This is a genomic window from Extensimonas perlucida (genome assembly GCF_007655255.1).
GTDB classification, from domain to species: domain Bacteria; phylum Pseudomonadota; class Gammaproteobacteria; order Burkholderiales; family Burkholderiaceae_C; genus Extensimonas; species Extensimonas perlucida.
In genome coordinates this window covers 56,427-103,812 of sequence record NZ_VMYE01000011.1, presented here as the reverse complement: position 1 = coordinate 103,812, position 47,386 = coordinate 56,427, and the positions used below count along the sequence as shown (strand labels likewise).

Here is a 47,386-nt window from a genome sequence, read left to right as displayed (position 1 = left end):
TCTACAACCACCACTTGCCCCAATCAGCCCTGCAGAGCAAGACGCCTATGCAGGCTATGAGTGGGTGGTACGATTCATACCCTCATTTGTTCCATCGGCGGCCTTATGATCGTCCGGGACTGGACAGTTTGCCAACACCTTTTTGGTGGACAACGGCGACACGCTGCAGGGCACCGCGCTCGCCGACTACGAGGCGCTGGTCAAGCCCCTTGCCTGTAACCAGCAGTCGTCCATGTTCAAGGCCATGGGCGCCTTGGGCTACGACGCGGGCACGGTGGGCAACCACGAATTCAATTACGGCCTGCCCTACCTGAACCAGGTGCTGGGCGGCGGGCTCGACGTCGCAGGCGTCGATGCCAGCCTGAAGTGCGCCGGGCCGGGCTATCCGGTGGTGCTGGCCAACGTGCTCAGCAGCAAGACGCAAAGGCCCTTGTTGCAGCCCTACACCATCATCGAACGCACGCTGGTGGCCACCGGCGCTGACGGCAAAGAGCAGAAGCTGCCCATCAAGATCGGCGTGATCGGCTTTACCACGCCCGGCATCATGAATTGGGACAAGCGCTACCTTGAGGGCAAGCTGTCCACCACCGGCGCGGTCGAGGCAGCCACGCAGTACGTGCCCGAGATGCGCGCCAAGGGGGCCGACGTGGTGCTGGCGCTGCTGCACGGCGGTCTCGACGGCGCAGCCTATTCGCCCACCATGGAAAACCCGGGCCTGTACGTGTCCAAGGTGGCGGGCATAGACGCGATGGTGATGGGGCACCAGCATGGCGTGTTTCCCGACACGGCGGCCACGCCCATGTACGCCCAGCCGGGCGTGGACAACAAGGCCGGCACCGTCAACGGCGTGCCTGCAGTCATGGCCAGCTCCTGGGGCAAGGCGCTGGGCGTGATCGAGCTCGCGCTGCAGTGGGACGGCAGCAAGTGGAGCGTGAACAAGTCGGCCAGCAAGGCGCAGTTGCGCACCATCCTGACGGGCAAGGACGCGGCGGGCAAAAACCTGTATGTGGACCCGGACCCCAGCGTGGCGCCCCTGATCGAGGCGCAGCACCAGGCGACCATCACCTACGTGAAGACGCCCATAGGCAACACCGACTTCCGCATGAGCACCTTGTTTGCCGACGTGGGCGATCCGGGTGCGATCCAGATCGTGAACCAGGCGCAGCAGGACTACGTGGCCAGCTACATCCAGGCCAACCTGCCGCAGTACGCCGGCCTGCCCGTGCTCTCGGTGAGCGCGCCGTTCAAGTCGGGCTTTCAGGGCGCGACCGACTACACCGACGTGGCCGCAGGGCCGCTGGCCATCTTCAACGCCGCCGACCTGTACCTGTACCCGAACACGGTCTATGCCGTGAAGGTCAACGGCGCCGACATCAAGGACTGGCTCGAGGCCGCGGCCAAGCGCTTCAACCAGATCGATCCGGCCAAGACCACGGAGCAGCAGCTCATCAGCAGCTTCCCCGGCTACAACTTCGACATGTTCACGAGCGCCGATGTGCAGTACGAGATCGACGTCACCCAGCCCGTGGGCAGCCGCATCAAAAACCTGCGCTATCTCGGTCAGCCGATAGACCCTGCCAAGGAGTTCGTGATCGCCACCAACAACTACCGCGCGACCAGCGGCAAGAGCTTCATCCCCAAGCTCGACGGCTCGGCCACGATCTGGGCCTCGCCCGATGCGAACCGCGATGTGGTGGTCAACTACATCCGCAAGAACGTGAACATCACGCGCGCGGCGAATGGCTCGGCCAGGAGCTGGCGCTTCACCACGGTCACGACGGCCGGGCCGGTGGTGTTCAGCTCGGGCCCCAGCGCCCTGTCGGTGGCGCAGGCGGCGGGGCTTGCCAACGTGTCCCTGCTTGCGGCCGACGATGGTTCGGGCAAGGGCACGTCCAAGTACGCTATAGATCTGTCGAGGTGAGGCGGTAGCTGCCAGGGGCTTTTGCAGGACTTGCGCAAACAGGCAGGCGCGGCGTCTTGCAGAGGCCCCTGGCGTGGCTTGCCGACGTGCCGGCTGGCCTGACCCCAATTCCACCAGACCCCAATTTCTCCCTACAGGGCCCACACCCGCGGCGCGGTCGCCGGCAGTTGCCAGAAATGCGCCCGCCAGGCGGCGCGCAGCGCGCGGGCGAGCGCCATTGCGGGTTCGACCTGCGGCGCGAGCATGCGCGCGAGCAACAGTTGCGGGTGCGGGCTGGTGGCGCCGGCAGTGGGGGCGAGCGGGTGCGGCGCGATCACGGCACGCGCGGCGTCGAGCGCGGCTTCGCGCTGCGCGTGGGTCAGGGGCGTGCCGCTGGCAAAAAACACGCTCGCCAGGCAGCCGTACCCAGCCAGGCCCAGCGGGCTGTGCAGCAGGCGTTGGTCGGCCGCGGCGATGGTGCCGCGTTCCAGCCAGACGCCGGGTATTTCGAGGTGCTGCAGCAGGCGCCCCGATGCAGCAGGCGGCGTGGCGCCGACGGGGTCGGCTGCGCGGGTGACATTCGCGGACGGTGCGTCGTGGGTGGCGTGGGTGGGCTCGGGCATCCAGCCCAGCGCCGTCACGTCCCAGCTCAGGCATTGGGCGCCGGGTGCCAGGGTGAGGCTGAGGTGGTTTTCCGCCATGCAGTCGCGGTAGCACAAGGTCTCGAGCGGCAGCCATTCGAGGCGCGCGCCGGCTTGCAGCTGCAGTTGCGTGATTTGACGGGCCGGCGCGCCTGCGCTGCGGTAAAAGCGCGTGGCGCCGGGCGTGGTGAGCAGGGCGTGGGTGCCACTGCCCGCATTGACAGCGACCTGCAGTGTGTCGCCGCCCACGAGCCCGCCCGGCGGGTGCACGAGCACGTTGTGGCAAATACCCGTGCCTTCGGGGTACAGGCTTTGCAGGATGCGCAGCGGGCCCTGGTGGGTGTAGCGCGCCACGGTGCGCTGCTCTTGCAGGGTGTAGTCCAGGTGTAGCTGGGCGTGCCAGGTCATGCGCGGTTTACTATGGAAGTCAGAGCTATGAGCGCATGATATCGGGGCGCAGGCAGCATTTTGGGGCTGAGGCTGCAGGGGGCGGCGCAGCAGCGGAGTGCGGCGTAGGCAGGCAGTTCAGGCGCCCGCGCGCTTGCGCAGCCAGCGCACGCCGGGGCCGATGAGCGGGAATTTTTCAAAAAGCTCCTCGGCGCTGTCCCAGTAGTCGCGGTGCAAGGTGATGCGGCCTTGCGCATCGAAGCGCAAATGGGTGGCGCCATAGATGTGCTCGGGCTGGTGCGTGCGCCAGCGCCGGAAGCGAAATTGCATGTCCCAGGTCAAAAAGGCTTGCTGCGCACCAACGATGTGGTCGATAAAGACGAAGCGCGGCTCGTGCAGCGCCTCGAACATGTGCGTAAAGATGGCAGTGATGGCGGGCACGCCCTGTACGTCGTGGAATGGGTCTTTGAAGCGCGCGTCTCGGGCGTAGTACTGACCCAGCAGGGGCAGATGCGCCGGGGCAAAATTTGCAAACAAAGCCATCACCCGCGCCGTGGCTTCGCGGGTGTCGACGGCGGATTCGCTGGCGTTTGTGGGCGGCGCGGTAGAGGTCATAAATAGCGTGTGCGAGGTGCGTGTGTGAGGTGCGTGTGCGAGATCAAAGCCCGGTGAAGCGGTGCACCAAGGGAAAGTACCAGCGGTAGGGCAGCACGCGCAGGAGCTTGAGCACGCAGGTAAAGCGTCGCGGAAAGTGGATTTCAAAGGCGCCGCGCTGCCAACCGCGCACGATGGCCGTGGCCGCTTGCTCCGGGGTGCGCAGCGCGGGCATGGGGAAGTCGTTGCCCTGGGTCATGGGGGTGGCGACGAAGCCGGGATTGATGATGCTCACCCCCACGCCTTGCGGCCGCAGGTCCAGAAACAGCGCTTCGGCGAGGTGGATCAGCGCGGCTTTGCTCGGGCCGTAGCCCAGGGCGCGGGGCAGGCCGCGCCAGCCGGCCACGCTGGCCACGAAGCTCAGGTGCGGCGCGCGCCCGGTGTGCGCAGCCTGCAACAGGGCCGGCGTCACGGCGTGCAGCACGTGCAGCGCGCCGAGGTAGTTGACCTGCAGGTGGCGCTGCAGCTCGGCCAGCTCGAGGTGGCTCGCGCGCTGGGCGCGGTAGTAGCCCGCGCAGTAGCAGACCAGGTCGAGCGGGCCCGTGGCGAGCAGCGCTTGCGCGGCGGCGCTCACGGCATCGGCGTCGGTCGCGTCGAGCGCGAACGCAAGGCTGCCGGGGTGGGCGCGCACGAAGTCGTCGAGGGCGGCTTGCTGCCGCGCGGAGACGATGACCTGCGCGCCGCGCGCGTGCAACAGCTCGGCGGTGGCCCGGCCGATGCCGCTCGAGGCGCCGACCAGCCACACGCGTTTGCCACGCCAGTCGGTGATGGGCGGGTTGAGTGCCATGCTCACTCCTTGCGAAAAGACAGCAGCACCTCGCCCAGCCGAATGCCGAACTTGCGCATGGTGGCGCGGTTGAGCAACACCTTGTCGTCCACCAGAAACATCCAGTCGTCGAACTGCACTTCGTATTCCTTGCCGTCCACGGGCAGGCGCAGCGTGTAATTCCAGCGCAAGGCGTTGCCAGCGGCTTCGCCCTGCGCTTCGCCCACGACGTCGTCGGCGCGGCCGCTGTAACGCCCCGGGCCGAGCTTGGTGATGTGCCACACGCGCCGCTGGGTGCTGCCGTCGGAATACGTGAAGGCCTCGTCGAGCACGCCTTCGTCGCCTTCCCAGCGGCAGTCCATCAGGACGGTAAAGCGCCGCGCCACTTCGCCGCCGCGCTTTTGGAAGATGCCGTGCGCGACGACGCGGCCGCTGAAGTAGTCCTCAAGCGCGAGCACGGGGCGCTCCTGGGCGTAGTCCTTGGGCTGCGGGCTGGCGCAGCCCTGCAGCAGCGCGGCGCCCAGGCCGGCGAGCAGCACGGTGCGGCGTAGGTTCCATGGCAGAGCTCCTTTCGTGGCGTGGTGGAGGGGGTCAGGTGCAGGGCGTATGCACAACAGGTACAGCAGCGCAGCAGCCAGCAGCTTGAGTCCGCAAGGCAGCAGTGCGTACGTCCAGCGCAGCGGCTGCAGCGCCAGCGCCTCGGTGCTGCCCGGTGTGTAGCCCCACCATTGCAGCAGCGGCAGCGCGCCGCCTGCGGCGAGGGCGAGGTTGAACTTGGTGGTGAGATTCCACCAGCCCAGGTAAGCGCCCTCGGTGCGGCCCACGGCGCCCGCGCGCGCCACCAAGCCGGCCAGCATCGCACCGGGCAGCGTCAGATCGGCGCCAAAAGCCACGCCCGTGAGGGCACAAATGACGGCGAAAGCATGCGTTTGCCCCGCGCCCAGGGCGGCCGTCCAGGCAAAGCAGGCCACGGCCAGCAGCATGGCCGCGAGCCAGCTGCGCGCCAGCCCCGCGCGACCGACCAGACGCAACCACAGCGGCAAGCCCAGCGCAGCGCTCACGAAATACAGCGCCAGGAACAGCGCCACCTCGCCCTCCCGCGCACGTAGCACGTCCTGGGCAAAAAACAGCATCAGCGTCGCGGGAATGGCGCTGGCCGTGCCGTTGCACAGGAAAACCAGCAGCAAACGCCGCATGCGCGCATCGTGCAGCGGCTGCCACAGACGGGCACCGCGCGCTGCCTCGGGCGTCGGCGCCGCGCCTAGGAGCCTGTCGGACTTTGGAATCGTCGGCTGCGAATGCGCCGCAGCGGCCCATTTTTTACCGTCTTCTTGCCCCATAGTCCCGCTATGGGGCGGCGAATCCGGCAAAAACTGGTCTCGCCGGGGCGCATTCTCGCTTTCGACGCCCAAAGTCCGACAGCCTCCTAGCGGCGCTCCTAGCGGCGCGGGGCGCGGCGCCTGCCACCACAGCAGGTAGCCGCAGGCCAGTGCCACGCCGAACACTGCGAGCATTCCCGCGGCCCCCCAGGTCAGAGCCAGCGCCGATGCCGCCACCACGCCCACCAGGGCGTGGCCTTCGCGCCAGGCGACGATGCGGCTGCGCTGCACAGCATCGCCCCCGAGCCGCACGCCCCAGGCCTGGTGCGCGAGCATGAGCTGGCTGTGCGCCACGCTGGTGAGCACCAACCCCACGAGCATCCAGACCCACAGCCCCGTGCGGTCGGTCGGCGGCGGAAAGTACAGCCCCGTCAAACCCAGCGCCAGCAGCGCTGCGGCGGCGCCCGCGACCCACAGCACCGTGCGCAGACTGCGCGCGTAGAGCGCGTCGCACCAGCGGCCCAGGAGCGGCTCCAGGAACGCATCGCACAGGCGCACCAGCATGAGCAACACGCCGATGCTCGCCAGCGCCAGGCCGTGGTGCTGCGCGTAGTGGTGCGGCAGCACCACGTACATGGGCAATGCGGCAAACGCGAGCGGCAGGCCCAGCAGCCCGTAGCGCAGCCCGGCGCGCCAATGCGCCGCAGCGCCGGCTGCAAAAGGGTGGACGGGCGGCGCTGCGTTCATGGCGCCACGCGCGCGAGCAAGGCCGCGCGCAAGGAGGGCTCGGACGTCTGGGGCGAAAGCCAGATGCCGAAGAACAAATGCGCGAGTTCAGGCTCGCGCAAGGTACCGAGCAGCTGCGCGCCGCGCCACAGTTGCATGCCCTCGCCGGGCAGATAGACGCCCAGGAGCCGGTCGCCGGGCTGCACGTCGGGCAGCAACTGCGCGAGCATGCGCTCCCAGCGCTGCGCAAGCTCCGGGGCCAGCTTGCGCTGGCGCTGCATTTCCGTGAGCGAGCGCCGCGCAATGGCGGCCGCACTGAAGGCCCGGTGATAGCGCAGTTCGAGCGCGAGAGGGTGGGCATCGAAACGCGCGGGGGCGAAGCGCGCATCGACCCACAAGCGCGCATCGTAAATGGCCACCCCAAAAAAGCGCATTTGCCCTTCTCCAGCAAGCGTGAGGCGCTCCTGTATTGGCAGCGCCTGCAAAGCCGGCGGCGGCGCCACATCGGCGCTCGCCTGGCTCGCCAGCGGGGCGCATCCCATGACACAGACCACCAGGAATTTGGATAAAAAGTGGCTTTTGCGCATATCAGGCAAGCGCTAGCAGCTATCGAATAGTTAGCATCTCGATCACGAATCCTGGACTTACGCAAACAAGGATGCAGCGAGGTGTTTTGCCATGGGGCGAACGCCTGGCCTAACCCCGATTTGCGTAAGTCGTGGAATCGTCACGCACCAAAGTGAACTGCACCACGTCAATGGTGTGCAGGTCGAAACCGGCTTCGCAATACGCGAGGTAAAACTCCCAGGTGCGCACGAAGCGTGTGTCGAACCCCTGTGCGAGCACCTGGGCGCGCGCCTGCGTGAAGCGCTGGTGCCAGCGGCGCAAGGTCTCGGCGTAGTCGGGCCCGAAGGAAAACGCTTCTTGCACGTGCAGCCCGGCCTGCGCTGCGCAGGCCACGAGGCGCTCCTTGCTGGGCAGGCAGCCGCCAGGGAAGATGTATTGCTGGATGAAGTCCGTGCCGCGGATGTAGCGCTCGAACAGCGCCTCGTCGATCACGATGCTCTGGATGCAGGCCCTCCCCCCCGGGCGCAGCAGCCGCCGCAGCGCGGCGAAATACTCGGGCCAGTAGGCGCGGCCCACGGCTTCGAGCATTTCGATCGAGCAGATCGCGTCATAAGGCCCGTCGGCAATGTCGCGGTAGTCCTGCAGGCGCAACTGCACGCGCTGCGCCAGATCGGCCGCCTGCATACGTGCTTGGGCAAAGTGCAGTTGCTCTTGCGACAAGGTCACGCCGGTGACCTGGGCCTGGAACTCCTGCGCCGCAAGCTCGGCCAGCGCGCCCCAGCCGCAGCCGATTTCGAGCAAGGTGCCCCCCTGCCGCACGCCCGCGCTTTGCAGGGCGCGGCGCATTTTGGCGCGCTGCGCGAGGGTCAGGTCGCCTTGCAAGTCGCCCTCGAACCAGGCGGCGGAGTAGTTCATGCTCGGGTCGAGCCACAGCGCGTAAAAGGCGTTGCCCAGGTCGTAGTGCGCATGGATGTTGCGACGGCTGCCGGCCTTGCTGTTGCGGTGCAGCGCATGGCGCAGCCGGTACGCGAGCTGTCCCCACCAGGAGCCATACACCAGCGCTTCGAGCGCGGCGCGGTTGGCCAGCAGCAGCTTGAGCAGCTCGGCCAGGTGCGGGGTGCTCCAGTCCCCGTCGATGTAGCTTTCGGCCAAGCCGATGTCGCCAGCGCGCAGCACGGCGGGGAACACGCGCCAATTGGCGAGCTGCATGCGCGCCACCGTGCTGCCGCCCGGACCGAAGGACAGCGTGCGGCCGTTGGGCAGCTCCAGGTGCAGGCAACCGTGCTGCATACGCTCCAAAAAGCGCAGCGCCTTGCGCGCAAAGAATGGGGCTTGGGTAGCGATTTCTCTGCTTTTTGCTGGGCTGGCGATGGTGCTGGGCATGGCAAGCGACCTCAAACTGGGGTGGAGCGGGACACCGTTTGCACGGGCGGCGGTGGTTTGCGAAAGAAAGGCACGCGCTTGGCGAGCAGCCGCAGCGCATGCCAGTGGATACGCGCGATCACGGCCAGCGTCATGAGCGGATGGCGCCACAGAGCGCGACGGCGCAGCGCAGCGTTCAGCGGTGCGAGCCGGCCCACGAGCCCCGTGCGCAGCAGCGCACCCTGGGCGTCGTGGTAGTCGATGCGCACCTGCAGCGCGTCGCCTTGGCAAGCGAAGTCGAAGTGGTATTCCCCGTCCACGGGGCAAAACGGCGAGACGTGGAACACCTTGCTCGCCACCAGGGGCTGACCGGGCCGGGGCGCGTCGAGCAAATAGGCGTGGCGTTCGCCAAAGGTGTTGTTGACCTCGGCGACGATGGCGCGCAGGCTGCCGTCCGCACCGTGGCAGTACCAAAAACTCACGGGCTTGAAGGCGTAGCCCAAGACGCGCGCAAAGCACTGCAGCCAGACCTCGCCGCCGGCGTCGTGGATGCCCGCAGCAGCCAGCAGCGCATCGAGCCAGGCGAGCGCCCCGCCCGCGGCGGGGCTACGCCCGTCGCCATGGTCAGCGTCGTGAAAAGACAGCGCCCCGCACCGGTTGTACGCGAGCACGCCCCCCGCCTGCGGCTGGGCCTGCAAGGTGCGCATGGGCAGCAGCAGAAAGAACACCCGGTACGCAAAGCGGTGGCGCCGCGGACGCAGCCGCGTGTGCCACACCTGCCCGAAGCCGATGTGCGGCACGGGTGTGGTGGGCAGGGCCATGGTGGGCCGGGCCGGGGTGCTCATGCGGCCTCCTTGCGCTGCCAACGGGCCAGCAAAGCGTGCGCCGCGCGGTAGCCCGACTGCAGGCCATCCTCGTGAAAACCGTAGCCCGCCCAGGCACCGCAGTACCAGATGTGTTGCACGCCCTGCAACTGCGGCACGCGGGCCTGCGCCTCGATCGCGGCGAGGTCGAACACCGGGTGTTCGTAGTCGTACGCGCCGAGCACTGTGCGTGGATCGGGCGCACGCACGGGATTCAGCGAGACCAGCACCGGCTGCGCGAAAGGCAGCGGCTGCAGGCGGTTGATCCAGTAGTGCAGGCAGACCCGGGCCGACTCTTTTCCGGCGTCGGCAGCACGCTCGTAATTCCACGCGGCCCAGGCAGCGCGCCGCTGGGGCAGCAAACGCGCGTCAGTGTGCAGGATGGCGCGGTTGCTCTGGTAGCGGATGGCGCCGAGCACGGCCTGCTCCTGCGCCGTGGGCTGGGCCAGCAGGCGCAGTGCCTGGTCGCTGTGCACGGCCAGCACCACGGCGTCAAAGCGCGCACTGCCGTCATCGCATTGCAGCTGCACGCCCGCGGCGTCGCGCACGATGCGGCGCACGGGGCTGGACAGGCGCGCGTCCAGGCCCGCCACCATTTTTTGCACGTACTGCCGTGCGCCGCCCGCGACCGTCCACCACGCAGGACGGCCCTGGACCTGGATCAGACCGTGGTTGTGGCAAAAGCGGATCATCGTCGCCACGGGAAAGCGCAGCATCTGCTCGGTCGGGCAGCTCCAGATGCAACCCAGCATGGGCAGCAGATACCACTGCTGGAATGCAGCGCCGAAGCCATGCGCGCGCAAAAAGTCCGCGAGCGGCTGGCGCAGCGTGGCCTCGTGCTTTGCCGTGGCCACCTCGGTACACAAGCGGTTGAAGCGCAGCACTTCGCCCAGCATGGCCCAAAAACGCGGGCGCAGCAGGTTGGCGCGCTGCGCAAAAATGGTCTGCAGGTTGGCGCCGCTCCATTCGAGTGGACTGCGCCCGCCGGGGCCGGCGCCCGGCACCTGCACCGAAAACGACATGTCCGTGCGCGCAACGGGCACGTCCAGGGCGCGCAACAAGGCGATCAGCCCCGGGTAGGTGCGTTCGTTGAACACCAAAAATCCCGTGTCCACCCCGTGCTCCACCGGCTCGCCGCGGGCATTGGGTAGACACACGTCCACGGTGTGCGTGTGGCCGCCAAAGTAATCCGCCGCCTCGAACAGCGTCACGCGGGCGTGCTGCCGCAGCACGTGGGCCGCGGCCAAGCCAGAAATGCCGGAACCGATGATGGCGATGCGCATGTTGTGTCCTTGGGGCAAAAACCGAACGTCCAGGAAGTCGATCGTCGACGTCTGGCGCGAATTGTATTAGACAAAAATTTATTTGTCATGGACAATAAAGGCAAATGTGATTTTTGTCCATGGTAATTTTGAGCGTGCTTGTGCCAAACCCGCAGCTACCGTCTGCGACCCTTTCATCGAATCGAGGAATTTTTCGTGCGTGATCTCCTGACTGCCGCCACTGCGGCCGCATTGCCGATAGCCGCCGTGGAGCGCGAGACGGGGCTGGCGAAAGACACCTTGCGTGTCTGGGAGCGACGCTACGGCTTTCCGCAGCCCCTGCGCGATGCCGCCGGCGACCGGCGCTACCCGCCCGAGCAGGTGCAGCGCCTCAAGCTCATCGCGCGCTTGCTCGATGCGGGTCAGCGGCCGGGCAAAGTCGTCGGGCTGGACGCGGCAGCTCTGCACGCTTTGCTCGGGCGCCTCGACGGCGCGCAGGGCCAAGCCAGCAAGACCGCCGCACAACCCGTCGCACAACCCGTCGCACAACCCGCCGCGCCCGAGCCCCAGAGCCAAGGCGTGGCACTGGAGCCGTTCATGAACGCCGTGGCCGCGCACGACCCGCAGGCCTTGCGCGGCTTGCTCGGCCACGCGCTCTCACGCTGGGGCCTGGCCGTGTTCGTGCGTGCGGTCGTGGCGCCCTTGAACGCCGCCGTGGGCGACGCCTGGGCGCAGGGGCGTTTTGAAATTTTCGAAGAACACCTCTACACCGAGGTCGTCACCACGGTGCTGCGGCACGCTTTGGCAGCGCTGCCGCCACCGCCCGCGCCCGGCAGGCCCAGGGTGCTTTTGACGACCTTGCCGGGGCAGCTGCATGGCCTGGGGCTGCTGATGGTCGAAGCCTTGTTGGCCCTCGAAGGCTGTAGCTGCATTTCTTTGGGCACCCAAACCCCGCTGACCGATCTGGTGCAGGCCGCACACGCGCACCGCGCGGACGTCGTCGCCTTGAGCTTTGCCGACGTCCAACCCGCCGCTTTGGTGCGCGCCAGCGTGCAGGCCCTGCGCGCGCAACTGCCCGCCACGGTGGCCTTGTGGATAGGGGGCAATTGCGATGCGCTGTACGCAAGCGTGCAAACCGGCGTGCACGCCGCGCGCGACCTCGCAAGCCTGCCCGCACTCGTGCAAAGCTGGCGTGCCAGCGCATCCCAGGCTGCGGCGTCGCCGGCCCCGCACCCCACCGCGCCTGCCATGACAAAGGAGTGAACCATGCGCATCCTGCTCACCGGTGGCACAGGACTGATCGGCCGCGCGTTGTGCCGCTTTTGGCGCGCACGCGGCGACGAGGTGCTCGTGTGGAGCCGCCAAAGCGCGCGGGTAGCGGCGCTGTGCAGCGGCGCGCAGGGCATTGCCGACCTGGCAGCGCTTGGCAAGGCGGAACATTTCGACGCCGTGGTGAACCTGGCCGGCGCCCCCATTGCCGACGCCCGCTGGACGGCGGCGCGGCGCGAAACCTTGTGGAACAGCCGGGTGCTGCTCACGCGGCGCCTGGTGGACTGGATGCTGCAGCTGCAGCGCCCGCCGGCGGTGCTGCTCTCGGCTTCGGCAGTGGGTTGGTGGGGCGATGCGGGCGAGCGCGTGCTCGACGAGTCCAGCCCCGCGGGCGTGCCCGACTTCGGCAGCACCTTGTGCGCCGCTTGGGAAGCCGAGGCCCTGCGGGCGCGTGAGGCCGGGGTGCGCGTGCTGCTGCTACGCATAGCGGCTGTGCTGGCGGCCGAAGGGGGCATGCTGCAGCGCCTGCTGCCACCGTTTCGCCTGGGGCTGGGTGCGCGCCTGGGCAGTGGGCAGCAGTGGATGCCGTGGATCCACATCGACGACGTGGTGGCTTGCGCCGATTTTTTGCTGCAGCACGCCGATTGCGCGGGCGTGTTTGCGGCGTGCGCACCGCATCCGGTGCGCAACGCCGAATTCACGCAGGCGCTGGCGCGCGCCGTGCGTCGCCCTGCGCTGCTGGCCGTGCCCGCCTGGGCGCTGCGCCTGGCACTCGGGGAGATGGCCGTTTTGCTGCTGGGCAGCCAGCGGGTGCAACCCGTGCGCACCCTGCAGGCGGGTTACCGCTTTCAGCAGCCCGAACTGGAAGCGGCCCTGGCCCAGCTGTTGCGCCGTTGAGGCGAGCGGCGCGGCTCACCCGCCCTGCGTGCCGCGGTGCGCCCAGGCGGTGGTGTGCTTTTCCAGCAGGCTGAAGAGCTCGTACATGGCCATGGCCATGGCGCCAACCACGATCAGGCCCGCAAAGGCCAGGCCCATCTGCATGGACGAGCCCGCAGACACGAGCAAATAGCCTATGCCTTCGTTCGCGGCGGTCATTTCGCTCACCGTGGTGCCCACGAAGGCGAGCGTGATCGCCACCTTGAGCGAGGCGTAAAAGTACGGCAGCGAGCGCGGCAGGCCGACCTTGACGAGCACGTCCCAGCGGCGCGCGCCGAGCACGCGCAGCACGTCTTCGAGCTCGGGCTCGAGCGTGGCCAGGCCCGTGGCGATGTTCACCATGATCGGAAAGAAGCTGATCAAGAACGCCGTGAGGATGGCCGGCCCCGCGCCTATGCCGAACCAGACCACGAGGATGGGCACGAAGGCCGCCTTGGGCAGCGCGTTGAACGCCGTCATCAGCGGGTACAGCGCCGCGTAGGCCAGGCGCGAGCTGCCGATCACGAAGCCCAGCAGCACGCCCACCACGATCGCCAGGCCAAAGCCCGCCATGGTGACCCAGAAGGTGCGCCAGGCGTGGCCCGCGATCACGTCGCCAAACTGCACGAGCTGCGTGGCGATGCTCCACGGGCTGGGGAAGATGAATTCCGACACGGCCAGCGCCGCGCAGAGCACCTGCCACAGCAGCACGATGGCCGCGAGCAGCAGCCACGGTGCCCAGCGTTCCACGGTTTTTTGGTGCATGGTTTTGGCCTTTCGCTTTTTGTGTGTTGCCTGTTCGCGCTCATTGCGCCAGCGCAGCACCGGCACCGTTTTGGCGCAGTGCGCCGATGTGCCCGCGCAGCTCGTGCACGATGTCGGTGAATTCTTTGGTGTAGGTGACTTCGAGCGGGCGCGGGCGCGGCAGCGGGATGGTTTTTTGCGCCACGAAGCGGCCCGGGCTCTTGCTCATCACGTACACCGTGTCGGCCAGAAAGACCGACTCGCGCAGGTCGTGCGTGACCAGGATGACGTTGAAGCGCTGCTCCTGCCACAGGTCGCGCAGCGTGCACCAGAGCTCCTCGCGCGTGAAGGCGTCGAGCGCGCCGAAGGGCTCGTCGAGCAGCAGCATCTGCGGCTCGTGGATCAGCGCACGGCAGATGCTCGCGCGCTGCTGCATGCCGCCCGAGAGCTGCCAGGGGTATTTATGCTCGTAGCCGGCCAGGCCCACCTTGTGCAGCAGGGCGCGGGCGCGCTCTTCAAACTCTTTGCGCTTTTGCCGGAACTGGCTGCGGTACGGGGCGACGATTTCGAGCGGCAGCAGCACGTTGTCCAGCGTCGTGCGCCAGGGCAGCAGCGAGGGCGCCTGAAACGCCATGCCCGAAATCTTGAGCGGCCCCGTGACGGGCTGGCCGGCCACGCGGATCTTGCCCATGCTCGGCTGGCGCAGGCCCGTGGTGAGCTTCATGAAGGTGGACTTGCCGCAACCCGAGGGGCCGACGATGGCGATGAAGGCGCCGCGCGGCACCTGCAGCTCGATGGCTTCGACCGCGAAGTGGTTTTGTGCGCGCAGCTCGTCGCTGTAGGCGAGCCAGACGTCGCGGAATTCGATGAAAGCGGTGTTTTCTGGCTGCATTTTTGGGTATCAAATGAGGCTTTAGCGCTTGATGCATGTGCGCAAGCAGCTATCGAAAGCAAACTCAAAAAAGTGAGCAAAAGGCATGCCCGCAGCGGGCAAGCACACCGGCAGCCGCAGCCGCCGCGGATCACTTGCGCGGCAGCACGTCGAGCTCGGCCGCGGGCGGCAGAAAACTGCCGTTCCACACGGCCGCCGGGTCCACGCGCGTCTTGGTGCGGTAAGCGTCGGACACCTGCGAGGCCATGAGCGACAGGCGCGCGGGCCGCACCTGGCCAAAGCCCTCGGCGCGTGCGTCAGGGCTGTTGACCACGGTGTCTATGGCCAGCTGCAGGCGCCGCGTTTCGAGCGCCACGTTGACGATGCCGTCGCGCGCTTTCACGGCCGCGATGGCCGCGGCGGGCTGCGCGATCACCTCTTTGGCGCCGCGCGCGAAGGCGCGCAAAAACGCCTTGACCGCGGCCGGGTTCTCGGCGATCAGCTTGGGGCTGGCAATGATTGCGTTGCCATAGAGCTTCACGCCCCAGTCGGCGTAGGGCAGAACCAGCACCTCGGCCGGCTTGGCGCCGCGTGCTTCGAGGTTGAGCAGCGAGGTGAAGGTAAAGCCCGTGATCGCATCGACGTCGCCGCGCACCAGCATGGTTTCGCGCAGCGGCGGGTCCATGGTGATCCACTGCACTTCGCCCACGTGGTTGGCCTTGGCGAAAATCGGGAAGGCGCGCCGCCCCGCGTCGAACACGGGCGCGCCGAGCTTCTTGCCCGTGAGGTCGGCGGGCTTGGCAATGCCGCTTTTCTTGAGCGCCATGACCGAGGCCGGCGTGTTGTTGTAGACCATCATCACCGCCACGGGCTTGTTGGGCGCGTCGGGGTTGTTGGCGTGGAACTCCATCAGCGCGGCCAGGTCGGCAAAGCCCATGTCGTAGCTGCCCGAGGCCACGCGCTGCACCGCCCCGCCCGAGCCGCTGCCCGCATCCACGCTCACGTCCAGGCCCGCAGCCTGGAAGTAGCCCTTGGCCAAGGGGTGCAAAAAAAACGCCGACGGCCCTTCAAAGCGCCAGTCGAGCTGGAACTTGATCGGCGTGGTGGCGGTGGCGCCGGTGTTGCCGGCAGTCTGGGCCTGCGCGGGGGTCAGGCTGCCGGCGCCCAGCAGCAGCGCGGCCTGCAGGAACGATCGCTTTTTCATCGGGCTTCCTTCGGAGAACGGATGGCGATCTTTGAGCAAGAACGATGCCCACCTGGGCATCGTGCCCGCACCGGGTTGGGTGGGGCGGTGCCGCAGGTGGTGTCAGCGCGCCGCGGCAGCCGCGCGCCGTTTGAGCCGGGCACGGTGGGCATGCCCGTTGGTGGTGCGCCGCCGAAGGCTGGTTTACGGGCTCACACCCTAGGAGCCTGTCGGGCTTTGGAATCGTCGGCTGCGAATGCGCCGCAGCGGCCCATTTTTTACCGTCTTCTTGCCCCATAGCACCACTATGGGGCTGCGAATCCGGCAAAAACTGGCCTCGCCGGGGCGCATTCTCGCTATCGACGCCCAAAGTCCGACAGGCTCCTAGGCACGGCGGCGTTGGCGGCCGCGAGCGCGGTCATGTTGACTACGCGGCGCACCGTTGAAGAGGGCGTGAGCACATGCGCCGAGGCTGCCGCGCCGAGCAGGATGGGGCCTATGGTGGTGCCGTGCGCGCTCGTGGTCTTGAGTACGTTGAAGAGGATGTTGGCCGCGTCCAGGTTGGGGCAGATCAGCACGTTGGCGGCGCCGCTGAGCGTGGCGTCGAGCAGGCTGTTGCGGCGCACGTCTTCGGACAGTGCCGCGTCGCCGTGCATCTCGCCGTCGCATTCGATGTGCGGCGCGAGCTGCGTGAACAGGTCGCGCGCGAGGCGCATTTTGCGCGCCGAGGCGCGGCTCGACGAGCCGTAGTTGGAGTGCGACAGGAACGCCACCTTGGGCGGCAGACCAAAGCGCTGCACCTCTTCGGCGGCCATGAGCGCGATGGCCGCGAGCTGCTCGGCGCTCGGGTCTTCGTGGATGTAGGTGTCGGCGATGAACAAGGTGTATTGGTCGAGCATCAGCGCATTCACGGTCGCGAGGCCCGGCGCACCCTTTTTCACGCCGAGGATGTCGCGGATGTGGTCGAGGTGGCTGTCGAAGCGCCCTACCAGCCCGCACAGCATGGCATCGGCGTCGCCCAGGTGCACCATCAGGGCGGCGATCAAGGTGTTGGAGCGGCGCACTGCGGCTTTGGCGGCCTCGGGCGTGACGCCGCTGCGGCCCATGAGGCGGTGGTAAGTCTCCCAATACTGGCGAAAGCGCGGGTCGTCTTCGGGGTTGCAAATTTCCACGTCGCTGCCGGGCTGGATGCGCAGACCCGCTTTGGCGATGCGCGCGGCGATCACGGCAGGGCGGCCGATCAGGATGGGGCGCGCGAGCCCGTCATCGACGGCCACCTGGGCCGCGCGCAGCACGCGCTCGTCCTCGCCTTCGGCGTAGGCCACGCGCCGCGGCTGGGCCTTGGCCGCGGCAAACACGGGGCGCATGAACATGCTGGTTTGATAGACGAAGCGCGAGAGGCTTTCGCGGTAAGCGTCGAGGTCGGCAATGGGGCGCGTGGCCACGCCAGACTCGGCTGCGGCCTGCGCCACGGCGGGCGCGATGCGCAAAATCAGGCGCACGTCGAACGGCGTGGGGATGAGGTAGTCAGGCCCGAAGCGCAGTTCCTTGCCCGCGTAGGCGGCGGCCACTTCGTCGCTCATCTCGGCTTTGGCAAGGTCGGCGATCTGGCGCACGCAGGCGAGCTTCATGGTGTCCGTGATCTTGGTCGCGCCGCAGTCGAGCGCGCCGCGGAAGATGTACGGAAAGCACAGCACGTTGTTGACCTGGTTCGGGTAGTCCGAGCGGCCCGTGGCGATGATGCAGTCGGGGCGCACGGCCTTGGCGAGCTCGGGGCGGATTTCGGGCTCGGGGTTGGCGAGCGCGAGGATGATGGGCTTGTCCGCCATGGTCTTGACCATCTCGGCCGTGAGCACGCCGGGCGCCGAGCAGCCAAGGAACACGTCCGCGCCCTGCACCACGTCGGCGAGCGTGCGGGCGCTGGTTTTTTGGGCGTAGCGCGCCTTCGATTCGTCGTAGCCGCCGGGGCGGCCTTCGTAGATCACGCCCTTGGAGTCCACCATAAAGACGTTTTCGCGCCGCACGCCCAGTTCCACCATCACATCGACGCAGGCGAGGGCCGCCGCGCCTGCGCCCGAGACGGCCAGCTTGACCGTATCGATGCGCTTGCCCACGAGCTCCAGGCCGTTGAGCAGCGCGGCGCTCGAGATGATGGCCGTGCCGTGCTGGTCGTCGTGGAACACAGGAATGTTCATGCGCTCGCGCAGCTTGCGCTCGATGTAAAAGCACTCGGGCGCCTTGATGTCCTCGAGGTTGACGCCGCCCAGCGTGGGTTCGAGCGCGGCGATGATTTCGACGAGTTTGTCCGGGTCGCGCTCGGCGAGTTCGATGTCGAACACGTCGATGCCGGCAAACTTTTTGAACAGGCAGCCTTTGCCCTCCATCACGGGTTTGCCCGCAAGCGGGCCGATGTCGCCCAGCCCGAGCACGGCCGTGCCATTGGTGACCACGCCCACGAGGTTGCCGCGCGCCGTGTAGTCGAAGGCCTTGGACGGGTCGGCGTGGATGTCCAGACAGGGGTAGGCCACCCCGGGCGAGTAAGCGAGCGAGAGGTCGCGCTGGTTCGACAGCGGCTTGGTCGGACTCACGGAGATTTTGCCGCGCACCGGCGTGCTGTGGTAGGCGCGCGCGGCGTCGCGCAGGATTTGTTCGGCGGGGGAGAGGGGCTTGGTCATGCGGTCGTCAAGTGAGTGGTCACAGCTCCCGAATTTACCCGCTGCGTACCCCCATGCGGGCCGGTCTTGCGTGCGGGCCGGTCTTGCGTGCGGGCGCGTGGTCACCGGCTTTTACCGGCGTGCAGACGCCGAGACTGGACTTAGGCAAACAAGGATGCAGCGAGGTGTTTTGCCATGGGGCGAACGCCTTGCCTCACCCCGATTTGCGTAAGTCGTGCGGGAAACTCAGGCCAACAAGTCGCTCAGCGTGCGCGCCACCACCTTGGTGGCGCGGCGCAGGTCTTGCAGGTCCAGCCGCTCGTCGGCGCGCTTGGCGTGCGATTCGAGCACGCTGCGCGGGCCGGCGCCGTAGATCACGCCGGGGATGCCGCGCTCCACATACAGGCGCACGTCGGTGTAGAGCGGCGTGCCCTTGGCGGGGATGGGCTCGCCGAACACGGCTTGGCCGTGCTTTTGCAGCGCCTGCACGAGCGGTGCGTTGCCGGGAAGCGGCGTCATGGCGCGCGCAAGCAGCAGGCGTTCGATGCCGACGCGCAGGGCGTCGCCGCCGGCACTGTCGTAGCCGCGTTCGGCGTTGTAGCGCTGCACCGTGCGCTCGATGAGCGTGCGTAGCTGCGCCTCGACCTCGGCGGGGTCTTCTTCAGGGATCATGCGGCGGTCGAGCTTGAGCACGACTTTGCCGGGCACCACGTTGGTGTGCGTGCCGCCTTCGATGCGGCCGATGTTGAGGTAAGGGTGCGTGATGCCGGGCACCTGGGACGTGATCTGCTGGTACTTTGCGTTCTCGGCGTACAGCGCGTTCATGAGCGCCACGGCGCCTTGCAGCGCGTCCACGCCGGTGTCGGGCACTGCCGCGTGCGCCATCTTGCCGTGCAGCGTGACTTCGAGCTGCAGGCAGCCGTTGTGCGCCACCACCACCTCGTAGCTGAAGCCCGCGGCCATCATCAGATCGGGCTGCGTCAGGCCCTGGCGCAGCAGCCAGCCGGGGCCGAGTTCGCCGCCGAATTCCTCGTCGTAGGTGAAGTGCAGCTCCACCGCGCCGCGCTGCGGCCGGGCCACGGCTTCGAGCGCGCGCACGGCAAAGCCGTAGGTGGCGAAGTCGCTTTTGCTTACCGCGGCGGCGCGGCCGTAGAGCTTGCCAGCGACGATCTCGCCGCCGTATGGGTCGTGCGTCCAGCCCTCGCCGGGCGGCACCACGTCGCCGTGGGCGTTGAGCGCGATGGTTCTGCCGCCCGCGCCGTAGCGCCGGCGCACGATCAGGTTGGTGATGCTTTGCATGCCGTGCGCGCGTACCTCGGCGGCGGGCACGGGGTATTTTTCGGCGGCCAGGCCCCAGGCGGCGAGCAGCTCGGCCGTCTTGTCGGCGTGCGGCGCGTTGTCGCCGGGCGGCGTGTCGGTGGGCACACGCACGAGTTGCTGTAAGAAGGCGACTTCTTCGTCGAAATGCGCGTCTATCCAGGCGTCGAGCTGGATGTAATGATTTTCTGCGGGCATGTTTTTTTGCATTAAATTAGCCTCTAACGCCCGTATATTAAGCGCTAGCAGCTATTTTGTTAGGAGCTATGTGGAGATTTCGGCGGCCAGGTTTGCTAGCAGCTGCTGCAGCGCGCGCACGGCCAGTTCCATGTCGTCGCTGGTGGTCGATTCGAGCGGGTTGTGGCTGATGCCGCCGTTTTCGCCGCGCACGAACAGCATGGCCTGCGGCAGGATCTGGTGCAGCTTCATGGCGTCGTGGCCCGCGCCGCTGGGCAGGCGCTGCACGGGCAGGCCCAGCGCCTGCACGGCGGCCTCCCAGCGGCGCTGCCAGGCGGGCGCGCTGGGCGCGGCGGCGGCGCGCAGGGTTTCTCGCAGGGCGTATTGCAGGCCGCGCCGGGTGGCAATGTGCTCGATATGCGCCAGCACGTCGGCGGCCAGACGGTCGCGCTGCGCATCGCTGGGCGCGCGCAAGTCCAGGCTGAAGCTGCAGCGCCCCGGCACCACGTTGACCGAGCCCTGCGGCACGGCGAGCTGGCCCATGGTGGCGACGGAATCGCCATCTTGCGCGGCGCGCTGCTCCAGGTACAGCGCCAGCTCCGCAGCGGCGCAGGCAGCGTCGCGGCGGCGGTTCATGGGCGTGGTGCCGGCGTGGCTCGCCTCGCCGATGAATTCACCAAGATAGCGCACGCTGCCGTTGATGGCGCTGACCACGCCCAGCGGCAGGTTCGATTCGCACAGCACCGGGCCTTGCTCGATGTGCACCTCCACGAAGCCCAGGTACTGCGCCGGGTCGCGCCGCAGGGTAGGGATGTCTTCGATGCGCAAGCCGGCGCGCTGCATGGCTGCGCGCAAAGTGACGCCGGTGGTATCGCATTGGTCGAGCCAGGCTGCATCGAAGTCGCCCACGAGCGCGCTCGAGCCCAGGAATGTGGCGGCAAAGCGCTGGCCTTCTTCCTCGGCAAACGCCACCACTTCAAGCGCAAAGGGCAGGCGCCGCCCGGCACGCGCGAGTTCGCGCACGCAGGCGATGGGCACGAAGATGCCCAGCCGCCCGTCGTACTTGCCGGCGTTGCGCACAGTGTCGTAGTGCGATCCCGTGAGCAGCGCGCGCGCGCCTGGCGTGGCGCCGTGGTAGCGCCCCACGACGTTGCCCACGGCGTCGAGCTGCACGGCGTCGAAGCCGCTCGCCTGCATCAGCGCGTGCAGTTCGGCCGCGCAGGCGCGGTGCGCGTCGCTCAGATACGTGACGCTGAGCTGGCCTTGCGCGGCAAACTCCGGCTCGCTGTGGCGCGCGAGCTGCTCGTGCCAGTCCCAGACCATGTTGCCCAGCGCCGGCGTGAAGCCGAATTTGTCGTTCAGGCGCAGCTCGGCAATGCGGTGGATGTTGCGCAGCGCTTCGGCGCGTTCGGCCTCGGGGTGCTGGTGCAGGCGGCGCGCCAGGGTGTCGATGATTTGCGTGCGGTGGAGCCCCGTCCCGCGCGGCCCGCGCACCGCGAGGATGAACGGGAAGCCAAAGCGTGCGTGGTAGGCGGCATTGAGTTCGTGCAGGCGCGCAAACTCCTGCGGCGTGCAGGCCGTGAGGCCGGCCTGGTTTTGCTCCTGCGCCGATTCTGCCGTGAGCTTTTGCGCGATGGCGGCCTTGCCCGCGAGTTCGGGGTGCGCGCGGATCAGCGCGAGCTGCGCGGCGGTGTCGGCGCGCGTGACCACTTCGGCCATGGCGTGCTTGAGCTGCGCGAGCGACGCGAACGGGCGCTGGCGCAGCGCCGCAGCCGCGATCCAGGGCGAATGCTCGTAGATGCCGGCCAGCATCTGCAGCGCTTCGGGCTCGGGGGCGGTGTTGAGCTGGTCTAGCGTGTAGGGCATGGCGTCATTTCCCATCCATTCGCGATTCATTCCCGACTTGTTCCCGAACCATCGCTCTGGCACGGGTGCGTGGCCGCCCAGTGGCGCGCGATGTCTATGCGCCGGCACACCCAGACCTTGTCATGCTGCAGCAGGTAGTCCAAAAAACGCTGCAGCGCCGTGATGCGCCCCGGGCGGCCGAGCAGGCGGCAGTGCATGCCCACGCTCATCATCTTGGGTGCATTCGCGCCCGCAGGGTCGCCCTCGGCGTAGAGCGCGTCGAAAGTGTCTTTCATGTATTGGAAAAAGGGCTCGGCGTACGCAAAGCCCTGCGGCAGCGCAAAGCGCATATCGTTGCAGTCCAGCGTGTAGGGCACGATCAGCTGCGGCACCACCGTGCCGTCGCTGCGCTGCACTTGCATCCAAAAGGGCAGGTCGTCACCGTAGTAGTCGCTGTCGTAGGCAAAGCCGCCGTAGTCGGCGACGAGCCGGCGCGTGTTCGGGCTGTCGCGCCCCGTGTACCAGCCCAGCGGGCGTGTGCCCGTGAGCTGGGTGAGTATCTCCATGGCCTGCTGCATGTGGGCGCGCTCCACGTCTTCGGGCACGTTTTGGTAGTGGATCCACTGCAGGCCGTGGCAGGCGACTTCGTGCCCCTGCTGCACCAGCGCCTGCGCAAGCGCAGGGTGGCGCGCGAGCGCGCTCGCGACGGCGAACACCGTGAGCGGCAGGTCGCGCTCGGCGAACGCGCGCAAAATGCGCCACACGCCCACGCGCGCACCGTACTCGTAGATGCTCTCCATGCTCATGTGGCGCGCGGGGTAGCTCTCGGGGTTGAACATTTCCGAGAGGAATTGCTCCGAGCCCGCGTTGCCGTGCAGCACGCAGTTTTCGCCGCCTTCTTCGTAGTTGAGCACGAACTGCACGGCGATGCGCGCGCCGCCGGGCCATTGCGCATGCGGCGGCCTGGGGCCGTAGCCGACCAGGTCGCGCGGGTAGGCTAGCGTGGTGTCGTAGAGCATGGATGGCATCCCCAAAATTTCGGCATGTGCATGAAGATTGCATGTGCAGTTTTCGTGCCTGCCAAGGCTTGGACGTATTTTCAGGAGGTTTCGAGATGGGCCTGAGTACCCATGTGTTGGATACCATGCACGGCTGCCCCGCCGCCGGCATGGAGGTCGCGCTGTATGAAATGCACGGCAAAGCCGCGAGCTTGCTCAAGCGCGTGGTGCTGAACCAGGACGGGCGCAGCGACGCGCCCCTGCTCGACGAGGTGAGCCTGCGCTGCGGCACCTACCGGCTGCGCTTCAACGTCGCGGGCTACTTTGCGGCGCGCGGTGTGGCGCTGCCACAGCCGAATTTTCTGGGCCAGGTGAATCTGGATTTTGGCGTGGCGCATGCTGACCAGCATTACCACGTGCCGCTGCTCGTGAGCCCCTGGAGCTATGCCACCTACCGCGGCTCGTGAGGGGTACGGGTGGCTTGCGGCTTACTTTTTGGGGGCTTACATCTGCCCTTCGGTCAGCGTGTCGAGCTGAAAGTGCCCGCTTTTGTCCCACAGCCAGACGTCGGTGTAGGTGACGCGGCCCATGCGCTGCGGCGCAGGGTAGGGCGCGGCGGCGCGCGCGATGCGTTCAATCTCGGCCACGACCTCGGGCGCGTGGTTGGGCGCACGCTTCCAATGCAGCGCGGTGACGCGGCCCGCGCGGTCGATTTCCACGTCGAGCACGCCGATCGCATACAGCATGGGCGGCAGCTTGCCCTGGTAGATGCGTCCCGTGTTGCGTTCATAGAGGTGCCGCGCGGCATCCTGGCGGTAGGCGCGCGCCGTGCTCGCGGACGAGGCGTGCACGGTTTCGGTGCCTGGAAGGACGCTGTCTTGCGCAGAAGGCGAGGCTGTGGGCGTCTGAGGGGGCGACTTGCAGGCCGTCACCAGGGCGGTGATTGCGGTCAGCAGACTGGCGAGCCGCCAGCGACGGGGTTCGGCGACCGTTTGCGGCGGGGGAAAAGACGAGGACATGGGCACGCTGAGGATGGAAGTGGCTGAATTGCGTAGCCTGGAGGATGTATGGAGCGCCTTGACTGCAGGGCATGCGGCCTGCATGGTGCGCGTGGAGTCTATACAAGGTTCGGCGCCAAGGGAAGCCGGCGCGTGGATGATGGTGTTTGCCGATCAGGTCTTCGGCAGCATAGGCGGCGGGCATCTGGAGCACCAGGCCATCGCGCAGGCGCGGCGCATCTTGGCCGCACGCGCTGCGCCTGCTGCGCCCAGTGGTGCTGGCAGCGCCAGCGACGTGCCGCTGTCGCTGCATTACGCGCTTGGCCCCGCACTCGGGCAATGCTGCGGCGGTGCGGTCGAACTGGGGTTTGCCCTCGTGGGCGCCGCCGACATCCCCGCACTGAAGCTGCGCCTTGCACCGCGCCGCCACCCGCTCGCGCTGTTCGGCGCCGGGCACGTGGGGCGCGCGCTCGTACAGGTGCTCGCGCCGCTGCCTTTTGCCGTGCGCTGGTTCGACAGCCGCGAGGATGCCTTCCCGGCTCGGTCGTGCGATGCGCAGATGTTGCCGGGCGAGGCTTTGCGCTGCGAGCATTCCGATCCGGTGCACGGCGCCGTTGCCAGCCTCGCTCCGGGCACGCGCGTGCTCATCATGAGCTTCAGCCACGCCGAAGACTTTGCGCTCGTGCACGCCTGCCTGCGCCGCCAGCGCGCGCAGGGCGACCTGCCTTTCATCGGCTTGATCGGCAGCCGCACCAAGTGGGCCACGTTTGCAAGCCGCTTGCGCGCGCGCGGCTTTGCCGAGCACGAACTGGCGCACATCACCTGCCCCATAGGCATTCCTGGCATCCGCGGCAAAGAGCCGGCGGTGATCGCGGTTGCAGTGGCCGCACAGTTGCTGCAGACCCTCGCGCCGCAAAGTCCAGCAGCGTGAAAGCCTGCCCCAGTCGAACACTTTGACCGGGACAGGCTCTTTGTGCGCTTGCGCCACGCCCGCGGAAGGAGATGGGCGCGAGGTTTTCAGCCTCAGCCTGCGTGGAATTTGACCACCAGCGGCACGATCAGCAGCGCCACGATGTTGATGATCTTGATCAAGGGGTTGATCGCGGGGCCGGCGGTGTCTTTATACGGGTCGCCCACGGTGTCGCCCGTGACGGCAGCTTTGTGCGCCTCGCTGCCCTTGCCGCCGTGGTGGCCGTCTTCGATGTATTTCTTGGCGTTGTCCCACGCGCCGCCGCCCGTGCACATGCTGATCGCGACGAACAGGCCCGTGACGATGGTGCCCATCAAGAGGCCGCCCAGCGCCTTGGGCCCGAGCAGCAGGCCCACGGCGATCGGCGTGATCACGGGCAGCAGGCTGGGGATCACCATTTCCTTGATGGCGGCGGCCGTGAGCATGTCCACGGCCTTGCCGTATTCGGGCTTGGCCTTGCCTTCCATGATGCCGGCAATGGTGCTGAACTGGCGGCGCACCTCGACCACCACAGCCCCCGCGGCGCGGCCCACGGCCTCCATGGCCATGGCGCCGAAAAGGTAAGGGATCAAGCCGCCAATGAACAGCCCCACGATAACCAAGGGCTCGGAGAGGTCGAAGCGCACGCTCTGCCCCAGGGCTTCGAGCTTGTGCGTGTAGTCGGCAAACAGCACCAGCGCGGCCAGGCCGGCCGAGCCGATCGCGTAGCCCTTGGTCACGGCCTTGGTGGTGTTGCCCACGGCGTCCAGCGGGTCGGTGATGTCGCGCACGCTGCTGGGCAGTTCGGCCATTTCGGCGATGCCGCCGGCGTTGTCGGTGATCGGGCCGTAGGCGTCGAGCGCCACCACGATGCCCGCCATGCTCAGCATGGACGTGGCCGCAATGGCGATGCCGTACAGGCCGCCGAGCTGGTGGGCGACGATGATCGCTATGCACACGAAGAGCACCGGCCAGGCCGTGGAGCGCATGGACACACCGAGCCCGGCGATGATGTTGGTGCCGTGGCCGGTGGTCGAGGCCTGGGCGATGTGCTGCACGGGCGAATACTGCGTGCCGGTGTAGAACTCAGTGATCCACACGAGCAGCGCCGTCAGCACCAGGCCCACCACGCAGGCGCCAAAGAGCCGCATCTGCGCCCCCGTGCCGCCAAGCGCGTTGTCGGGGACGATCCAAGTAGTCACGAAATAAAACGCGATCAGCGAGAGCACGCCCGCAATGGCCAGCCCCTTGTAGAGCGCGGGCATGACGTTCTTCATGCCGGGCGAAGCCTTGACGAAGAAGCAGCCGATGATGGACGCAATGATGGACACCGCACCGAGCGCGAGCGGATACACCATGGCCTGGCCGGGCGCTGCCGCCACGAGCAGCACGCCGAGCACCATGGTGGCGATCAGCGTCACGGCGTAGGTTTCGAACAGATCGGCGGCCATGCCGGCGCAGTCGCCCACGTTGTCACCCACGTTGTCGGCAATCACGGCGGGGTTGCGCGGGTCATCCTCGGGGATGCCGGCTTCCACCTTGCCCACGAGGTCGGCGCCCACGTCTGCGCCCTTGGTGAAGATGCCGCCGCCCAGCCGCGCGAAGATCGAGATCAGCGAGGAGCCGAACGCCAGGCCGATCAGCGGGTTGAGCAGGCTGCTCAGCGACGCCGAGGCGCCCGCATGCCCGTTCGCGGTCAGAAACCAGGCAAAGCCGCTCACGCCGAGCAGGCCCAGGCCCACCACCAGCATGCCCGTGATGGCGCCGCCGCGAAACGCCACGTCGAGCGCCGGGCCTATGCCTTGCGTGGCCGCCTGCGCGGTGCGCACGTTTGCACGCACCGAGACATTCATGCCGATAAAGCCGCAAGCACCCGAAAGCACGGCCCCGAGCACGAAGCCTATGGCCGTGGTCACGTCGAGAAAAATGCCGATGAGGATCGCCAGCACCACACCGACGAGCGCGATGGTCTTGTATTGGCGCGCCAGATACGCCGCGGCGCCGGCCTGGATGGCGGCGGCGATCTCCTGCATGCGCGCGTTGCCCGCGTTCTTGGCCAGAATCCAGCCGCGGGCCCAGATGCCATAGGCCACCGCAACCAGTCCGCAAACCAAAGCCAGGATGAGAGGGGAAGTCAGTGCTGAGTTTTCAGCCATTCGGTTCTCCTAGATAAGTCAGTTGCACGGAAGGAGACACAACGCATCGGATGTGCTCCCGCTGCGTTGCTTCCTCGTGCTCCCGAACTTGGGAGACGCGATTGGCCAACGCCGGCAATTTACCGCAAAAGGCCTTGTCTCCGACCAGGAAAAGCGCACTTGCGCCCCTAAAATCAGGGTTAGTCCCAGGCCAAATCGTGTCTTGTGGACGAAAATTTCCTAACTTTTTGTTATTTATCAATGTCCCTGAACAACGTCTCTCCTGGCAAGAACGCCCCAGAAGCCTTCAACGTGGTCATCGAAATCCCGATGAACGCCGACCCGATCAAGTACGAGGTGGACAAAGAATCGGGCGCCATCTTCGTGGACCGTTTCATGACCACGTCCATGCACTACCCGACCAACTACGGCTACGTGCCGCAGACCCTGTCGGGCGACGGGGACCCGGTCGATGTGCTGGTGATTACGCCGCACCCACTGATCCCCGGCGTGGTCGTGCCCTGCCGCCCGCTTGGCATTTTGCTGATGGAGGACGAAGCCGGCATAGACGGCAAGGTGCTGGCCGTGCCCACCAACAAGGTGCTGCCCGTTTACACGCACTGGCAATCGGTGGACAACGTGCACCCCATGATCCTGAAGTCGATCGCCCACTTCTTCGAGCACTACAAAGACCTCGAAGAAGGCAAATGGGTCAAGGTCATCGGCTGGAAGGGCGTGGCCGAGGCCAAGCAGGAAATCCTCGACGGCATCGCGAACTTTGCCAAGGCGCAAAAGGTGCAGTGAAGCCAAAAAGGAAGCCAAGAAGGGGTATGTGCCACAGGGTAAACCCTGGTTTTGGCGGGAATGCACGATCTTGCATTGACATTTGGACACAATCTGCCATTCAATAGCCACGTCTGCCGAGGATTCCCGGCAGACGTTTGTTTTGTGCTCTCATTTTCAATGCCATGAACCATTTCAAGATTTCGACCCGCCTGAGCTTGCTGGTGGCAGTGCTTTCCATCGTGGTGCTCGTCGTGGGCGCCATGGGCTTGTTTGGCACCAGCCAGTCCAATGCGGCGCTCAAGACGGTCTATGAAAACCGGACGGTGGCCTTGGGGCAACTGACGGACATGGAGCGGTTGCTGCTCAGCAGCCGTCTGGCCTTGGTGGATGCGCAGTCGGATCTGTCGCCTGCAGTCATCCGCAAAAACACGGAGCAGGTCGACACCTATCTTGCCGCAGCCGAAAAAATTTGGAAGGCGTATCTGGCGACTTACCTCACCCCCGAAGAGGCTCAATTGGCCAAGAAGCTGGGCGAAAGCAAGACGGCGCTCGTGGAGGGGGCACTCAAGCCCACGGTTTCTGCGCTGCGGGCCAACGATTTGACGGCATCCAGCCAGTTGTTGTTGACCAAGGTCGCGCCCTTGTATGCGCCCATGGCGGCGGACGTCAAGGCTTTGGCGGAGCTGCAGCTCAAAGAGGCCAAGCGTGAATACGAAGCGGCGGTGGCGCGCTATGAGGTGATGCGCGTGGCCTCGGTGGTCTTGATCGCCGTGGGCCTGGGCCTGGCGATCGTGGTCGGCTTGACCCTGGTGCGCGGCGTCACGCGCGCGCTCGCGCAGGCCATGAACGCGGCCAATGCCGTGGCGCAAGGCGATCTCGCCTACGCCATCCGCATCGAGGGCAAGGACGAGGTGAGCGAGCTTTTGCGCACGCTGGCGGGCATGCAGGAGTCCCTGCGCAAGGTCGTGGCCCATGTGCGCCAAAATGCCGAAAACGTCGCCGCGGCGAGCGCACAGATTGCCTCGGGCAACAGCGACCTGTCCGCGCGCACCGAAAGCCAGGCGAGTGCGCTCGAAGAGACTGCCGCCTCGATGGAGGAGGTGGGCGCCACGGTGCGCCAGAACGCGGACAACGCACGGCAAGCCAACCAGCTTGCGCAAAGCGCCTCGAGCGTGGCGACGCAAGGCGGGGAAGTGGTGGGCGAGGTCGTGCAGACCATGAAAGGCATCCACGAAGCCTCGCGCAAGATCGCCGACATCATCGGTGTGATCGACGGCATCGCCTTCCAGACCAACATCCTCGCGCTCAACGCCGCCGTCGAAGCCGCACGTGCGGGCGAGCAAGGGCGCGGCTTTGCCGTGGTGGCGAGCGAAGTGCGCAGCCTGGCCGGGCGCTCGGCCGAGGCGGCCAAGGAAATCAAAGGCCTGATTACCGCGAGCGTGGAACGCGTGGAGCAAGGCAGCGAGCTTGCCGACAAGGCGGGCGCGACCATGACTGAAGTCGTCACGGCGATCCGCCGCGTGAGCGACATCGTGGGCGAGATCAGCGCGGCCAGCAGCGAGCAAAGCGCAGGTGTGGCGCAAGTGGGCGAGGCCATCACGCAAATGGACCAGGCCACGCAGCAGAACGCTGCGCTGGTGGAAGAGATGGCCGCTGCGGCAAGCAGCCTCAATGCCCAGGCGGGCGAACTCGTGAACGCCGTGGCGGTGTTCAAGCTCGAGGCAGGCGCGCTGCAGGCGGTGGCGCCCGCAGCGCTGCAGCGTGCCGCCATGCCTGCGCCGCCGGTGTCGCGCCCACCGATGCCCGCACCGCCGGCCAAGCGTCCGCTGGCGGGGGGCGGGCGTGCGGGCGCAGGCAAGGACACGGCGCGCCTTGGTGCGCCAGCCCAGGTCGCCCCGGGAGCGGGCAAGGCGGCAGCCAAGACGACAGGTGCGCCCGCCGCGCCGGCACCTCGGGCGGCTGAGACGGCCGCAGAGGGTGAGTGGGAGTCGTTCTGAGCCTGCGGCGTGGCGCTGCCGCGAGCGGCGCCCGAGCGAAAAATGGGTGGCCGTTCAGCCGCTGTGTTTGAACGGCGTGCGCGCCTGCAGCTCGTCGAGGTAGCCCTGCACCGCGGCCCCTTCGCGCAGCAAAAAGCGCTCTACAGCGTTCGCAAAGGCCGGGTGCGCGAGCCAGTGCGCGTTGTGGGTGGGCACGGGCAAGAGCGCACGCGCCATTTTGTGCTCACCCTGCGCGCCGCCCTCGAAGCGCTGCACGCCGTGTGCCATGCACCATTCGAGCGGCTGGTAATAGCACGCCTCGAAGTGCAGGCAATCGACGCGCTCGAGCGCGCCCCAATAGCGCCCGTAGGCCGCAAATTCTTGGTCTTTTTTGCCGTTAGACAAGGTGGGGAAAGCGCTGATAGCTATCAAACTCGATGCAATCGGTCGGCCCGCGCGCTCGGCAACAAAGAGCAGCCAGGCTTCGGGCATTTGTTCGGCCTGTAGCTGGAAGAATGCGCGCGTGAGGTAGGGCAGGTTGCCGTGTTCGAGGTAGGTGCGCTCGTAGCAACGGTAGAAAAAATCCCAGTCCGCAGTGCCGATGTCGCGCCCGCGCAGCCAGCGAAAGCGCACGCCCGCTTCGGCCACGCGGCGGCGTTCCTGGCGGATTTTCTTGCGCTTGTCCTGGCTCAGGTGCTGCAAAAAGTCGTCGAAATGGCGGTAGGGCGTGCCCGCGGGGCTCTGGTTGCGCCAATGGAACTGCACCGTCTGGCGCTGCAGCAGGCCCAGCTCCTGCGCCGCGTGCAGGTCTTCGCCGGCGGCGAACAGCAGGTGCAATGATGACAGCCCTTCGCTCTCGCACCAGTCGCGCACGGCGCCTAGCAGCTGCACGCGCAGGGCCTGGTCGCGCGCGAGCAGGCGCGTGCCGGGCACGGGCGTGAAGGGCACGGCGACGACGGCCTTGGGGTAGTAGGCCAGGCCATGCTGCGCGTAGGCATTGGCCCAGGCCCAGTCGAACACGTATTCGCCATAGGAATGGCTTTTGAGGTACAGCGGGCACGCGGCGAGCAACTCGGCGCCGGCCCACAGGCCCATGAAGCGCGGCGTCCAGCCGGTGGCGGGCGTGGCGCTGCCGCTCGCGTGCAGCGCGGCCAGGTATTCATGGCGCATGAACGGCGTGGGCCGGCTCTGGCGCGCGAGCAGCGCATTCCACGCCGCGGCATCGACCTCGAGCGGCGAATCCAGCACGCGGGCGATAATGCGCGCTTCAGCCATGCCCGTCCTGTTGCTGTAGTTTTGGGAGCACCCATGGGCGGGTTTTTGTCCCACACCTCTTCGTTGGCCTGGTCATTTTCGGTTCCATGATGCCCTCTCTTTGCATAGCGCAACTCAATTTCGTGGTGGGCGACATGCCCGGCAATGCGCAAAAAATCATTGCCGCGGCGCGCACGGCCCACGCCGCCGGCGCGCAGCTGTTGCTCACGCCCGAGCTCGCGATCTGCGGCTATGCGGCCGAAGACCTGTTCCTGCGCCCGGCTTTTCTCGATGCCTGCGATGATGCCGTGAAAACGGTGGCCCGGGAGACCGCAGGGTTGCAGGGCCTGGCCATCGTGCTCGGCCACCCGCAAAAATGCCGCCCCGACGCGCCGGCCTTCAGCACCTGTCACAACGTCGCGAGCGTGCTGCGCCACGGCCGCATCGAGCAAACTTACATCAAGCGCGAGCTGCCGAACTACCAGGTGTTCGACGAACGGCGCTATTTCGTGCCGGGCAGCGCGCCCTGCGTGGTCGAAGTCGGCGGCCTGCGCGTGGGTCTGTTGATCTGCGAGGACGCCTGGTACGCCACCCCCGCGCGCGAGGCCGCTGCAGCCGGCGCGCAGCTGCTCGCGGTGCTCAACGCCTCGCCCTTTCACCTGGGCAAGAGCGCCGAGCGCGAGCAGATCATGCGTCAGCGCGTGGCCGAAACGGGTCTGCCGCTGGTCTATGCGCACCTCGTCGGCGGGCAGGACGAGGTGGTGTTCGAAGGCCGTTCGTTTGCCTTGCAGGCCGACGGCAGCGTGGCCGCGCGCGCCCCAGGTTTTAAGGAAAATCTGCTGTTCATGCAGGTACAGCAAGCGCAAGCAGCTATCAAAATAGATGCCACCGTGGCGCCGCTCGCAAGCCCAGAGGCCGATCTGTGGGACGCGCTGGTGCTCGGTGTGCGCGACTACGTGGGCAAAAACGGCTTTCCGGGCGCGGTGCTGGGCCTTTCGGGCGGCATCGACTCGGCGCTGGTGCTCGCGATCGCCGTCGATGCGCTGGGCGCGGACAAAGTGCGCGCCGTGATGATGCCCTCGCCCTACACGGCCGACATCAGCTGGCTGGACGCACGCGACATGGCCGCGCGCCTGGGCGTGCGCTACGACGAAATCCCCATCGTCGCGCAGTTCGAAGCCTTCAAGGCCGCGCTCGCGCCCCTGTTCGCGGGCCTGCACGAGGACACGACCGAAGAAAACCTGCAGGCGCGCATCCGCGGCACGCTGCTCATGGCGCTGTCGAACAAATTCGGCACCCTCGTGCTCACCACGGGCAACAAGAGCGAACTGGCCACGGGCTACTGTACCTTGTACGGCGACATGGCGGGTGGCTTTGCCGTCATCAAGGACGTGGCCAAGACGCGCGTCTTCGCGCTGGCGCGCTGGCGCAACGCCAACGACCCCTACGGCAGCGGCGCCAGCCCCATCCCCGAGCGCATCATCACGCGCCCGCCGAGCGCCGAGTTGCGCCCCGACCAGAAAGACCAGGACAGCCTGCCGCCCTACGAGGTGCTCGACGCGATCGTCGAGCGTTACATGGAAAACGACGAATCCATCGAGAGCATCATCGCCGCGGGCTTTGCGCGCGCCGACGTCGAGCTGGTCACGCGGCTGCTCAAGCTCAACGAATACAAGCGCCTCCAGGCCCCCGTGGGCATCCGCGTCACGCGCCGCGCCTTCGGCAAGGACTGGCGCTATCCAATCACGAACCGCTTTCGTGCCTGAGGCGCCCCCAAGGCATCGCAATCCGCCCACCCGTAGACTGGCAAACACCTCAGCAAAACCCCAGGGAGTCCACCATGAAAATGATCACCGCCATCATCAAACCCTTCAAGCTCGAAGAAGTCCGCGAGGCGCTGGCTGAATGCGGCGTCACCGGCCTCACGGTGACCGAGGTCAAGGGTTTTGGCCGGCAAAAGGGCCACACCGAGCTCTACCGCGGTGCCGAATACGTGGTGGATTTTTTGCCCAAGGTGAAGATCGAAGTGGCCGTGAAGACCGCCGATGTCGACCGCTGCGTCGAGGCCATCGTGGGCGCGGCGCGCACGGGCAAGATCGGCGACGGCAAGATTTTCATCACCGAGGTCGAGCGCGTGGTGCGCATCCGCACGGGCGAGCTCGACGAATCGGCGGTGTGAGCAGGGCGTGATCGGGGCTTCGATCGCCCTCAGATCACGGAGCGCAGCGCCACGATCTCCTGGCCGAACCCCGCCGCCTGCACCAGCGCAGGCAGTAGGGTGTCCACGTCGGTGCCCGCCTGCAGCAGCCCGAGCTGCCACGCGCCCATGAAGCCCTCGGCCATGCTGTGCTTCAAAAACGCGAGCAATCTGTCGTAGTACCCGGCCACGTTGAGCAGACCCACGGGTTTGTCGTGGTAGCCGAGCTGGCGCCAGGTCCAGACCTCGAACAGTTCCTCGAAGGTGCCTATGCCGCCGGGCAGCGCCAGAAAAGCGTCGCAGCGCTCCGCCATCAGCGCCTTGCGCTGGTGCATGGTCTGCACGATGTGCAACTCGTCGCAGGCGTGGTTGGCTTGCTCCTTATCCACCAGCGCCTGCGGTATCACGCCGAGCACGCGCCCACCCGCCTGCCGCGTGGCCTCGGCCACCAGGCCCATCAAGCCGTTGCGCCCGCCGCCATACACGAGCTGCCCGCCGTGCGCGCCTATCCACTGGCCCACTGCCGTGGCAGCCTGGGCAAACTCCGGGCGCTCTCCGGCGCGCGAGCCGCAATACACGCAGAGGGAAAAAGCCGGTTCAGCCATGGCCAAACCTCTGCCAAAGCGCTGCAGCCCAGATGCCCGCGCACAGCAGCAACGCGAGCAGCACTGCGGCGCTGCCCATGTCCTTGGCACGTTTGGACAGATGGTTCCACTCGGGGCCGATGCGGTCGATGGCGGTTTCGATGCCGGTGTTGAGCAGTTCGATGACCAGCACCGCGATGACCGAGCCGGCCAGCAAGGCCACCTCGACCCAGCTCGCGCCCAGCCAGAACGACAGCGGCAGCAGCACGAGCGCGGCGCTGGCCTCCTGGCGGAAGGCGGGCTCGGTCCAGCCGGCGCGCAAACCGGCGATCGAATAACCCGCGGCATGCCAGATGCGGCTCAGCCCGGTGCGCGCTTTTTGCGGGTTCACCGTGGGGTCGGGCGTGGCGGGATGAGCGTCGGAGGGCATGGACATGCGCATATTGTGGCGCCACCGTGTGACAGAGCGCAGGCCGGCGCGCGGCAAAGGCTTATTTTTGCAACGGCGGCTGCCAGTGCACGAGGCGCGTACCCGCGAGGGCGTCGTGCCAGAACTGCTGCTGCGGATGAAAGCGGCTCAGCAGCGCCCACACGGCGACCCAGCCCAGCATGAGCACGGCAGTTTCGCCGCCCGATAAGTGAAACGGCGCGATGGCCGCGAGCGGGGGCAGGAACCACAGCCAGCTCAGCACATAGCGCAGCAGTGCGCGCCCTTGCGTCAAGGGCTTGCCAGCGCGGTCCACCACGCGGATGTGCCAGGTTTTCATCGCCAGGGTCTGCCCCTTGGACCAGAACCAGGTGAAGTAAAGGCCGAACACCACGAACAAAAAGGCCTGCAGCGCGTGCCGGTTGTCGAGCGCATTGCGCGTCTGGCTCAGGGTGCTGAACAGATAGCCAGCAAAAAACGCCACGGCAAACAGCAAGATGCCTTCGTAGAGCCAGCAGGCCATGCGCCGGCCCAGCGCCGGGGCTAGGAGCCTGTCGGACTTTGGAATCGTCGGCTGCGAATGCGCCGCAGCGGCCCATTTTTTACCGTCTTCTTGCCCCATAACACCACTATGGGGCTGCGAATCCGGCAAAAACTGGTCTCGCCGGGGCGCATTCTCGCTTTCGACGCCCAAAGCCCGACAGGCTCCTAGGAGCGTCGCGCTGGCCGCGTCGGCCTGGGTATGGGGTGCGACAGAGGAGGGTTGGGTTTGATCGGTCAAAGCGAAGGTGAGGCGAGTGGGAAAAGGAGTGCTCAGCGCCCAGTCGCTGCTGCGCCAGGGTTGGCCGCTGCGCCGCCCTCCGGCGGGGTTTGCGTAGGCGGCAGCGGCGGCAGCGGCGTAGGCACTGCCACGGGTACATCGACGGGTGCGGTTTCGACGGGCGCTGGTGTGGCTCCGCCCAAAGCGTCTGCGGCGGGGGCGGACACAGGGGTATCCAGGCGGGGCAGCAAGCCCTTGGGTGGAGAAATCTTGGGTGGGTTGGGGCGATTCGGGCTGGCCTGCATGGCGGCCGGCACCTGTACCAGTTTGCGTGAGGGCGCAGGGCGCAGGCTGGTGGCAGCGCCCTGCGGCTTGGCGGCGGCGCGCGCTGCAAGCCGGCGCTTTTCTTCCTCGCCGAGGGCCTGGTAAGCCTTCCAGCGCTCCAACTTGTCTTTGGGCGCAAGGCGGCTGGTGCCGGCGTAATTCAGACGCGCCTGGTTGCGCTGCTGGGCGCTCAGGCTAGCCCAGTCGGCCATGCGGGCGTGCAGGCGGTCTTGTTCGCTTTGGGGCAAGGCGTGAAACGTTTCCGCCAAGGTCAGCCAATATCTTTTTTGTGCCGCGCTCAGCGAGGCCCAGCGTTCGGCCAGAGGGTACAAGGCCAGCTTTTGTGCAGTGCTCAGGGTTTCCCAGCCGGGGCCGGAGACCGTCTCGGGTGCTTGCGTGGGGACCGCTTCGCCCTGGCCGCGCGGGCTGGGCTTGGATGCCAGCGCCGCGGCAGGCATCAGGGTACTGGGTGCCCAATGCAAAAAATGTAGCGCCTGCAGCCCGCCCGCAGCCAATGCCGCCCACAGCAGCAAGGCCAGTATGAAGCCTGGTTTGAAGGTGCAAGGGCTACGGGAGTTTGCGGGCATGCAATGGAGCGAGGGGCGATGCTTCAGGTGAGAGCGGTTGCGAGTTTCACCGATTTTCGGTCGAGGTTTTAAGGAACTGGATGAACCCCGGATCGGCGTAGGCCGACGGGGGCAGTTCGTCAGCGAGCAGCGCCGAATCGACTTCGGCGATTTCGTGCGTGGCGAGGTCTTCTTGCGTGTCGTTGATCACAACGAGGCCAATCAGCAAGGCCAGGATGGGAATGGCCGAAACCAAAGCATTCCACCAACCGCTGCGTTCATGGCCACCGCCAAGCCCACCATGCCCCCATGAGGCGGTGCCGCCACCCGCGGCAACGCGCACAGGCGCAGTGGCTGAAGCGAGCCCAGGTACCCGCTCCCGTTTGGGCGCGACCGCTACTTTGCGCTGGGCCAGCGCCTGCATGCGTGCGGCGCGCAGGCGCTCGGAGATGTCGTAGGGCAGGTCTTGCGCGCCACTTTCGAGGCGCGCAGTGACGCGGCGGGCAAAGCTTTCGGCAGCCGCATCCATCGAAGACGCGGCCGAATGGGAGGGCAAGATGGGGTTCATGGCGTGATTCCTTTGGCTTTGAGCGCCTTGCTGAGCTTTTGCACGGCGCGAAAGCAGTGCTGCTTGACGCTGCTTTCCGAGCAGCCCATGGCGGCTGCCGTTTCTGTTACATCCATTTCTTCCCAGTAACGCATGAGAAAGGCTTCGCGTTGACGTGCAGGCAGGGCGGCGATTTCGTCCTCGATCTCTTGCAATATCTGTGCGCGTCGCACTTCATCCTCGGCGCTTTCTGCGCTTTCTTCATTGTGCGGGCCCGCATAGGCTTCAAGCAAGTCGAAGTCGGCGTCATCGTCGTGCGCCCGCTCGAAGTCGGACAGGTTGGAAAACAGCGCGTTGCGCGTTTTCTGGCGGCGGAACCAATCCAGGGTGCAGTTCGAGAGAATGCGCTGAAAGAGCATGGGCAGCTCGTTCGCGGGCTTGTCGCCATAGTGTTGGGCCAGCTTGAGCATGCTGTCCTGCACGATGTCCAGCGCCGCCTCTTCGTCACGCACGTGGTAGAGCGAGCGCTTGAAAGCGCGCTTTTCCACGCTTTGCAGGAAGTCGGAGAGTTCTTGTTCGGTAGCCAAGAGGACGCAGTTCGCGATGGGTCAAGTCAGCCCGGCGCAAAAGCACACAGGCACAGGCGGCCAAGCCAAATGAAGCCGCTGATTATCACATTCCCGCGTCTTTTTTCGCCCCGGGCCTGAGTTTTCGCAGGTTGCGGTGCGATAATTTGCGCCATCAAGCAAAAGGCAAACGGGTCACGGTCCGGCGGACATCCTTTTCCGCTCATGTCCTTGGCCTCAAGTCCCAAGCGGGCTTCACGAGAGCGCGTGCAAGGGGCACCCAAGGTTTTTCGTCAGAGAAATTCTCGAAAGGTTCATCATGGAAATATCCAGGGCTGAAATCACCTCTGCGGCCGCAGCCACCGCCCATCCCACCAGCCCCACCACCACCGCTGCCGGCGCGCCCGAGCTGATGGGCGCGGAAATCCTCGTCAAGGCATTGCAGGCCGAAAACGTGCAATATGTCTGGGGCTACCCAGGCGGCGCGGTGCTCTACATTTACGACGCGCTCTACAAACAAGACAGCATCCAGCATATCCTGGTGCGCCACGAGCAGGCCGCCGTTCATGCCGCCGACGGCTATGCGCGCGCCACGGGCGAGGTTGGTGTGGCCTTGGTCACTTCAGGGCCGGGTGTCACCAACGCTATCACGGGCATCGCCACGGCCTACATGGACAGCATCCCCATGGTGATCATCACCGGCCAGGTGCTGACGGCCGCCATAGGCCTCGACGCCTTCCAGGAATGCGACACCGTGGGCATCACGCGCCCCATTGTCAAGCACAACTTCCTCGTCAAGGACGCGCGCGATCTTGCGATGACGCTGAAAAAGGCCTTCCACATCGCACGCACCGGCCGCCCCGGCCCCGTGGTGGTCGATATCCCCAAAGACGTCTCGTTCAAAAAGCTGCCCTACAGCGGCTACCCCGACAAGATCGAAATGCGCTCGTACAACCCCGTGCGCAAGGGGCACGGCGGGCAGATCCGCAAGGCATTGCAGCTGCTGCTCTCGGCCAAGCGCCCCTACATCTACACGGGCGGCGGCGTGCTCATGAGCAATGCCGCGCCAGAGTTGCGCACGCTGGTCGATCTGCTCGGCTACCCCGTCACGCACACGCTGATGGGCCTGGGCGCCTACCCGGCGACGGATCGCAGGTTCCTCGGCATGCTGGGCATGCACGGCACGCTCGAGGCCAACAATGCCATGCAAAACTGCGACGTGCTGCTCGCCGTAGGCGCACGCTTCGACGACCGCGTGATCGGCAACCCCAAGCACTTCGCGCAGAACGAGCGCAAGATCATCCATATCGACATCGACCCCTCGAGCATTTCCAAGCGCGTCAAGGTCGATGTGCCCATCGTGGGCGACGTGAAGGACGTGCTGACCGAGCTGATCGCGATGATCCGCGAAACGTCCACGCGCCCCGACCCCGCGGCGCTCGCCGCCTGGTGGGACACGATCGAGGGCTGGCGCAAGCGCGACTGCCTCAAGTACGACCGCAACGCGACCGACGTGATCAAGCCGCAGTACGTGGTCGAGACGCTCTGGAACATGACCAAAGACTCCGATGTTTACATCACCTCGGACGTGGGCCAGCATCAGATGTGGGCGGCGCAGTTCTACAAGTTCAACGAGCCGCGCCGCTGGATCAACTCGGGCGGCCTGGGCACCATGGGCGTGGGCATTCCCTACGCCATGGGCATCAAGCTCGCCAGACCGCAAAGCGAGGTGTTTTGCATCACGGGCGAAGGTTCGGTGCAGATGAATATCCAGGAGCTCTCCACCTGCCTGCAATACAACACGCCGATCAAGATCGTGGCGCTCAACAACCGCTACCTTGGCATGGTGCGCCAGTGGCAGGAGATCGAATATTCGGGCCGCTACAGCCACAGCTACATGGACGCGCTGCCCAACTTCGCCAAACTGGCCGAGGCCTATGGCCATGTGGGCCTGTTGATCGAACACCCCAAGGACGTCGAGCCTGCGCTGCGTGAAGCGCGCAGGCTCAAGGACCGCACGGTGTTCCTTGACTTCCGCACCGACCCGACGGAAAACGTCTTCCCCATGGTGCAGGCGGGCAAGGGCATCACCGAGATGCTGCTCGGCTCGGAAGACCTCTGAAATCTGAGCAAAATTCCGCCGTGAGGTAGATACAGCAAGCACAGAAAGCTATCAAAAATAAAGCAATCATGCGGTGCGGGCAGTTTTGACTGCGCATCGCCGCGTGTCCCCTTCAACCTTGGACGAATCTATTGCCTGCCAAGCCTGGCACTTACCGGTGCCGGGGGAGGGCAGCGAAACGGCAGTGCCCGGCGACCCCTTGTGGGTCGTGCTGCCGTCGCAAAAAGAGGAAGTACCCACCATGAAACACATCATCGCCGTATTGCTCGAAAACGAAGCCGGAGCGCTCTCGCGCGTGGTCGGACTGTTTTCGGCGCGTGGCTACAACATCGAGTCGCTCACCGTCGCGCCCACCGAAGACCCGACGCTCTCGCGCATGACCATCCAGACCTCGGGCTCGGACGACGTGATCGAGCAAATCACCAAGCACCTCAACCGCCTGATCGAAGTCGTCAAGGTGGTCGATCTGACCGAAGGCGCCTACACCGAGCGCGAGCTCATGATGGTCAAGGTGCGCGCCGTGGGCAAGGAGCGCGAAGAAATGAAGCGCATGGCCGACATCTTCCGCGGCCGCATCATCGACGTGACCGAAAAGAGCTACACCATAGAGCTCACGGGTGACCAGGCCAAGATCGATGCCTTCTTGCAGGCCATAGACCGCACCGCCATTCTCGAAACCGTGCGCACCGGCGCGAGCGGCATAGGCCGCGGCGAGCGCATCCTGCGCGTCTGAGGACGCTCGGAAATTCTCTTTTCCTTTCCATCTCCCCAAAAATCCAACCCCGGAGCCAACATGAAAGTTTTCTACGACAAAGACTGTGACCTGAGCCTGATCAAAGGCAAAACTGTGGCCATCATCGGCTACGGCAGCCAGGGCCACGCCCATGCACAAAACCTCAACGACAGCGGCGTGAAGGTCGTGGTCGGCCTGCGCAAGGGGGGCGCGAGCTGGGACAAGGTCGGCAAGGCCGGCCTCACGGTGATGGAAGTCAATGACGCGGTCAAGGCTGCCGACGTGGTCATGGTCCTGCTGCCCGACGAGCAGATCGCCGACGTCTATAAAAACAACATCGAGCCGAACATCAAACCCGGCGCGTCGCTCGCCTTCGCGCATGGCTTCAACGTGCACTACAACCAGGTCGTGCCGCGCACCGACCTCGATGTGTGGATGGTCGCGCCCAAGGCCCCCGGCCATACCGTGCGCAACACCTACACCCAGGGCGGCGGCGTGCCGCACCTCGTGGCGGTGCACCAGGACCGCTCGGGCAAGGCGCGCGATCTGGCGCTGAGCTACGCCATGGCCAACGGCGGCGGCAAGGCCGGCATCATAGAGACCAACTTCAAGGAAGAAACCGAAACCGACCTGTTCGGCGAGCAGGCCGTGCTGTGCGGCGGCACCGTCGAGCTCATCAAGATGGGCTACGAAACCCTGGTCGAAGCCGGCTACGCGCCCGAGATGGCCTACTTCGAGTGCCTGCACGAGCTGAAGCTGATCGTGGACCTGATCTACGAAGGCGGCATCGCCAACATGAACTACTCGATCTCGAACAACGCCGAATACGGCGAGTACGTGACCGGCCCCAAGGTGATCAACGAAAGCTCGCGCCAGGCCATGCGCGAGGCGCTGAAGAACATCCAGAACGGCGACTACGCCAAGCAGTTCATCCTCGAAGGCCGCACCGGCTACCCCAGCATGACCGCGCGCCGCCGCAACACCGCCGACCATAGCATCGAGGTGGTGGGCGCCAAGCTGCGTGCCATGATGCCCTGGATTGCGAAGAACAAGCTGGTCGATCAAAGCCGCAACTGAGCCGCACCTGGGCCGCAAAGCTCAGATCACTGCACGCAAAGGGCCACTTCGGTGGCCTTTGGCGCTTTTGCGCGGCTACACTGTGGCAAGCCGTTGCCAAAAAACTATTGAAACAATAGCTGTTTGCGCCTGTCAGATAAGCACGAAAGGCCGATTTGATGCATGAAGATGACGACTTCGTCCCCACCAGCGCGGCCTTGGTGCAGCGCAAGCTGCGCAAGGGCATTTACGTGCTGCCCAACCTGTTCACGCTCGCGGCCTTGTTCGGCGGCTTTTATGCCATCGTGATGGCCATGAACGGCCAGTTCGACCTGGCGACCACCGGCATTTTTGCCGCCATGGTGCTCGACAGCCTCGACGGCCGCGTGGCGCGCATGACGCACACGCAAAGCGCCTTCGGCGAGCAGATGGATTCACTTGCCGACATGGTCAGTTTCGGCGCGGCGCCCGCGCTCATTGCCTACGAGTGGGCGCTGCGCCCGCTCGGGCGCTGGGGCTGGATTGCGGCCTTCGTCTATTGCGCCTGCGCGGCGTTGCGCCTGGCGCGCTTCAACGTCAATGTCGGCGTGGTGGACAAGCGCTACTTCCAGGGCCTGCCCTCACCGGCCGCCGCCGCACTGGTGGCGGGCTTCATCTGGTTGACCAGCGCAATGCTCGTGGCGCACCGTGAGGTGCCGCTGTTTCGGGCGCTGATTTCGGTGTTTGGGGGTTTGCCCATCGAGCGCGGCGATCTGTCATGGATTTTGTTCGTCGTGACCTTGTTCGCGGGGCTCACCATGGTCACCAACGTTCCTTATTACAGCTTCAAGGACTTCGGCGGGCGGCGCAGCGTGCCTTTCGTGGTGCTGGTGGTGCTGGCGCTGCTCATCGCCATCGTCAGCATAGAGCCCGCGACCATGTTGTTTGTGCTGTTCGTGGGCTATGCGCTGTCGGGCTATGTGATCTATTTCTGGCGCCGCGCCAAGGGCCATCCGGTGAGCATCGTGAGCACCTCGACCGACGAGCCTGATGAGCGCGGGTTGCACGACTGATTCGGCAAAACTGCGGGCTGCGCAGTGATGCTGCGCGTCAGCCTGCGAACCGCTTGGCACCCGCCACGCAGACCACGGCGCCCAGGGTCGAAAGAAGCATCGACCAGCTCACCGGCTCATGCAGCAGCCCGGCCGCCAGCGCCAAGCCAAGAAACGGCTGCAGCAATTGCAATTGCCCGACCGCGGCGATACCGCCTTGCGCCAGACCACGATACCAGAACACAAAGCCCAGCAGCATGCTGAAAATCGAGACATACGCGAGCCCCAGCCAGGCCGGGGTATGCACTTGGGTGAATGATGCGGGCATCGTCCACAGAGCCAGCGGCAGCATGACGGGTGCGGACAACAGCAGCGCCCAGCTGATGACCTGCCAGCCGCCCAATTTGCGCGTCAGGCGCGCGCCCTCGGCATAGCCCAGGCCGCATACGACGATGGCGGCGAGCATCAGCAGATCGCCACGCGGCGATACGTCCATGCCGCCCCGCACGGCGTAGGTGACGACGAAGACGCTGCCCAGCAGCGCCAGCAGCCAGAAAGCTGGGCGCGGACGCTCGCCTCCGCGCAGCACGCCAAAGACGGCGGTGCACAGCGGCAGCAGTCCCAGAAATACGATGGCGTGCGCGGAGGGCACCTGCTGCAGCGCCAACGCCGTCAGCAAGGGAAAGCCCAGCACCACGCCGAACGCGATGAGTGCGAGCGCGGGCAGGTCGGCCTGGTCGGGGCGGCGCGCACGCAGGCCAGCCAACAACAGCGCGCCCACGAATGCGGCCAGACTCGCGCGGGTAGCGGTCAAAAAAAGGGGGTCGAAGTCTGCGACGGCTGCGCGTGTTGCGGGCAGCGAGCCCGCAAAAATCACCACACCGACAAAACCATTCATCCAACCGCGTGCAGATTCATCCATTGCCAACCCCTTTTCTGTGAAGACTTACCTCGCAAGTTCTTCAGTGGAGCATGGATGCGTTCCTGAAACCAGCAACAATAAGGTACAGTTTGAAAAAACTGTGATGCTTTCAAAACACATACAGTCGAAAACCCACAATGCCACGTCAGGGAACGAAGATTCACACCGTGATGGAGGCGATTCGCACCAAAATCGCCGCCCGCACCTACGCCCCGGGTGCGCGCCTGCCTTCCGTACGTGCGCTGGCCAAAAGCATGCAGGTGTCGGTGTCGACCGTCGTCGAAGCGTACGAACGTCTGGCGGCAGAAGGTGTCATAGGCGCCCGCGCGGGCTCAGGTTTTTACGTGCTGGGGCATGCCGCGCCTCTGGCTCTGGCGCACATCGGCCCGCCGCGCGAGCGCGACGTCGATCCCCTGTGGGTTTCGCGTCAGTCGCTAGAGGCTGCGGACGCGATGCCCAAACCAGGGTGTGGCTGGTTGCCGGCATCGTGGATGGATGTGGATGGCTTGCGCAGCGCATTGCGCGCAGTGGCCCGGGCCGACGGCGCCGTGCTCGCGGATTACGCCTGCCCACTCGGGCTGCCTGCGCTGCGTGAACTGCTTGCGCGCCGCATGGCCGCCGTGGGGATAGAAGTGCCTGCCGAGCAGATCATGCTGACCGATTCGGGTACCCAGGCGTTGGACATGGTCTGCCGCTTTCTGCTGGAGCCGGGTGATACCGTGCTGGTGGACGACCCGTGCTACTTCAATTTTCAAGCCCTGCTGCGTGCGCACCGTGTCAAGGTCGTTGGCGTGGCCTACACGCCGCAGGGGCCCGACATCGCAGCATTCGCGGCCTGTCTGCAACAGCATGCGCCCCGGCTCTACATCACCAATTCGGGCATCCACAACCCGACGGGCGGCACGCTCTCGGCCAGCACGGCGCATCGACTGCTGCAACTTGCAGAGCAATCCGGCGTGGTGGTGGTCGAAGACGACATCTTTGCCGATTTTGAAGTTCAGCCGGCACCACGGCTCGCCGCGTTCGATGGCCTTGCGCGGGTGATTCACATCGGCAGCTTTTCCAAAACCGTATCGGCTTCGCTGCGTTGCGGCTATATCGCGGCGCGTGCGGATTGGATCGACAGTCTGGCCGATCTGAAAATTGCCACCAGTTTCGGCGGCGGCTTTCTGGCTGCGCAGGTCGTGCGGACGGTGTTGACCCAAAGCGGCTACCGCAAGCACCTGGAGGCGCTGCGGGCGCGTCTGGCGAGAGAGCGCGACAGGGCTGTGGAGCGCCTGGGCGCACTGGGCATCACGCCCTGGCTCGTGCCTCGTGCAGGAATGTTCCTCTGGTGCCGGCTGCCGGACGGCATCGATGCGGCGCGTCTGGCGCGCGCCAGTTTGCAAGAGGGAGTTGTGTTTGCGCCGGGCAATGTATTCAGCCCGTCATTCTCGGCGGGCAACCTGATGCGTTTCAACGTTTCGCAGTTGACCGATTCTCGGGTGTTCGACGTGCTCGCGCGAGCTTTGCACCAAATGCGCACTGCGCCCTGACCGAGAAGAATAGAAACACTGGCTTGCCGCCAGGCCAAAGCATGGAATGAGATGGAATCACCCAAGCTATGCTACATTCCACGCCCATGAGCAAGTTTGCGCTAGCCCTTCTACTGCTACCTCACCACGGGCGGAGGCAGTAGGCGCGCGCGCATACTTTTTCTAACGAGGCCCGTTTGCACACCTGCAGCGGGCCTTTTGTTTTGCGCGCAAAAATTTCGCAACCCAATCCATCCCATCGTTTTTTGACACCAGGAGCATTTCATGGCCGACCAACTCATCATTTTCGACACCACCTTGCGCGACGGCGAGCAGTCGCCTGGCGCTTCCATGACGCGCGAGGAAAAGCTGCGCATCGCGCGCCAGCTCGAGCGCCTGAAGGTCGATGTGATCGAGGCTGGCTTCGCGGCGAGTTCGGACGGTGACTTCGAGGCCGTCAAGGCGATCGCCCAGGTCATCAAGGATTCCACGGTCTGCTCGCTCTCGCGCGCCAACGACCGCGACATCGCGCGCGCGGCCGAGGCGCTCAAGGGCGCCGCACGTGCGCGCATCCACACTTTCATTGCAACCTCGCCGCTGCACATGGAGAAAAAGCTGCGCATGACGCCCGAGCAGGTGCTCGAGCAGGCGCGGCAATCGGTGCGCTTTGCACGCAATCTGCTCGACGACATCGAGTTCAGCACCGAAGACGGCTCGCGCAGCGACGTCGACTTTTTGTGCCGCGTGATCGAAACCGTGATCGCCGAAGGGGCGACCACGATCAACGTCCCTGACACCGTGGGCTATGCCGTGCCCGAACAGTACGGCCACTTCATCAAGACCTTGCGCGAGCGCGTGCCCAACAGCGACAAGGCGATCTGGTCGGTGCACTGCCACAACGACCTGGGCATGGCGGTGGCGAACTCGCTCGCGGGTGTGCATATCGGCGGTGCGCGCCAGGTCGAGTGCACCATCAACGGCCTGGGTGAGCGCGCGGGCAATTGCTCGCTCGAGGAGGTGGTGATGGCCGTGAAGACGCGGCGTGATTATTTTCAGCTCGACGTGGGCATAGACACGCGCCACATCCTTGCCGCGAGCCGCATGGTGAGCCAAACCACGGGTTTCGTGGTGCAGCCCAACAAGGCCGTGGTCGGGGCGAATGCGTTTGCGCACGCGAGCGGCATCCACCAGGACGGCGTGCTCAAGGCGCGCGACACCTACGAAATCATGCGTGCCGAGGACGTGGGCTGGAGCGCCAACAAGATCGTACTGGGCAAACTCTCGGGCCGCAATGCCTTCAAGCAGCGCCTGCAGGAGCTCGGCGTGAGCCTGGACAGCGAGGCCGAGATCAACGCTGCGTTCTTGCGCTTCAAGGAGCTGGCCGACCGCAAGAGCGAGATTTTCGACGAGGACATCCTCGCGCTCGTGAGCGAAGAAAACCTCAGCGGCGAGAAGGAAAAGTACGGCTTCGTGTCGCTGTACCAGCAGAGCGAAACCGGCGAGCAGCCGCATGCGCGCATCGTCTTCACGGTCGATGGCGTCGAGGTGACGGGCGAGGCGAACGGCAACGGCCCCGTCGATGCCTCGCTGAAGGCGATCGAATCCATCGTGCACAGCGGCGCCGAGATGGTGCTGTATTCGGTGAACGCGATCAGCGGCTCGACCGAAAGCCAGGGCGAAGTGACGGTGCGGCTGCAAAGCAGCGGACGCGTGGTCAATGGCGTGGGTGCCGACCCCGACATCATCGTGGCTTCGGCCAAGGCCTATCTGAGCGCGCTGAACAAGTTACAAAGTAAAGCCGAGCGCGTGGCGGCGCAAGGCTGAACCAAGCGGGCAGGGCGCATCTATAATTCATCCCGATTCTGAGAAGGCCATGCAACGCATTGATTTTGCGTGGCTTTTTTGGGTGGTTTGCAAGTACCGACATTTTTTACCACCGGGAGCATTTGGATGCACCATCGTCGCCCAACTGCAGCGCATCGTTTCATCCGCCATTGCGCGCGCTTTTTCGGTATCGCCTTGGTCGGACTGGCGCTGTCGGCACCCGCGGTGCAGGCGGCTACGACGACGGCACGCCAAAAAACCGCAGCCACAAAAAAGCACGTCGCAGTTGCTGCGTCGAAATCCGTAAAGGCGAGCAGCAAGAGTGGTGGCAAGTCCCACCGGCAGGTGGCGGCACGCAAGTCTGCCGTTGCCAAAACCACGGTGGTAAGCAAGTCCACTGCCGCGCCGCGGGTGCGGCGCACGCTCGCGGCGCGCTCCGCCAAGGCGCCGGCGCGTGCCGTCGCTGCGGCACCTGAGCGGCAATCGTTTGGTGCGGCGGCGGGGCTGCACGCGGTGAACGATCCGCTGGACTTGAAGTCCAGCGTGGCGCTGGTGCTCGATCAGGACACGCACGAGGTCTTGCTGAGCAAGAACGACCGCGCCGTGCTGCCCATTGCCTCGCTGACCAAGCTCATGACGGGGCTGCTGGTGGTGCAGGCACGCCTGCCGCTCGACGAGCCCATCACGATCACGCAGGAAGACGTGGACACCGAAAAGGGCAGCCACTCGCGCCTGGCCGTGGGCACCACGCTTTCGCGCGGTGAAATGCTGCATCTTGCGCTGATGTCGAGCGAAAACCGCGCCGCGCACGCGCTGGGGCGCACCTATCCTGGCGGGCTCGATGCCTTTGTGGCGCTGATGAACGCCAAGGCGCGCCAGTTGGGCATGACGAACACGCGCTACGTCGAGCCCACCGGTTTATCGAGCAGCAACCAGGCAAGTGCGCGCGACCTCGCGGTGCTCGTGAACGCTGCCTACGCCGAGCCCCTGATGCGCGAACTCTCGACATCGCCAGGTTATGAAGTCGCGGTGGGCCGCAGAACCCTGCAATACAACAACACCAACCGCCTGGTCAAAAACCCCGATTGGGACATAGGGCTGCAAAAAACGGGCTACATCTCCGAAGCCGGGCGCTGCCTCGTGATGCAGACCAAAATTGCCGGGCGCCGGCTCATCATGGTGTTCCTAGACTCGGCGGGCAAGCTCAGCCGCATCGCCGATGCGCAGCGCGTGCGCAACTGGGTCGAATCAGCCTCGGCCGCAGGCGGGGCACCGGCAGTGGGCGCCAAAATACAGCCCGCAGCGCGCTCCACCCGCGATAGCTGAAGCCGTAAGCTTGGCAAGGACTTCAGCGCCATTTTGTTCGGGAGCGCGTGCCTAGGAGCCTGGGTGGAAACCGTCGCGAGCGGCCCGGGTGCAAGCTCTCAGCGCTTTCCTTGCGTGGCGTGGGGCGCGCGCAAACCGCTGACGGCTTCCTTGCCAGGCTGGTAGCCGAGCGCGAGCGAGATTTCCTGCGCCGTGGCCTGCAGTTTGGGGCCCCAGCCTTCGTCGAGCCGGTCGGCCGGTGCGGAGATCGACAAGCCTGCGACGAGCTGCCCCTGGTCGTCGAAAACGCCCGCGGCCATGCAGCGCACACCCAGTTCCAGCTCTTCGTTGTCGCGCGCGATACCGTACTGGCGTGTTTTGGCAAGCTCG

41 protein-coding genes and 3 pseudogenes (1 of these 44 running past the window's edge) are annotated in these 47,386 nt (G+C 66.0%); 17 read left to right on the top strand and 27 right to left on the bottom strand.

Translation table 11 applies throughout. The features are described from left to right. Positions 1-128: pseudogene (locus FK527_RS10930) on the top strand (IS481 family transposase); the annotation flags it as partial. Continuing rightward, positions 125-1,921: pseudogene (locus FK527_RS10925) on the top strand (bifunctional 2',3'-cyclic-nucleotide 2'-phosphodiesterase/3'-nucleotidase); the annotation flags it as partial. The pseudogenes FK527_RS10930 and FK527_RS10925, both read left to right, overlap by 4 nt. Before the next feature lie 131 nt (positions 1,922-2,052). Here FK527_RS10925 and FK527_RS10920 read toward each other — a convergent pair. The 9 genes and pseudogenes from FK527_RS10920 to FK527_RS10880 all read right to left on the bottom strand — a co-directional run bounded on the left by FK527_RS10920 (position 2,053) and on the right by FK527_RS10880 (position 10,468). Beyond that, positions 2,053-2,949 (bottom strand): urease accessory protein UreD, encoded by an 897-nt coding sequence (locus FK527_RS10920; RefSeq protein ID WP_144733479.1) that lies wholly within the window; start codon positions 2,947-2,949, stop codon positions 2,053-2,055. A 117-nt stretch (positions 2,950-3,066) separates the two neighbouring features. Further along, a complete protein-coding gene (locus tag FK527_RS10915) occupies positions 3,067-3,543 on the bottom strand; it encodes a nuclear transport factor 2 family protein (protein WP_144733476.1) in 477 nt (158 codons plus the stop codon). Between the two features lie 43 nt (positions 3,544-3,586). After that, positions 3,587-4,369 (bottom strand): SDR family NAD(P)-dependent oxidoreductase, encoded by a 783-nt coding sequence (locus tag FK527_RS10910; protein WP_144733473.1) that lies wholly within the window; start codon positions 4,367-4,369, stop codon positions 3,587-3,589. Positions 4,370-4,371: 2 nt separating this feature from the next. Continuing rightward, positions 4,372-4,911 (bottom strand): DUF3833 domain-containing protein, encoded by a 540-nt coding sequence (locus tag FK527_RS10905; protein WP_144733505.1) that lies wholly within the window; start codon positions 4,909-4,911, stop codon positions 4,372-4,374. Between the two features lie 60 nt (positions 4,912-4,971). Then, positions 4,972-6,414, bottom strand: a pseudogene (locus FK527_RS17800) (MFS transporter); the annotation flags it as partial. Beyond that, on the bottom strand, positions 6,411-6,935 hold the full coding sequence (locus tag FK527_RS10895; RefSeq protein ID WP_144733470.1) for a chalcone isomerase family protein: 525 nt from the start codon (positions 6,933-6,935) through the stop codon (positions 6,411-6,413). The pseudogene FK527_RS17800 and the gene FK527_RS10895, both read right to left, overlap by 4 nt. Before the next feature lie 154 nt (positions 6,936-7,089). Beyond that, positions 7,090-8,343 (bottom strand): SAM-dependent methyltransferase, encoded by a 1,254-nt coding sequence (locus FK527_RS10890; protein ID WP_144733467.1) that lies wholly within the window; start codon positions 8,341-8,343, stop codon positions 7,090-7,092. An 11-nt stretch (positions 8,344-8,354) separates the two neighbouring features. Next, entirely contained in the window at positions 8,355-9,167 is an 813-nt protein-coding gene (locus FK527_RS10885; protein ID WP_246072749.1) for a DUF1365 domain-containing protein, read from the bottom strand. Beyond that, positions 9,164-10,468, bottom strand: coding sequence for an NAD(P)/FAD-dependent oxidoreductase (locus tag FK527_RS10880; protein ID WP_144733464.1), 1,305 nt, complete (start codon positions 10,466-10,468; stop codon positions 9,164-9,166). The genes FK527_RS10885 and FK527_RS10880 overlap by 4 nt, the downstream gene beginning before the upstream one ends. Before the next feature lie 195 nt (positions 10,469-10,663). Here FK527_RS10880 and FK527_RS10875 point away from each other — a divergent pair, with 195 nt between their 5' ends. Then, positions 10,664-11,710 (top strand): MerR family transcriptional regulator, encoded by a 1,047-nt coding sequence (locus FK527_RS10875; RefSeq protein WP_144733461.1) that lies wholly within the window; start codon positions 10,664-10,666, stop codon positions 11,708-11,710. Between the two features lie 3 nt (positions 11,711-11,713). After that, positions 11,714-12,613, top strand: a complete 900-nt coding sequence (locus FK527_RS10870; protein ID WP_144733458.1) for a TIGR01777 family oxidoreductase — start codon at positions 11,714-11,716, stop codon at positions 12,611-12,613. Between the two features lie 15 nt (positions 12,614-12,628). On the opposite strand, the gene FK527_RS10865 is transcribed toward FK527_RS10870, so the two are convergent. The 7 genes from FK527_RS10865 to puuE all read right to left on the bottom strand — a co-directional run bounded on the left by FK527_RS10865 (position 12,629) and on the right by puuE (position 22,441). Continuing rightward, entirely contained in the window at positions 12,629-13,396 is a 768-nt protein-coding gene (locus FK527_RS10865) for an ABC transporter permease (RefSeq protein WP_144733455.1), read from the bottom strand. Between the two features lie 40 nt (positions 13,397-13,436). Next, positions 13,437-14,267 (bottom strand): ABC transporter ATP-binding protein, encoded by an 831-nt coding sequence (locus tag FK527_RS10860; RefSeq protein ID WP_144733452.1) that lies wholly within the window; start codon positions 14,265-14,267, stop codon positions 13,437-13,439. A gap of 130 nt (positions 14,268-14,397) precedes the next feature. Next, complete coding sequence (locus FK527_RS10855; protein WP_144733449.1) at positions 14,398-15,450, bottom strand: ABC transporter substrate-binding protein; 1,053 nt, start codon at positions 15,448-15,450, stop codon at positions 14,398-14,400. A 335-nt stretch (positions 15,451-15,785) separates the two neighbouring features. After that, the gene (locus tag FK527_RS10850; protein ID WP_144733446.1) at positions 15,786-18,104 is read right to left on the bottom strand and encodes an NADP-dependent malic enzyme; all 2,319 of its coding nucleotides are present in this window, start codon (positions 18,102-18,104) and stop codon (positions 15,786-15,788) included. 225 nt (positions 18,105-18,329) lie between these two features. Beyond that, on the bottom strand, positions 18,330-19,598 hold the full coding sequence (locus FK527_RS10845) for a M20 family metallopeptidase (RefSeq protein ID WP_144733443.1): 1,269 nt from the start codon (positions 19,596-19,598) through the stop codon (positions 18,330-18,332). Positions 19,599-19,664: 66 nt separating this feature from the next. Beyond that, entirely contained in the window at positions 19,665-21,443 is a 1,779-nt protein-coding gene (uraD, locus tag FK527_RS10840) for a 2-oxo-4-hydroxy-4-carboxy-5-ureidoimidazoline decarboxylase (RefSeq protein ID WP_144733500.1), read from the bottom strand. Between the two features lie 26 nt (positions 21,444-21,469). Next, complete coding sequence (gene puuE, locus FK527_RS10835; RefSeq protein ID WP_144733440.1) at positions 21,470-22,441, bottom strand: allantoinase PuuE; 972 nt, start codon at positions 22,439-22,441, stop codon at positions 21,470-21,472. Positions 22,442-22,536: 95 nt separating this feature from the next. On the opposite strand from puuE, the gene uraH reads away from it, so the two are divergent. After that, positions 22,537-22,887: a hydroxyisourate hydrolase gene (uraH, locus tag FK527_RS10830; RefSeq protein WP_144733437.1), complete on the top strand. Its 351-nt coding sequence runs from the start codon at positions 22,537-22,539 to the stop codon at positions 22,885-22,887. Between the two features lie 36 nt (positions 22,888-22,923). On the opposite strand, the gene FK527_RS10825 is transcribed toward uraH, so the two are convergent. Further along, on the bottom strand, positions 22,924-23,439 hold the full coding sequence (locus tag FK527_RS10825; RefSeq protein WP_425460440.1) for a hypothetical protein: 516 nt from the start codon (positions 23,437-23,439) through the stop codon (positions 22,924-22,926). Between FK527_RS10825 and xdhC the strand changes: the two genes are divergently transcribed. After that, positions 23,438-24,349, top strand: a complete 912-nt coding sequence (xdhC, locus tag FK527_RS10820) for a xanthine dehydrogenase accessory protein XdhC (protein WP_281287828.1) — start codon at positions 23,438-23,440, stop codon at positions 24,347-24,349. The two genes, FK527_RS10825 and xdhC, sit on opposite strands and share 2 nt — an antisense overlap. Positions 24,350-24,441: 92 nt before the next feature. Here the strand turns inward: xdhC and FK527_RS10815 are convergent, their stop codons facing one another. After that, positions 24,442-26,523 (bottom strand): sodium-translocating pyrophosphatase, encoded by a 2,082-nt coding sequence (locus FK527_RS10815; RefSeq protein ID WP_144733434.1) that lies wholly within the window; start codon positions 26,521-26,523, stop codon positions 24,442-24,444. 240 nt (positions 26,524-26,763) lie between these two features. Here FK527_RS10815 and ppa point away from each other — a divergent pair, with 240 nt between their 5' ends. Both ppa and FK527_RS10805 read left to right on the top strand, forming a co-directional pair. Next, complete coding sequence (gene ppa, locus FK527_RS10810) at positions 26,764-27,306, top strand: inorganic diphosphatase (RefSeq protein ID WP_144733431.1); 543 nt, start codon at positions 26,764-26,766, stop codon at positions 27,304-27,306. 164 nt (positions 27,307-27,470) lie between these two features. Beyond that, entirely contained in the window at positions 27,471-29,285 is a 1,815-nt protein-coding gene (locus tag FK527_RS10805; RefSeq protein WP_144733428.1) for a methyl-accepting chemotaxis protein, read from the top strand. Between the two features lie 54 nt (positions 29,286-29,339). Here the strand turns inward: FK527_RS10805 and FK527_RS10800 are convergent, their stop codons facing one another. Further along, positions 29,340-30,539, bottom strand: a complete 1,200-nt coding sequence (locus FK527_RS10800; RefSeq protein WP_144733425.1) for a GNAT family N-acetyltransferase — start codon at positions 30,537-30,539, stop codon at positions 29,340-29,342. Between the two features lie 86 nt (positions 30,540-30,625). Between FK527_RS10800 and FK527_RS10795 the strand changes: the two genes are divergently transcribed. Further along, positions 30,626-32,284 (top strand): NAD+ synthase, encoded by a 1,659-nt coding sequence (locus tag FK527_RS10795; protein ID WP_246072748.1) that lies wholly within the window; start codon positions 30,626-30,628, stop codon positions 32,282-32,284. Positions 32,285-32,358: 74 nt separating this feature from the next. Next, positions 32,359-32,697, top strand: a complete 339-nt coding sequence (locus FK527_RS10790) for a P-II family nitrogen regulator (RefSeq protein WP_144733422.1) — start codon at positions 32,359-32,361, stop codon at positions 32,695-32,697. Between the two features lie 29 nt (positions 32,698-32,726). On the opposite strand, the gene FK527_RS10785 is transcribed toward FK527_RS10790, so the two are convergent. From FK527_RS10785 to FK527_RS10760, 6 genes are all read right to left on the bottom strand, one after another. Next, on the bottom strand, positions 32,727-33,320 hold the full coding sequence (locus FK527_RS10785) for an LOG family protein (protein ID WP_144733419.1): 594 nt from the start codon (positions 33,318-33,320) through the stop codon (positions 32,727-32,729). Then, a complete protein-coding gene (locus tag FK527_RS10780) occupies positions 33,313-33,741 on the bottom strand; it encodes a diacylglycerol kinase (RefSeq protein WP_144733416.1) in 429 nt (142 codons plus the stop codon). Before FK527_RS10780 ends, FK527_RS10785 begins: the two co-directional genes overlap by 8 nt. A 49-nt stretch (positions 33,742-33,790) precedes the next feature. Further along, positions 33,791-34,348, bottom strand: a complete 558-nt coding sequence (locus FK527_RS10775; RefSeq protein ID WP_144733488.1) for an RDD family protein — start codon at positions 34,346-34,348, stop codon at positions 33,791-33,793. Between the two features lie 191 nt (positions 34,349-34,539). Beyond that, positions 34,540-35,397: a DUF3106 domain-containing protein gene (locus FK527_RS10770; protein WP_144733413.1), complete on the bottom strand. Its 858-nt coding sequence runs from the start codon at positions 35,395-35,397 to the stop codon at positions 34,540-34,542. A gap of 46 nt (positions 35,398-35,443) precedes the next feature. Continuing rightward, entirely contained in the window at positions 35,444-35,944 is a 501-nt protein-coding gene (locus FK527_RS10765; protein ID WP_144733410.1) for a DUF3619 family protein, read from the bottom strand. Continuing rightward, complete coding sequence (locus FK527_RS10760) at positions 35,941-36,510, bottom strand: RNA polymerase sigma factor (RefSeq protein WP_144733407.1); 570 nt, start codon at positions 36,508-36,510, stop codon at positions 35,941-35,943. Before FK527_RS10760 ends, FK527_RS10765 begins: the two co-directional genes overlap by 4 nt. A 298-nt stretch (positions 36,511-36,808) precedes the next feature. Between FK527_RS10760 and FK527_RS10755 the strand changes: the two genes are divergently transcribed. The 4 genes from FK527_RS10755 to pssA all read left to right on the top strand — a co-directional run bounded on the left by FK527_RS10755 (position 36,809) and on the right by pssA (position 41,452). Beyond that, positions 36,809-38,611, top strand: a complete 1,803-nt coding sequence (locus FK527_RS10755) for an acetolactate synthase 3 catalytic subunit (protein ID WP_144733404.1) — start codon at positions 36,809-36,811, stop codon at positions 38,609-38,611. Positions 38,612-38,852: 241 nt separating this feature from the next. Beyond that, complete coding sequence (gene ilvN, locus FK527_RS10750; RefSeq protein WP_144733401.1) at positions 38,853-39,344, top strand: acetolactate synthase small subunit; 492 nt, start codon at positions 38,853-38,855, stop codon at positions 39,342-39,344. A gap of 60 nt (positions 39,345-39,404) precedes the next feature. Then, a complete protein-coding gene (gene ilvC, locus FK527_RS10745) occupies positions 39,405-40,421 on the top strand; it encodes a ketol-acid reductoisomerase (protein WP_144733398.1) in 1,017 nt (338 codons plus the stop codon). 158 nt (positions 40,422-40,579) lie between these two features. Further along, positions 40,580-41,452, top strand: coding sequence for a CDP-diacylglycerol--serine O-phosphatidyltransferase (gene pssA, locus FK527_RS10740; RefSeq protein ID WP_144733485.1), 873 nt, complete (start codon positions 40,580-40,582; stop codon positions 41,450-41,452). Positions 41,453-41,489: 37 nt separating this feature from the next. Here pssA and FK527_RS10735 read toward each other — a convergent pair whose 3' ends face one another. Next, positions 41,490-42,353, bottom strand: coding sequence for a DMT family transporter (locus FK527_RS10735; RefSeq protein ID WP_144733395.1), 864 nt, complete (start codon positions 42,351-42,353; stop codon positions 41,490-41,492). A 137-nt stretch (positions 42,354-42,490) separates the two neighbouring features. On the opposite strand from FK527_RS10735, the gene FK527_RS10730 reads away from it, so the two are divergent. From FK527_RS10730 to pbpG, 3 genes are all read left to right on the top strand, one after another. Continuing rightward, a complete protein-coding gene (locus tag FK527_RS10730; RefSeq protein WP_144733392.1) occupies positions 42,491-43,888 on the top strand; it encodes an aminotransferase-like domain-containing protein in 1,398 nt (465 codons plus the stop codon). A gap of 264 nt (positions 43,889-44,152) precedes the next feature. Beyond that, a complete protein-coding gene (locus FK527_RS10725; protein WP_144733389.1) occupies positions 44,153-45,691 on the top strand; it encodes a 2-isopropylmalate synthase in 1,539 nt (512 codons plus the stop codon). Between the two features lie 126 nt (positions 45,692-45,817). Further along, a complete protein-coding gene (gene pbpG, locus FK527_RS10720; protein WP_144733386.1) occupies positions 45,818-47,017 on the top strand; it encodes a D-alanyl-D-alanine endopeptidase in 1,200 nt (399 codons plus the stop codon). Positions 47,018-47,115: 98 nt separating this feature from the next. Here pbpG and FK527_RS10715 read toward each other — a convergent pair whose 3' ends face one another. Further along, on the bottom strand, positions 47,116-47,386 hold the 3' end of the coding sequence (locus FK527_RS10715; RefSeq protein WP_144733383.1) for an IclR family transcriptional regulator. It continues 560 nt past the right edge of the window; the window shows 271 of its 831 coding nt (coding positions 561-831); the start codon falls outside the window, past its right edge; its stop codon occupies positions 47,116-47,118.

Coding starts and splice junctions, on each gene's coding strand:
- FK527_RS10920 (WP_144733479.1), bottom strand. CDS start 2,949: ATGACCTGGCACGCCCAGCTACACCTGGACTACACCCTGCAAGAGCAG.
- FK527_RS10915 (WP_144733476.1), bottom strand. CDS start 3,543: ATGACCTCTACCGCGCCGCCCACAAACGCCAGCGAATCCGCCGTCGAC.
- FK527_RS10910 (WP_144733473.1), bottom strand. CDS start 4,369: ATGGCACTCAACCCGCCCATCACCGACTGGCGTGGCAAACGCGTGTGG.
- FK527_RS10895 (WP_144733470.1), bottom strand. CDS start 6,935: ATGGGATGCGCCCCGCTGGCGAGCCAGGCGAGCGCCGATGTGGCGCCG.
- FK527_RS10890 (WP_144733467.1), bottom strand. CDS start 8,343: ATGCCCAGCACCATCGCCAGCCCAGCAAAAAGCAGAGAAATCGCTACC.
- FK527_RS10885 (WP_246072749.1), bottom strand. CDS start 9,167: ATGAGCACCCCGGCCCGGCCCACCATGGCCCTGCCCACCACACCCGTG.
- FK527_RS10880 (WP_144733464.1), bottom strand. CDS start 10,468: ATGCGCATCGCCATCATCGGTTCCGGCATTTCTGGCTTGGCCGCGGCC.
- FK527_RS10870 (WP_144733458.1), top strand. CDS start 11,714: ATGCGCATCCTGCTCACCGGTGGCACAGGACTGATCGGCCGCGCGTTG.
- FK527_RS10865 (WP_144733455.1), bottom strand. CDS start 13,396: ATGCACCAAAAAACCGTGGAACGCTGGGCACCGTGGCTGCTGCTCGCG.
- FK527_RS10860 (WP_144733452.1), bottom strand. CDS start 14,267: ATGCAGCCAGAAAACACCGCTTTCATCGAATTCCGCGACGTCTGGCTC.
- FK527_RS10855 (WP_144733449.1), bottom strand. CDS start 15,450: ATGAAAAAGCGATCGTTCCTGCAGGCCGCGCTGCTGCTGGGCGCCGGC.
- FK527_RS10850 (WP_144733446.1), bottom strand. CDS start 18,104: ATGACCAAGCCCCTCTCCCCCGCCGAACAAATCCTGCGCGACGCCGCG.
- FK527_RS10845 (WP_144733443.1), bottom strand. CDS start 19,598: ATGCCCGCAGAAAATCATTACATCCAGCTCGACGCCTGGATAGACGCG.
- uraD (WP_144733500.1), bottom strand. CDS start 21,443: ATGCCCTACACGCTAGACCAGCTCAACACCGCCCCCGAGCCCGAAGCG.
- puuE (WP_144733440.1), bottom strand. CDS start 22,441: ATGCTCTACGACACCACGCTAGCCTACCCGCGCGACCTGGTCGGCTAC.
- uraH (WP_144733437.1), top strand. CDS start 22,537: ATGGGCCTGAGTACCCATGTGTTGGATACCATGCACGGCTGCCCCGCC.
- xdhC (WP_281287828.1), top strand. CDS start 23,438: ATGGGCACGCTGAGGATGGAAGTGGCTGAATTGCGTAGCCTGGAGGAT.
- FK527_RS10825 (WP_425460440.1), bottom strand. CDS start 23,439: ATGTCCTCGTCTTTTCCCCCGCCGCAAACGGTCGCCGAACCCCGTCGC.
- FK527_RS10815 (WP_144733434.1), bottom strand. CDS start 26,523: ATGGCTGAAAACTCAGCACTGACTTCCCCTCTCATCCTGGCTTTGGTT.
- ppa (WP_144733431.1), top strand. CDS start 26,764: ATGTCCCTGAACAACGTCTCTCCTGGCAAGAACGCCCCAGAAGCCTTC.
- FK527_RS10805 (WP_144733428.1), top strand. CDS start 27,471: ATGAACCATTTCAAGATTTCGACCCGCCTGAGCTTGCTGGTGGCAGTG.
- FK527_RS10800 (WP_144733425.1), bottom strand. CDS start 30,539: ATGGCTGAAGCGCGCATTATCGCCCGCGTGCTGGATTCGCCGCTCGAG.
- FK527_RS10795 (WP_246072748.1), top strand. CDS start 30,626: ATGATGCCCTCTCTTTGCATAGCGCAACTCAATTTCGTGGTGGGCGAC.
- FK527_RS10790 (WP_144733422.1), top strand. CDS start 32,359: ATGAAAATGATCACCGCCATCATCAAACCCTTCAAGCTCGAAGAAGTC.
- FK527_RS10785 (WP_144733419.1), bottom strand. CDS start 33,320: ATGGCTGAACCGGCTTTTTCCCTCTGCGTGTATTGCGGCTCGCGCGCC.
- FK527_RS10780 (WP_144733416.1), bottom strand. CDS start 33,741: ATGCGCATGTCCATGCCCTCCGACGCTCATCCCGCCACGCCCGACCCC.
- FK527_RS10775 (WP_144733488.1), bottom strand. CDS start 34,348: ATGGGGCAAGAAGACGGTAAAAAATGGGCCGCTGCGGCGCATTCGCAG.
- FK527_RS10770 (WP_144733413.1), bottom strand. CDS start 35,397: ATGCCCGCAAACTCCCGTAGCCCTTGCACCTTCAAACCAGGCTTCATA.
- FK527_RS10765 (WP_144733410.1), bottom strand. CDS start 35,944: ATGAACCCCATCTTGCCCTCCCATTCGGCCGCGTCTTCGATGGATGCG.
- FK527_RS10755 (WP_144733404.1), top strand. CDS start 36,809: ATGGAAATATCCAGGGCTGAAATCACCTCTGCGGCCGCAGCCACCGCC.
- ilvN (WP_144733401.1), top strand. CDS start 38,853: ATGAAACACATCATCGCCGTATTGCTCGAAAACGAAGCCGGAGCGCTC.
- ilvC (WP_144733398.1), top strand. CDS start 39,405: ATGAAAGTTTTCTACGACAAAGACTGTGACCTGAGCCTGATCAAAGGC.
- pssA (WP_144733485.1), top strand. CDS start 40,580: ATGCATGAAGATGACGACTTCGTCCCCACCAGCGCGGCCTTGGTGCAG.
- FK527_RS10735 (WP_144733395.1), bottom strand. CDS start 42,353: ATGGATGAATCTGCACGCGGTTGGATGAATGGTTTTGTCGGTGTGGTG.
- FK527_RS10730 (WP_144733392.1), top strand. CDS start 42,491: ATGCCACGTCAGGGAACGAAGATTCACACCGTGATGGAGGCGATTCGC.
- FK527_RS10725 (WP_144733389.1), top strand. CDS start 44,153: ATGGCCGACCAACTCATCATTTTCGACACCACCTTGCGCGACGGCGAG.
- pbpG (WP_144733386.1), top strand. CDS start 45,818: ATGCACCATCGTCGCCCAACTGCAGCGCATCGTTTCATCCGCCATTGC.